59 protein-coding genes, 1 tRNA gene, 1 pseudogene and 2 riboswitches (1 of these 63 running past the window's edge) are annotated in these 54,584 nt (G+C 69.6%); of the genes and pseudogenes, 30 read left to right on the top strand and 31 right to left on the bottom strand.

Annotation, left to right across the window (positions count from 1 at the left end; translation table 11 throughout):
- The 4 genes from EJK15_RS28990 to EJK15_RS28975 form a co-directional block, all read right to left on the bottom strand.
- On the bottom strand, positions 1-195 hold the beginning of the coding sequence (locus EJK15_RS28990) for a hypothetical protein (RefSeq protein WP_138713644.1). The gene continues 306 nt to the left of window position 1, outside the view; the window shows 195 of its 501 coding nt (coding positions 1-195); its start codon is at positions 193-195; its stop codon lies beyond the left edge, outside the window.
- 55 nt (positions 196-250) lie between these two features.
- Positions 251-1,801 (bottom strand): glycerol-3-phosphate dehydrogenase/oxidase, encoded by a 1,551-nt coding sequence (locus EJK15_RS28985; protein WP_138713643.1) that lies wholly within the window; start codon positions 1,799-1,801, stop codon positions 251-253.
- An 11-nt stretch (positions 1,802-1,812) separates the two neighbouring features.
- A complete protein-coding gene (glpK, locus tag EJK15_RS28980) occupies positions 1,813-3,279 on the bottom strand; it encodes a glycerol kinase GlpK (RefSeq protein ID WP_138713642.1) in 1,467 nt (488 codons plus the stop codon).
- A gap of 87 nt (positions 3,280-3,366) precedes the next feature.
- Positions 3,367-4,116, bottom strand: coding sequence for an IclR family transcriptional regulator (locus EJK15_RS28975; protein ID WP_138713641.1), 750 nt, complete (start codon positions 4,114-4,116; stop codon positions 3,367-3,369).
- A gap of 252 nt (positions 4,117-4,368) precedes the next feature.
- On the opposite strand from EJK15_RS28975, the gene EJK15_RS28970 reads away from it, so the two are divergent.
- Positions 4,369-4,980 (top strand): TetR/AcrR family transcriptional regulator, encoded by a 612-nt coding sequence (locus EJK15_RS28970; RefSeq protein ID WP_138713640.1) that lies wholly within the window; start codon positions 4,369-4,371, stop codon positions 4,978-4,980.
- A 138-nt stretch (positions 4,981-5,118) separates the two neighbouring features.
- Entirely contained in the window at positions 5,119-5,697 is a 579-nt protein-coding gene (locus EJK15_RS28965) for a YqgE/AlgH family protein (RefSeq protein ID WP_138713639.1), read from the top strand.
- Here the strand turns inward: EJK15_RS28965 and EJK15_RS28960 are convergent.
- Positions 5,694-6,326, bottom strand: a complete 633-nt coding sequence (locus EJK15_RS28960) for a TetR family transcriptional regulator (protein ID WP_138713638.1) — start codon at positions 6,324-6,326, stop codon at positions 5,694-5,696. The two genes, EJK15_RS28965 and EJK15_RS28960, sit on opposite strands and share 4 nt — an antisense overlap.
- A gap of 149 nt (positions 6,327-6,475) precedes the next feature.
- Here EJK15_RS28960 and EJK15_RS28955 point away from each other — a divergent pair, with 149 nt between their 5' ends.
- The 6 genes from EJK15_RS28955 (at position 6,476) to EJK15_RS28930 (ending at position 13,781) form a co-directional block, all read left to right on the top strand.
- Positions 6,476-8,071, top strand: a complete 1,596-nt coding sequence (locus EJK15_RS28955) for a DHA2 family efflux MFS transporter permease subunit (RefSeq protein WP_138713637.1) — start codon at positions 6,476-6,478, stop codon at positions 8,069-8,071.
- Between the two features lie 91 nt (positions 8,072-8,162).
- Positions 8,163-8,426, top strand: a complete 264-nt coding sequence (locus EJK15_RS28950) for a DUF3039 domain-containing protein (RefSeq protein ID WP_138713636.1) — start codon at positions 8,163-8,165, stop codon at positions 8,424-8,426.
- Positions 8,427-8,515: 89 nt separating this feature from the next.
- Positions 8,516-9,382: a zinc metalloprotease gene (locus EJK15_RS28945; RefSeq protein ID WP_240777277.1), complete on the top strand. Its 867-nt coding sequence runs from the start codon at positions 8,516-8,518 to the stop codon at positions 9,380-9,382.
- A gap of 26 nt (positions 9,383-9,408) precedes the next feature.
- Entirely contained in the window at positions 9,409-10,794 is a 1,386-nt protein-coding gene (locus tag EJK15_RS28940) for an MFS transporter (RefSeq protein ID WP_240777276.1), read from the top strand.
- 82 nt (positions 10,795-10,876) lie between these two features.
- Positions 10,877-11,902: a hypothetical protein gene (locus EJK15_RS28935; protein WP_138713633.1), complete on the top strand. Its 1,026-nt coding sequence runs from the start codon at positions 10,877-10,879 to the stop codon at positions 11,900-11,902.
- Between the two features lie 124 nt (positions 11,903-12,026).
- Positions 12,027-13,781, top strand: coding sequence for a DEAD/DEAH box helicase (locus tag EJK15_RS28930; RefSeq protein WP_171074590.1), 1,755 nt, complete (start codon positions 12,027-12,029; stop codon positions 13,779-13,781).
- Here EJK15_RS28930 and EJK15_RS76455 read toward each other — a convergent pair.
- From EJK15_RS76455 to EJK15_RS28915, 3 genes are all read right to left on the bottom strand, one after another.
- On the bottom strand, positions 13,778-14,146 hold the full coding sequence (locus EJK15_RS76455) for a GNAT family N-acetyltransferase (protein WP_138713632.1): 369 nt from the start codon (positions 14,144-14,146) through the stop codon (positions 13,778-13,780). The genes EJK15_RS28930 and EJK15_RS76455 overlap by 4 nt on opposite strands.
- A gap of 176 nt (positions 14,147-14,322) precedes the next feature.
- On the bottom strand, positions 14,323-15,480 hold the full coding sequence (locus tag EJK15_RS28920) for a hypothetical protein (RefSeq protein WP_138713631.1): 1,158 nt from the start codon (positions 15,478-15,480) through the stop codon (positions 14,323-14,325).
- The gene (locus tag EJK15_RS28915) at positions 15,470-16,570 is read right to left on the bottom strand and encodes a helix-turn-helix domain-containing protein (RefSeq protein WP_138713630.1); all 1,101 of its coding nucleotides are present in this window, start codon (positions 16,568-16,570) and stop codon (positions 15,470-15,472) included. The genes EJK15_RS28920 and EJK15_RS28915 overlap by 11 nt, the downstream gene beginning before the upstream one ends.
- A 189-nt stretch (positions 16,571-16,759) precedes the next feature.
- Here EJK15_RS28915 and EJK15_RS28910 point away from each other — a divergent pair, with 189 nt between their 5' ends.
- Positions 16,760-16,969: a hypothetical protein gene (locus EJK15_RS28910; RefSeq protein ID WP_171074589.1), complete on the top strand. Its 210-nt coding sequence runs from the start codon at positions 16,760-16,762 to the stop codon at positions 16,967-16,969.
- Positions 16,970-16,978: 9 nt separating this feature from the next.
- On the opposite strand, the gene EJK15_RS28905 is transcribed toward EJK15_RS28910, so the two are convergent.
- From EJK15_RS28905 to EJK15_RS28895, 3 genes are read right to left on the bottom strand one after another with little or no spacing between them, the layout of a single operon-like run.
- Entirely contained in the window at positions 16,979-17,545 is a 567-nt protein-coding gene (locus EJK15_RS28905; protein WP_138713628.1) for a GNAT family N-acetyltransferase, read from the bottom strand.
- Positions 17,542-18,714, bottom strand: coding sequence for a hypothetical protein (locus EJK15_RS28900; protein ID WP_138713627.1), 1,173 nt, complete (start codon positions 18,712-18,714; stop codon positions 17,542-17,544). The genes EJK15_RS28905 and EJK15_RS28900 overlap by 4 nt, the downstream gene beginning before the upstream one ends.
- A complete protein-coding gene (locus EJK15_RS28895; RefSeq protein ID WP_138713626.1) occupies positions 18,704-19,798 on the bottom strand; it encodes a helix-turn-helix domain-containing protein in 1,095 nt (364 codons plus the stop codon). The genes EJK15_RS28900 and EJK15_RS28895 overlap by 11 nt, the downstream gene beginning before the upstream one ends.
- A 582-nt stretch (positions 19,799-20,380) precedes the next feature.
- On the opposite strand from EJK15_RS28895, the gene EJK15_RS28890 reads away from it, so the two are divergent.
- Together EJK15_RS28890 and EJK15_RS28885 are read left to right on the top strand one after the other, a co-directional pair.
- The gene (locus EJK15_RS28890) at positions 20,381-20,572 is read left to right on the top strand and encodes a hypothetical protein (protein ID WP_138713625.1); all 192 of its coding nucleotides are present in this window, start codon (positions 20,381-20,383) and stop codon (positions 20,570-20,572) included.
- A gap of 156 nt (positions 20,573-20,728) precedes the next feature.
- Entirely contained in the window at positions 20,729-21,106 is a 378-nt protein-coding gene (locus EJK15_RS28885) for an STAS domain-containing protein (RefSeq protein WP_138713624.1), read from the top strand.
- 76 nt (positions 21,107-21,182) lie between these two features.
- Here the strand turns inward: EJK15_RS28885 and EJK15_RS28880 are convergent, their stop codons facing one another.
- From EJK15_RS28880 to EJK15_RS28870, 3 genes are all read right to left on the bottom strand, one after another.
- Positions 21,183-21,716, bottom strand: a complete 534-nt coding sequence (locus tag EJK15_RS28880; protein ID WP_138713623.1) for a hypothetical protein — start codon at positions 21,714-21,716, stop codon at positions 21,183-21,185.
- A 143-nt stretch (positions 21,717-21,859) separates the two neighbouring features.
- The gene (locus tag EJK15_RS28875; protein WP_138713622.1) at positions 21,860-22,429 is read right to left on the bottom strand and encodes a nicotinamidase; all 570 of its coding nucleotides are present in this window, start codon (positions 22,427-22,429) and stop codon (positions 21,860-21,862) included.
- Positions 22,430-22,444: 15 nt separating this feature from the next.
- A complete protein-coding gene (locus EJK15_RS28870) occupies positions 22,445-23,728 on the bottom strand; it encodes a nicotinate phosphoribosyltransferase (RefSeq protein ID WP_420847097.1) in 1,284 nt (427 codons plus the stop codon).
- Between the two features lie 46 nt (positions 23,729-23,774).
- On the opposite strand from EJK15_RS28870, the gene clpS reads away from it, so the two are divergent.
- The 5 genes from clpS to EJK15_RS28845 all read left to right on the top strand — a co-directional run bounded on the left by clpS (position 23,775) and on the right by EJK15_RS28845 (position 26,392).
- On the top strand, positions 23,775-24,068 hold the full coding sequence (clpS, locus tag EJK15_RS28865; RefSeq protein WP_138673129.1) for an ATP-dependent Clp protease adapter ClpS: 294 nt from the start codon (positions 23,775-23,777) through the stop codon (positions 24,066-24,068).
- Between the two features lie 19 nt (positions 24,069-24,087).
- Positions 24,088-24,612 carry a DUF2017 domain-containing protein gene (locus EJK15_RS28860; RefSeq protein WP_138713620.1) on the top strand — a complete coding sequence of 175 codons (525 nt, stop codon included), beginning with the start codon at positions 24,088-24,090 and terminating at the stop codon, positions 24,610-24,612.
- Between the two features lie 9 nt (positions 24,613-24,621).
- Complete coding sequence (locus tag EJK15_RS28855; protein ID WP_138713619.1) at positions 24,622-25,023, top strand: M67 family metallopeptidase; 402 nt, start codon at positions 24,622-24,624, stop codon at positions 25,021-25,023.
- 144 nt (positions 25,024-25,167) lie between these two features.
- A complete protein-coding gene (locus tag EJK15_RS28850; RefSeq protein WP_138713618.1) occupies positions 25,168-25,443 on the top strand; it encodes a MoaD/ThiS family protein in 276 nt (91 codons plus the stop codon).
- 1 nt (position 25,444) lies between these two features.
- Positions 25,445-26,392 (top strand): PLP-dependent cysteine synthase family protein, encoded by a 948-nt coding sequence (locus EJK15_RS28845; protein ID WP_138713617.1) that lies wholly within the window; start codon positions 25,445-25,447, stop codon positions 26,390-26,392.
- 45 nt (positions 26,393-26,437) lie between these two features.
- Here EJK15_RS28845 and EJK15_RS28840 read toward each other — a convergent pair whose 3' ends face one another.
- Positions 26,438-28,291 (bottom strand): DUF3352 domain-containing protein, encoded by a 1,854-nt coding sequence (locus EJK15_RS28840; protein ID WP_138713616.1) that lies wholly within the window; start codon positions 28,289-28,291, stop codon positions 26,438-26,440.
- A gap of 168 nt (positions 28,292-28,459) precedes the next feature.
- Here EJK15_RS28840 and EJK15_RS28835 point away from each other — a divergent pair, with 168 nt between their 5' ends.
- The 3 genes from EJK15_RS28835 (at position 28,460) to EJK15_RS28825 (ending at position 30,927) form a co-directional block, all read left to right on the top strand.
- Positions 28,460-29,251: a thioesterase family protein gene (locus EJK15_RS28835; RefSeq protein ID WP_138713615.1), complete on the top strand. Its 792-nt coding sequence runs from the start codon at positions 28,460-28,462 to the stop codon at positions 29,249-29,251.
- Between the two features lie 102 nt (positions 29,252-29,353).
- Complete coding sequence (gene murI / locus EJK15_RS28830; RefSeq protein ID WP_138713614.1) at positions 29,354-30,178, top strand: glutamate racemase; 825 nt, start codon at positions 29,354-29,356, stop codon at positions 30,176-30,178.
- Entirely contained in the window at positions 30,175-30,927 is a 753-nt protein-coding gene (locus tag EJK15_RS28825; protein WP_138713613.1) for an MBL fold metallo-hydrolase, read from the top strand. The genes murI and EJK15_RS28825 overlap by 4 nt, the downstream gene beginning before the upstream one ends.
- Here the strand turns inward: EJK15_RS28825 and EJK15_RS28820 are convergent.
- Positions 30,912-32,063 (bottom strand): MFS transporter, encoded by a 1,152-nt coding sequence (locus EJK15_RS28820; protein WP_240777274.1) that lies wholly within the window; start codon positions 32,061-32,063, stop codon positions 30,912-30,914. The genes EJK15_RS28825 and EJK15_RS28820 overlap by 16 nt on opposite strands.
- A 155-nt stretch (positions 32,064-32,218) precedes the next feature.
- Here EJK15_RS28820 and rph point away from each other — a divergent pair, with 155 nt between their 5' ends.
- From rph to EJK15_RS28805, 3 genes are read left to right on the top strand one after another with little or no spacing between them, the layout of a single operon-like run.
- Positions 32,219-32,938, top strand: a complete 720-nt coding sequence (gene rph / locus EJK15_RS28815) for a ribonuclease PH (RefSeq protein ID WP_138713611.1) — start codon at positions 32,219-32,221, stop codon at positions 32,936-32,938.
- Positions 32,935-33,525: an RdgB/HAM1 family non-canonical purine NTP pyrophosphatase gene (gene rdgB / locus EJK15_RS28810; RefSeq protein WP_138713610.1), complete on the top strand. Its 591-nt coding sequence runs from the start codon at positions 32,935-32,937 to the stop codon at positions 33,523-33,525. The genes rph and rdgB overlap by 4 nt, the downstream gene beginning before the upstream one ends.
- A gap of 58 nt (positions 33,526-33,583) precedes the next feature.
- Positions 33,584-35,269, top strand: coding sequence for a molybdopterin-dependent oxidoreductase (locus EJK15_RS28805; RefSeq protein ID WP_138713609.1), 1,686 nt, complete (start codon positions 33,584-33,586; stop codon positions 35,267-35,269).
- Between the two features lie 43 nt (positions 35,270-35,312).
- Here EJK15_RS28805 and EJK15_RS28800 read toward each other — a convergent pair whose 3' ends face one another.
- Positions 35,313-35,807 (bottom strand): hypothetical protein, encoded by a 495-nt coding sequence (locus EJK15_RS28800; RefSeq protein WP_138713608.1) that lies wholly within the window; start codon positions 35,805-35,807, stop codon positions 35,313-35,315.
- Positions 35,808-35,862: 55 nt separating this feature from the next.
- The gene (locus EJK15_RS28795) at positions 35,863-36,468 is read right to left on the bottom strand and encodes a DUF6286 domain-containing protein (RefSeq protein WP_138713607.1); all 606 of its coding nucleotides are present in this window, start codon (positions 36,466-36,468) and stop codon (positions 35,863-35,865) included.
- A gap of 134 nt (positions 36,469-36,602) precedes the next feature.
- On the opposite strand from EJK15_RS28795, the gene EJK15_RS28790 reads away from it, so the two are divergent.
- On the top strand, positions 36,603-37,796 hold the full coding sequence (locus EJK15_RS28790) for an amino acid deaminase/aldolase (protein ID WP_138713606.1): 1,194 nt from the start codon (positions 36,603-36,605) through the stop codon (positions 37,794-37,796).
- 130 nt (positions 37,797-37,926) lie between these two features.
- Here the strand turns inward: EJK15_RS28790 and EJK15_RS28785 are convergent, their stop codons facing one another.
- A complete protein-coding gene (locus tag EJK15_RS28785; RefSeq protein WP_138713605.1) occupies positions 37,927-38,253 on the bottom strand; it encodes a DUF3618 domain-containing protein in 327 nt (108 codons plus the stop codon).
- Positions 38,254-38,404: 151 nt separating this feature from the next.
- On the opposite strand from EJK15_RS28785, the gene bcp reads away from it, so the two are divergent.
- Positions 38,405-38,878 carry a thioredoxin-dependent thiol peroxidase gene (gene bcp, locus EJK15_RS28780; protein ID WP_240777273.1) on the top strand — a complete coding sequence of 158 codons (474 nt, stop codon included), beginning with the start codon at positions 38,405-38,407 and terminating at the stop codon, positions 38,876-38,878.
- 135 nt (positions 38,879-39,013) lie between these two features.
- Positions 39,014-39,096 (top strand) — tRNA-Leu (locus tag EJK15_RS28775).
- 2 nt (positions 39,097-39,098) lie between these two features.
- On the opposite strand, the gene EJK15_RS77725 is transcribed toward EJK15_RS28775, so the two are convergent.
- From EJK15_RS77725 to EJK15_RS28760, 3 genes are all read right to left on the bottom strand, one after another.
- Complete coding sequence (locus tag EJK15_RS77725; protein WP_138713603.1) at positions 39,099-39,251, bottom strand: HNH endonuclease; 153 nt, start codon at positions 39,249-39,251, stop codon at positions 39,099-39,101.
- Positions 39,252-39,263: 12 nt separating this feature from the next.
- Complete coding sequence (locus EJK15_RS28765; RefSeq protein ID WP_138713602.1) at positions 39,264-40,034, bottom strand: hypothetical protein; 771 nt, start codon at positions 40,032-40,034, stop codon at positions 39,264-39,266.
- Positions 40,035-40,131: 97 nt separating this feature from the next.
- Positions 40,132-40,644: a hypothetical protein gene (locus EJK15_RS28760; protein WP_138713601.1), complete on the bottom strand. Its 513-nt coding sequence runs from the start codon at positions 40,642-40,644 to the stop codon at positions 40,132-40,134.
- 165 nt (positions 40,645-40,809) lie between these two features.
- Between EJK15_RS28760 and EJK15_RS28755 the strand changes: the two genes are divergently transcribed.
- From EJK15_RS28755 to EJK15_RS28740, 4 genes are all read left to right on the top strand, one after another.
- Positions 40,810-41,979 carry a sensor histidine kinase gene (locus EJK15_RS28755; protein ID WP_138713600.1) on the top strand — a complete coding sequence of 390 codons (1,170 nt, stop codon included), beginning with the start codon at positions 40,810-40,812 and terminating at the stop codon, positions 41,977-41,979.
- A 13-nt stretch (positions 41,980-41,992) separates the two neighbouring features.
- Positions 41,993-42,643: a response regulator transcription factor gene (locus tag EJK15_RS28750; RefSeq protein ID WP_206061154.1), complete on the top strand. Its 651-nt coding sequence runs from the start codon at positions 41,993-41,995 to the stop codon at positions 42,641-42,643.
- Between the two features lie 107 nt (positions 42,644-42,750).
- On the top strand, positions 42,751-43,503 hold the full coding sequence (locus EJK15_RS28745; RefSeq protein WP_240777272.1) for an ABC transporter ATP-binding protein: 753 nt from the start codon (positions 42,751-42,753) through the stop codon (positions 43,501-43,503).
- Between the two features lies 1 nt (position 43,504).
- Positions 43,505-45,994 carry an ABC transporter permease gene (locus tag EJK15_RS28740; RefSeq protein ID WP_138713598.1) on the top strand — a complete coding sequence of 830 codons (2,490 nt, stop codon included), beginning with the start codon at positions 43,505-43,507 and terminating at the stop codon, positions 45,992-45,994.
- 149 nt (positions 45,995-46,143) lie between these two features.
- Here EJK15_RS28740 and EJK15_RS28735 read toward each other — a convergent pair whose 3' ends face one another.
- From EJK15_RS28735 to gcvT, 5 genes are all read right to left on the bottom strand, one after another.
- On the bottom strand, positions 46,144-46,413 hold the full coding sequence (locus tag EJK15_RS28735; protein ID WP_138713597.1) for a hypothetical protein: 270 nt from the start codon (positions 46,411-46,413) through the stop codon (positions 46,144-46,146).
- Positions 46,410-47,285 carry a toxin glutamine deamidase domain-containing protein gene (locus tag EJK15_RS28730; RefSeq protein ID WP_138713596.1) on the bottom strand — a complete coding sequence of 292 codons (876 nt, stop codon included), beginning with the start codon at positions 47,283-47,285 and terminating at the stop codon, positions 46,410-46,412. The genes EJK15_RS28735 and EJK15_RS28730 overlap by 4 nt, the downstream gene beginning before the upstream one ends.
- A gap of 125 nt (positions 47,286-47,410) precedes the next feature.
- A complete protein-coding gene (locus EJK15_RS28725) occupies positions 47,411-48,787 on the bottom strand; it encodes an L-serine ammonia-lyase (RefSeq protein WP_138713595.1) in 1,377 nt (458 codons plus the stop codon).
- 56 nt (positions 48,788-48,843) lie between these two features.
- Positions 48,844-49,233, bottom strand: a complete 390-nt coding sequence (gene gcvH, locus EJK15_RS28720; RefSeq protein ID WP_138713594.1) for a glycine cleavage system protein GcvH — start codon at positions 49,231-49,233, stop codon at positions 48,844-48,846.
- Complete coding sequence (gene gcvT, locus EJK15_RS28715) at positions 49,230-50,315, bottom strand: glycine cleavage system aminomethyltransferase GcvT (protein WP_138713593.1); 1,086 nt, start codon at positions 50,313-50,315, stop codon at positions 49,230-49,232. The genes gcvH and gcvT overlap by 4 nt, the downstream gene beginning before the upstream one ends.
- Before the next feature lie 34 nt (positions 50,316-50,349).
- Positions 50,350-50,445: riboswitch (glycine riboswitch) on the bottom strand.
- A riboswitch (glycine riboswitch) is annotated at positions 50,446-50,543 on the bottom strand.
- 93 nt (positions 50,544-50,636) lie between these two features.
- Here gcvT and EJK15_RS28710 point away from each other — a divergent pair.
- Positions 50,637-51,491 (top strand): hypothetical protein, encoded by an 855-nt coding sequence (locus EJK15_RS28710; RefSeq protein WP_138713592.1) that lies wholly within the window; start codon positions 50,637-50,639, stop codon positions 51,489-51,491.
- Position 51,492: 1 nt separating this feature from the next.
- Here the strand turns inward: EJK15_RS28710 and EJK15_RS28705 are convergent, their stop codons facing one another.
- The 4 genes and pseudogenes from EJK15_RS28705 to EJK15_RS28690 form a co-directional block, all read right to left on the bottom strand.
- Positions 51,493-52,185 carry a gamma-glutamyl-gamma-aminobutyrate hydrolase family protein gene (locus tag EJK15_RS28705; RefSeq protein ID WP_138713591.1) on the bottom strand — a complete coding sequence of 231 codons (693 nt, stop codon included), beginning with the start codon at positions 52,183-52,185 and terminating at the stop codon, positions 51,493-51,495.
- Positions 52,186-52,198: 13 nt separating this feature from the next.
- Positions 52,199-52,963 carry a 3-oxoacyl-ACP reductase gene (locus EJK15_RS28700; protein ID WP_240777279.1) on the bottom strand — a complete coding sequence of 255 codons (765 nt, stop codon included), beginning with the start codon at positions 52,961-52,963 and terminating at the stop codon, positions 52,199-52,201.
- 97 nt (positions 52,964-53,060) lie between these two features.
- On the bottom strand, positions 53,061-54,401 hold the full coding sequence (locus tag EJK15_RS28695; RefSeq protein ID WP_138713589.1) for an aldehyde dehydrogenase family protein: 1,341 nt from the start codon (positions 54,399-54,401) through the stop codon (positions 53,061-53,063).
- Positions 54,402-54,411: 10 nt separating this feature from the next.
- A pseudogene (locus tag EJK15_RS28690) lies at positions 54,412-54,584 on the bottom strand (glutamine synthetase); the annotation flags it as partial.

The raw sequence follows: 54,584 nt of genomic DNA, 5'->3' as shown, positions 1-54,584 counted from the left end.
GGCCACCACCTCGCCCGTGCCGAGCAGCAGGTCGGCGTTGAACTCGTCGAGCACCGACCGCGCCACGGGGTCGAGCAGCTCGACCGCCGTGACGAACAGGTGCTCTTTGTCCTCCCGCGTGGTGGCCCGGCCGTGGACGCCGTCGCGCAGGTCGCGGAAGTGGCGGATCAGGGCTTCGTTTATGGGAGTGCGCATGCCTATCCCCTGCCCTGGCAGACGGCCTGGCCACCTCCCCAGCGGCCCGAACTGCTCAGCCGAGCAGCCGCTCGATCCGGGCGCGGACGTCGGGGGTGTCGAGGCCGCGGACCGTGAGAGTCGTGCGGCGGCGTACGACGTCGTCCACCGTGGCCGCCCACTCGTGGTCGCGCGCGTAGACGGCCTGGGCCCAGATGTCCGGGCCGTCCGGGTGGATGCGCTCGCCCAGGGCCGGGTCCTCGCGGATGAGCCTGGCCAGATCGAACGCGATCGACCCGTAGTGCGTGGCCAGATGCCGGGCCACCAGGGGATCCATGCGGGCGTCCCGCTCCCGGTCGGTCCACAGCCGCATGGCGACCGCGTCCGGGCTGGCCAGGCCGGGCAGCGGCATGGCGGGCAGGATGTCGGCCAGGTCGTCGCCCAGCGGCCGTCCCGGCAGGTGGGCGAGCGTGTCGAGCACGTGCCTGCCGATGTGCCGGTAGGTCGTCCACTTGCCGCCCGCCACCGACAGCATTCCGCCGGTGCCCCTGGTCAGCACGGTCTCCCGCTTGGCCGCCGTCACCTGTCCCGGGCCGCCGGGCAGCACGCGCAGCCCGGCGAAGGCGTAGGTGATGTCCTCGCGCCTGAGCTGCGCGTCGCGTACGGAGTGCCCGGCCTCCTCGAGGATCTGCTTGATGTCGGCCTCGGTGGGGCGCACGTCGGCCGGATCGCCCTCGTAGGGCTCGTCCGTCGTGCCGAGCAGCAGGTGGTCCTCCCACGGAATGGCGAACGACACCCGGTATTTGTCGATCGGCGTGGTCAGCGCCGCCTTCCACGGCTCGTGGCGGCGCAGGACCAGGTGCGCGCCCTTCGAAAGCCGGATGCTCGGCGCCGCGTCCGGGTCCTCCATGCGCCGCAGGTGGTCCACCCACGGCCCGGTGGCGTTCAGCACGAGGCGGGCCGACACGCCGAACTCGGTCCCGTCGAACCGGTCGCGCAGATCGGCGCCGGTCACGCTGCCGCCGGTCTTGCGCAGGCCGACGACCTCGGCGTGGTTGAGGACGATCGCGCCCGCGTCCACCGCGGCGCGCACGGTCATGACCGCGACGCGGCTGTCGTTCATCTGGTGGTCGCCGTAGACGGCGGCGGCCCGCAGGCCCTCGCTGCGCAGGGCGGGCACCCGTGCCATGGCCTGGTGCGGCGTGATCACCTTGCCCATGCCGTCGCCGAACACCGACAGCGCCGAGTACAGGAACACCCCGGCGCCCAGCTTGGCGGCCCCGTGCGGGCCGCCCTTGTAGATGGGCACCAGGAACGTCAGCGGCTTGACCAGGTGCGGCGCGATGTCGGCGGCCAGGGCACGCCGCTCGCGGTGGTTCTCCGCGACCAGCTTGACGTTGCCGGTCTGCAGGTAACGCAGGCCGCCGTGGACCAGCTTGGAGGAGGCGCTGGAGGTGGCGCCGGCGAAGTCGCCCGCGTCCACCATCGCCACCCGCAGCCCGGCCTGCGCCGCCATCCAGGTCACCGACGTGCCCAGGATGCCGCCGCCGATCACGAGCAGGTCGTAGGCCGCGCTGGACAGCTCCTCCCGGACCGACGCACGCTCGGTCCCCATCGCGATCGTCATCGCCATAACTCCTACTCCACCCAGTCGAGAGTCCGGGCCACGGCCTTTTTCCAGTTGCGGTATTCCCGCTCGCGCGCGGTCTCGTCGATCGCCGGGCGCCACTCGGCGGCCTTGTGCCAGTTCGCGCGCAGGCTGTCGACGTCCGGCCAGTAGCCGGTCGCCAGGCCCGCGGCGTAGGCGGCGCCCAGCGCCGTGGTCTCGGCCACCATGGGCCGGATCACCGGCACCGCGAGCACGTCGGCGAGCGTCTGCATGAGCAGGTTGTCGGCGGTCATGCCGCCGTCGGCGCGCAGCGTGGTCAGGTCCAGCCCGGAGTCGGCGTTCATCGCGTCCACCACCTCGCGGGTCTGCCACGCGGTGGCCTCCAGCACGGCCCGCGCGATGTGCCCCTTGTTGACGAACCCGGTCAGCCCCGCGATCACGCCGCGCGCGTCCGAGCGCCAGTGCGGCGCGAACAGCCCGGAGAACGCCGGTACGAAGTAGCAGCCGCCGTTGTCGTCGACCGTCTTGGCCAGCGTCTCGATCTCGGCCGCGCTGGAGATCAGGCCCAGGTTGTCGCGCAGCCACTGCACGAGGGAGCCGGTGACCGCGATCGCGCCCTCCAGTGCGTAGGTGGCCGGTCCTTCGCCGATCTGGTAGCCGACCGTGGTCAGCAGGCCGTGTTTGGAGACGACCGGCTGGTGACCGGTGTTCATCAGCAGGAAGCTGCCGGAGCCGTAGGTGCTCTTGGTCTCGCCGGGCGCGAAGCACGTCTGCCCGAACAGCGCCGCCTGCTGGTCGCCGAGCGCCGAGGCGACCGGGACGCCCTGCGGGGTGTGGCCGTAGACCTCGGCGGACGGGCGGATCTCCGGCAGCATCGCGCGCGGCACGCCCAGCGCGGCCAGCAGCTCGTCGTCCCAGGCCAGCGTGTGGATGTTCATCAGCATCGTGCGGCTGGCGTTGGTCACGTCGGTGATGTGGCGGCCGGTGAGGTTCCACAGCAGCCAGCTGTCCATCGTGCCGAACAGCACCTCGCCGCGCTCGGCCCGCTCGCGCAGCCCGGGATGCTCGTCCAGCAGCCAGCGGATCTTCGGCCCGGAGAAGTAGGTCGCCAGCGGCAGCCCGGCCTTCTCCTTGAACAGCCCCTCGTGCTCGGCGAGCGCGCGGGTCAGCGTGTCGGTGCGGGTGTCCTGCCAGACGATCGCCGGGCAGACGGGCCGGCCGGTCGCCCGGTCCCACAGCACGGTGGTCTCGCGCTGGTTGGTGATGCCGAGCGCGGCGATCCGGCCGTCCTCGACGCCGCCGATCGCCTCGGCCAGCACGCCCTGCACGGCCTGCCAGATCTCGGCCGCGTCGTGCTCCACCCAGCCCGGCTTAGGGAAGATCTGGCGATGCTCACGCTGGGCGACGGAGATGATGTGGCCGGCTTCGTCGAAGACGATGCACCGGCTCGACGTGGTGCCCTGGTCGATGGCTGCGACGTAGTGCGGTCGAGGCACTGGGGTTCCTCGCAAGGTTCGGGTTCGACAATGTCGAACAACATGAGAAATGGTATTCGGTTGCCCGGGGGCGTTCAACTCTTTTCGTCAGCGGGCCAGGTCGCGCGTGATCGCGCGGGCCGCGTCGCGCACGTACGAGACGAACTCCATGTGCAGGCCCCCCTCCGGGGCCAGCCGCTCGACCGCGCCGCGGATGCCGATGGCACCCACCACGATGCCGCGCGAGTCCTTGATGGGCGCGGCGATGGCCACCTCGCCCTCGGTCAGCTCTTCCATCTCGGCCGCCCAGCCCCGCGTCCTGACCAGGTCGAGCTCCGCCTCCAGCCGGCCGGGGTCGACGATGGTCTTCTTGGTGTGCGGCTGCAGCGGCGGCGCGGGCGCCTCGTCGTACGGGTCGTAGGCGAGCAGGACCTTGCCCAGCGCGCTGGCGTAGGTGGGCAGGTATGTGCCCACCTGCAGGGTCTGCATGCTGTCGTCCGGCCGGAACACGTGGTGGATGACCAGCACGTGGCCCTCGTGCAGGGTGCCGATCCAGGCGCTCTCCCTGCTGCGGCCCGCCAGCGCGTCGGCCCAGTTGATCGCGCGGGTGCGCAGCTCGTTGACGTCGAGGTAGCTGCTGCCCAGGTGGAGCAGCGTGGCGCCGAGGCGATACTTCCCCGTGGCCTGGTCCTGCTCGACGAACCCGACGCGGACGAGCGTGCGCAGGATGCCGTGCAGCGTCCCCTTCGGCAGGCCCAGAGCCCTGGCCAGCTCGGCCACCCCGAGCTGGCGGGGGCCGGAGGCGAGCAGTCGCAGGATCGCGGCGGCCCGCTCGACCGACTGAATCGTCTCTCCCACAACCGGCACCCTAGCGCAGTTGGGTTCGGTATTGCCGAACACGTATGGGCGTCAGCCGGTTCGCGCCCGCGGCTCTAGAATGTGCCTCGGCGGCAACGCTTCCTTCAGCCCCTGCGCCGAGCCCGGAGCGGCTCCTTCACGACCCGATCAGCAGCGAGAGCCCAGGAACAGTCTGCGGCCGTCCGAACGCGTTACCTCTTAACGGGATTGATGCCCCATTAAACGGGCATGCTGTGGCTCCGAGGAGTCTTAATGGAACAATCTTCCCGCTTGGCGGGAACAGTGCGGCCAGGTGGCCGCACTGCGCGGGTGCGCGCGGCCGTGCTCCAGGCCACCCAGGACGAGCTGGTCGAGCACGGTTTTCACGGCCTCACCATGGACCAGGTGGCGGCCCGGGCGGGCGTCGGCAAGACCACGGTCTACCGGCGCTGGGGGAGCCGGGCGGGCCTGGTCACCGACCTCATGACCGAGCTGGCCGACCAGTCCTCGCCGCGCGCCGACACCGGCTCCATCGAGGCCGACCTGCGCGCCAACGCCCTCTCCGTGTGCGAGGCGGTCAACGACGGGCGGCTCGGGGCCACGTTCCAGGCGATGATCGCCGCCGCCACCAGCGACGAGCAGGCGGCCGGCGCCCTGCGGGCCTTCTATCTGCGTCGCATCGACGAGTGGGCCAGCGTCGTGGAGCTGGCCGTCGCGCGGGGTGAGCTGCCCGCGGGGACCGACGCCACGGAGGTGATCCGGGCGGTCTCGGCCCCGCTCTACTACCGCCTTGTGGTCACGCGGGAGCCGGTGACGCCGGAGGCCGCCGAGCGCTCGGTCGTGCGCACGCTGGCCGCCGCCCGGGCCGGGGCGTTCATCTCGTAGCGTCGCGCGGCCGGATGGGGCCGTACGACCAGGAGATCTCCGGCGACCTTCGCCACGCGAGGTGCCCAAATGAGCGCGAAAAGTAACATGAGTCCACTGGGGGAGCGCGGACCCCCCAAGACCCTTCATGATGGATGTATGGCGGAAGCGATCTACGTCGGCGGTTTGTTGGTGGCGACGCCGCTTCTCGACGACCCCAACTTCCGGCGTAGCGTCGTGCTCATCCTGGAACACGACCACGACGGCGGCACTCTGGGCGTGGTGCTCAACAGGCCGAGCGACATCTCGGTGACCCAGGTGCTCCCCGTCTGGGACCCGCTGGTGACCGGACCTCCCGTGCTCTTCGAGGGCGGGCCCGTGCAGACGGACAGCGCGCTGGCGCTGGCGGCGGTCCCGAGCGGGGAAGAACCGCTCGGCTGGCGCAGGCTGCACGCGGGCACCCCGGCCGTCTCCCGGCTGGGCACGGTGGACCTGGATGCCCCGCCCGAGATCCTGCAGGGCGAGATCGCCCAGATGCGCATCTTCGCCGGATACGCGGGCTGGACGTCGGGACAGCTGGAGAGCGAGATCGCCGAGGGCGCCTGGTACGTCGTCGACTCCGAGGCCGGCGACACCTTCCACACGGACCCCGGCTCGCTCTGGCGGCACGTGCTGCGGCGGCAGCGCGGCGAGCTGGCCTTCGTGGCCACGTGCCCGGACGACCCGACGATGAACTAGCCGACCGGCGGCTGGAGGTCCCAGCCCGGCTGGAGGGAGCGTTCGGCGAGCTCGATGGTCTCCGCCATGCGGTTCGTGACCTCCGGCAGGGTCCCGTCGCGGCGCGGGCACTCGAAGCCCACGCGCAGCGTGGACATGGCGAACGCGACGATCAGGTGCGAGTGCTGGTCGGTGTCGGGGTCGGTGCCCCGGCGCGCGGCGACCACCTCGGCCAGGCGGCGCTCGGTCTCCGCACCCCTGGCCACGGACTGGCCGATCAGGCGCGGATTCGCGTCCAGGACCCGGCGCAACTTCAGGAACCTCGCCGTCTCCTCGGGCGTTGAATCTTCCATGTCGCTGAGCACCGCGCGCAGCGCGTGCATGAGCGCCGTGAAGGGGGGCTCGTCCTGAGGGCGGTCCGCGAGGGTCGCCATCATGATCTCCTCGCCGTGGTCGTGGAACCACAGCACCAGGTCATCTTTGCTGGTGAAGTAACGGAAGAAGGTGCGGGGGGAGATCTCGACCACCCCCGCGATCTGCTCCACCGTGGTCGACTCGTATCCTTGTTCGAGGAATAGGTCGAGCGCCGCGTCGAGGATCGCCAGGCGCGTCTTCTCCTTCTTGCGTTCCCGTAGACCCACAGCGGTCACTCCCTCGACACCTTTCTGTCACAGTGTGCCATAAGTCATACCCTGCCGATTAAAAGCCAGTTGTCATTAGTCATCGTGTGACATAGATTACCTGAGGCTTACGAGATCTATGTCCCTGTGTGGGGCTATGTGTACTTAGGGGGACTTTCATGGCTTACGCGAAGGCGGTCGACGCACCGTCATCGCCCGGCCCCGCGAAGACGGGGACCGGAGGCAACCCGTGGCTCGTGCTGCTGGCGGTCAGCCTGGGCGTCATCATGGTGATGCTGGACGGCACGGTCGTGGGTATCGCCAACCCGATCATCCAGGCCGATCTGAAGGCCTCGCTGTCCGACCTGCAGTGGGTGACCAGTGGTTATCTGCTGGCCCTGGCGGTTTTCCTGATCACCGCGGGCAAGCTGGGCGACCTGTTCGGGCACAAGAGGGTCTTCCTGATCGGCGTGGCGGGCTTCGCCCTTTCCTCGGTCGGCATCGGACTCAGCGCCCAACTGGCCGACGTCATTCCCGGCGTCACGCCCATCGGCGCGTTGATCGGCCTGCGGGTGCTGCAGGGTCTGTTCGGCGCGCTGCTCCAGCCCGCCGCTCTGGCGCTGCTGCGCAGCGCGTTCCCCGGTGAGAAGCTGAACCAGGCGATGGGGGCCTGGGGCGCGATCATCGGTTTGTCCAGCGCCGCCGGCCCGATCGTGGGCGGCCTGCTGGTGGAGAGCAGGGGCTGGGAGTTCGTCTTCTTCATCAACGCGCCGGTCGGCGTCATCGCCCTGGTCATGGGCTTCTTCCTGATCAAGGAGAACCGCGCGCAGTCGCTGTCGAGGATCGACTGGCTGGGCGTGCTGCTGTTGTCCGGCGCGATGTTCTCGCTCGTCTGGACGATCATCAAGGCGCCGGAGTGGGGCTGGGGCGACAGCACGACCCTGACCTTCGTAGGCGCGTTCGTGGTGCTCATCGGCGGCTTCATCTTCTGGCAGAGCAGGGCCAGGCAGCCGCTGGTCCCGCTGTCGCTGTTCAGGAACGTCTCGATCTCCATCGGCACCGTGCTGATGATGATGGTCGCGTTCGCGATGTTCGGCGCGATGTTCTTCCTGGGCTTCTTCTTCCAGGGCGTGCACGGCCTGTCCCCGCTGGAGGCCGGTCTGCGCATGCTGCCGATGAGCGCCGGCATGATCGTCGCCTCGCCGCTGGCGGGCATGGCGATCGGCAGGCTCGGGCCGAAGATCACGATGGCCGCCGGTCTGCTGATCACCGCCTTCTCGATGTTCCTCATGTCCCAGCTCAGCATCGACGCGTCGTTCATCGAGAGCGGCATCCCGTTCCTGCTGCTGGCCTTCGGCCTCTCGCCGGTGTTCGTGGGCGCCACGGAGATCATCGTGGGTAACGCGCCGATGGAGCTGAGCGGCGTCGCGGGTGGCCTGCAGCAGTCGGCCATGCAGGTCGGCGGTGCGCTCGGCACCGCGATCCTGGGCGCCGTGATGGCCGCGCAGATCTCCAGCACGCTGCCCGGCCACCTCGGCCCGGCGGCCCAGGCGATCCCGGCCGATCAACTGGAGGGGCTGGAGAAGGCGGCGGCGTTCGGCGTGGCGCCGCCCGGCGCGCCGCAGCAGATCGTCGACGCCGTGCACTTCTCCTTCATGGATGGCATGCACGTCGCCTTCCTGGTGAGCACCGGCATCGCGGTGCTGACGGCGCTGCTGACCCTGTTCGTCAAGTCGGGCCGCAAGAGCGAGGGTGCCCCGGTCCACATGGGCTGACCCCGATCGACCCGGTACGGCCCCCGCCACGTGGCGGGGGCCGTAGCGATGTGTGGGGGAGACGGTCGCGGGCGGGCATAAACTCAATGGGGTGAGCACGAAGATCCTCCCAAAGCAGGAAACCACGCCGCGGACGTCGCATGGCGACGGCGATCACGAGCGCTTCGCGCACTACGCGGACAAGCACAAGATCACCGAGAGCATGGTGACGGGCACGCCCATCCGAGCCCTGTGCGGCAAGGTCTGGGTGCCCAGCCGCGATCCCAAGAAATACCCGGTGTGCCCTGAGTGCAAGGAGATCTACGAGGGCCTGCCCGCGGGTGGCGGCGACGACAAGGGCGACAACAAGCAGTGAGTGTTGCTGAGGTGTAATCCCTCCAGGTAGAGCTACGGTCAGTACCCAGACCAGCTCATACCGTAGTGGGGGACCGTATGGCCCGGCGCGTGACCGCCGTCTCGTTGGCATGCCTGCTCCCGGTGGCGATCGCGCCGCCGCTTCGGCCTGAGGCCGCCAGCGCCGCCGTCTGCGTCACGTCCGCCGAGGCGAGCACGCCGGGGCCGCGCTCTCCCGAGCCGGGAGACGTGGCCAGGGTCATGGCCGAGATCGACCGGCGGCTGGCCGGGGTCACGCCGCCCGCGAAGATCACCGTGCCCACCCGCGTGCACGTCATCACCAAGGGCGTCCCCAAGGTCTCCGGCCAGGCGGTCAAGACCCAGATCGCCATGCTCAACTCCGCGTACGCCGGCGCCTTCGGCGGCGTGGACACCGGCGTGCGCTTCACGCTCCAGAGCGTCTCGGTCAAGGAGAACGCCGCCTGGTTCGCCGATCCGGTCACCAACGAGCAGACGATGAAGACCGCGCTGCACAAGGGCGGGGCCGGCACGCTCAACCTCTACATCGCCCAGCTCAGCGAGCTGATGCTGGGCTTCGCCAGCTACCCCTACTGGTACGAGGGCGCGCCCGTGCTCGACGGCGTCGTGGTCGACTGGCGGAGCCTGCCCGGCGGCACGATGACCAACTACAACCGGGGCTTCACCGGCGTCCACGAGATCGGGCACTGGCTGGGCCTGTTCCACACGTTCGAGAACGGCTGCCGGGAGCCCGGCGACGGCATCGGCGACACCCCGGCGGAGGCCCAGCCGACCGAGGCGTGCCAGGTGCGGAAGGACACCTGCGCGCAGCCCGGGCACGACCCCGTGCGCAACTTCATGGACTATGCCCACGATCAGTGCATGGCGGAGTTCACACGAGGTCAGGCCGAGCGCATGCATGAGATGTGGGCGGCGTACCGGCACACCGCAGATATCTAGATTGTGCGACAAATTACGATGTGTGGGTGACAGCACCAAAGGCACTCGACGCTCCCCACGTCCCTCCCCGGATCCTCGGCCCGGCCTACCGCACCGCCACCATCGGCATCCTGCTCGTCGTCACGCTCGTGGCCTTCGAGGGCATGTCGGTGGGCGTGGTCATGCCGGGTGTCGCCCACGATCTGGACGCGCTGGACCTCTACGGGCTGAGCTTCTCCGCCTTCTTGATCGCGAGCCTGTTCGCGAACGTGGTGGCCGGACTCTGGGCTGACCGGCGCGGCTACCCGGCGCCGTTCGTGGCCGGGCTGGTGCTGTTCGTGCTCGGGATGGGACTGGCGGGGGCGGCGCAGTCGGCGGTGATGTTCCTGGGGGCGCGGGCCGTCCAGGGGCTGGGTGCGGGCGCCTCGTTCGTGGCGCTGCTCGTGATGATCGCGCGGGTCTACCCGGCCGAGATGCGGCCCAAGGCGATCGCGGCGGTCTCCGCCGCCTGGGTGGTGCCCTCCATGGTCGGGCCGGCCGTGGCGGGGTTCGTGGCCGAGCAGTGGGGGTGGCGGTACGTCTTCTACGGAATCATCCCGCTCGTCGTGCCCGCGCTGGTGATGCTCGTTCCCGCGCTCCGGAGGCCGTCCTCATCCGGCGAGGCGCCCTCGGACGGTCCACGGTCGAGGCCGCTGGCGATGACGCTGGCCGCCGCCGCCACGTCCGGCGGGGGCGGGGCGCTGCTGCACGGCGTGGACCGGCTGCACGTGGACCCGGTGCCGGGCGCCGTCGAGACGCTGGCCGGGCTCGGCTTCCTGATCTACGGCCTCTACCGGCTGCTGCCTCCCGGCGGGCTGCGGTTCGCGCGCGGGCTGCCCACGACCGTGCTGATGCGCGGGTTCTTCTCGGCCGCCTTCTTCGGGGTGAACTCCTTCATCCCGCTGGCGCTGCAGGAGGTGAAGTCCTTCGACCCGAAGGAGGCCGGGATCGCGCTGACGGCGGGGGCGCTGGGCTGGTCGGCGGGGTCGTGGCTGCAGAGCCGCTGGGCCGTTGAGCCGTACCGGAGGATCAGGCTCGGGGCGGCGGGCGTCACCGTGGCGATCCTGATCTCCCTGCTCTCCGTCCTTCCCGGGATGACCGGGTGGGTCGCTGCGCCCGCGTGGATCGTGGCCGGTTTCGGGATGGGGCTCGGGATGGCCACCATCAGTGTCACGGCACTCAAGCAGTCGCCGGCGAACGAGCAGGGGGCGAACTCGGCCGCGCTGTCGGTGACCGACATGCTGGGGGCCGCGGTGGCGATCGGAGCCGCCGGGGCGCTGGTCAATGTGATCGGGCACGCGCCCGCCGAGATCGCCACCGGGTTCGTCGTGATCTGCCTCCTCATGGCGGCCATCGGGCTGAGCGCCACTGTGCTGGCCGGGCGCATCCGCTGAATTCCGCCTCTCCCGTCACAGCGATCACGGTTCGCCGGATCCGCGTGGCGAGGAGTGATAGGACAGCGGACAAGGAGGTGCCATGGAGGGCGATCATCGTGTCTGGCCGCCTCTGCCGGGGGCCAGGCATCGCCGTACTCCTCCAGAGGACACGGAGACCGCGTGGGACCGCGCTCCGGCGCGCCGTGACGAGGAGCCGGTACGGGGGCGGCGGGAGCGCGCGAGCCCTCGAGAGCCGCACCCGCTGGACCTCGGGCCCGCGGAGACCGAGGACCTCGACGAGCCGTGGAACCCCCGGATCCGCAGGACCACCGAACACCCGGGCCGGGGCCGGGGAAGCCTGGGAACCGGCCCCGACCGCGGCCGTGAATGGCCTCCCGGGGGCGGTGACCCGGAGTGGCCTCCCGGGGGTGACGGCCCGGACTGGCCTCCCGGAGGTGATGGCCCGGACTGGCCCTCTGGTGGTGGCTCGGACCGGTCTCCTGGGGGCGGTGACCCTGAGTCGCTTCCTCCGTCCGCCCGGCTCTACGGCACCCCGGTGGACCCCGGGCTGCGCAGGCACGTCGGCGGGCGGTTGTGGCGGCGATGGGCGGTCGTGCCGGCGGCGCTCCTGGCCGGGACGGGACTGGTGGCGGGGGCCACCGCGGTGGTGTTACGGGTCACCGCGCCGCAGGCCGAGACGGGGAGGCTGAGCGACTCGCTGGCCGGGGTGACGGCGACGTTGCCGCAGGGGTGGCGCGTGGAGGTGGTGGCGCCGGTGACGGGGTTCACGTCCGTCATCAGGGACGAGGACGGAGGCCTGGTCATGGCCAGGCCGGTTCCCGGGCCCGTGGAGGACGCCAAGAAGGCCACGGCCGACGCGGCGGAGCTGTACTCCAGGCTGCTGCTCAAGGGGGACCGCGTCAGCGTGGTCGAGGACAAGCAGATCCCCGGGGGCCACACGCGGGCGCTTCGGGCGGAATACCAGGACGTGGTCAACCGGCCCGCCTTCCTCAGAGTGATGCTGCTCACTCGCGGGAACGGGGCCGTACTGCTCGTCGGGCTGCTCCAACCCGAGGAAGCCGCAGGCAGGCGGGCCCTCGACGCGGTCATGACGAGTCTCCGATAAGCCGCATAGCACTTGGGGAAGACCTTGGCCAGAATCCACGGCTCACGGCACGTCTTGTCAGTGTCCCCGTCTACTCTTGGGTCACTGTGAGAGAGCGAAGCACACGAACCCCAGAGGTGATGCGGTGAGCACCTTCGCCGCGTCCCACCTTTCGCCTTCCTATCCAGACCGTGCCGCGTGGGGCACCGCCCCCAAGCTGCGCGCCTGGCAGCAGGAGGCGCTCGACCTCTACTTCAGGCGCGAGCCGCGTGACTTCCTCACCGTGGCGACGCCGGGCGCGGGCAAGACGACCTACGCCCTGCGCGTCGCCAGCGAGCTGCTCGCCCGCGGGGTGATCAGGGCGATCACCATCGTGACGCCCACCGAGCACCTCAAGCGCCAGTGGGCCGACGCCGCCGCGCGGGTCGGCATCGGCATCGACCCCGAGTTCAAGAACAGCCAGGGCACGACGTCGCGTGACTACACCGGGGTCGCGGTGACGTACGCGCAGGTCGCCATGCACCCCGCCCTGCACAGGGCGCGCACCGAGCACCGCAAGACGCTGGTCATCTTCGACGAGATCCACCACGCGGGCGACGCCAAGTCGTGGGGCGACGGCGTGCTGGAGGCGTTCGAGCCGGCCACGCGGCGGCTCCAGCTCACCGGGACGCCGTTCAGGTCCGACGACAACCCGATCCCGTTCGTCGGCTACGAGGAGGACGCGGAGGGCTTCAAGCGCAGCGTCGCCGACTACTCCTACGGCTACGGCCCCGCCCTCGACGACGGGGTCGTGCGGCCGGTCATCTTCCTGGCGTACTCCGGGGAGATGAAGTGGCGCACGCGCGCCGGCGACGAGATCGCCGCCACGCTCGGCACCCCGCTCACCAAGGACCAGCTCTCGCAGGCGTGGCGGGCCGCGCTCGACCCCAAGGGCGACTGGATCCGCCAGGTCATGCAGGCCGCCGACCGCCGCCTCACCGAGGTGCGCCGCGGCGTTCCCGACGCGGGCGGCCTGGTCATCGCCACCGACCACGAGACCGCCCGGGCCTACGCCCGCCACCTGCGCAACATCACCGGTGAGGGCGCCACCGTGGTCCTCTCCGACGACCCCGGCGCCTCGAAGAAGATCAAGCAGTTCGGCGCCTCGGAGGATCGCTGGCTGGTCGCCGTGCGCATGGTCTCGGAGGGCGTCGACATCCCCCGCCTGTGCGTGGGCGTCTACGCCACCTCGACCTCGACCCCGCTCTTCTTCGCCCAGGCGGTGGGCCGCTTCGTCCGGGCCCGCAAGCGCGGCGAGATGGCCTCGGTCTTCCTCCCCTCGGTCCCCACGCTCATGGGCCTGGCCAACGAGATGGAGGTGGAGCGCGACCATGTGCTCAACAAGAAGCCTCCGGAGGACGGCCTCGACGACAGCCTGCTGGAGCAGGCCAACCGCCAGAAGGACAATCCCGACGTCCTCGGCGACGAGCTCCCGTTCGAGACGATGGAGACGTCGGCCACGTTCGACCGGGTGCTGTTCGACGGCGGCGAGTTCGGCACGGGGGCGGAGATCGGCTCCGCCGAGGAGGAAGACTTCATCGGCCTGCCGGGCCTGCTGGAGCCCGATCAGGTGGCGACCCTGCTCCGCAAGCGGCAGTCGGACCAGCAGGCCGCCAAGCGCAAGCAGCAGCCGACCGAGCCGGCGCGCGAGACCCTGGCCCCGCACGAGCAGATCGCGGAGCTGAGGCGGGAGCTGAACGGCCTGGTGGGCGCCTGGAACCACCGCACGGGGCAGCCGCACGGCGTCATCCACGCGGAGCTGCGGCGCGCCTGCGGCGGCCCGCCGATCGCCCAGGCCACGGCCGAGCAGATCCAGGAGCGCATCGACATGATCCGCCGCTGGGCCACCCAGCGCCGCTAGCCGAGGTGCCTGACCATGACGAGGCAGACCTCCGGGCGTAATTCGCGCCTGCCGCCGGGGTGATAGACGGTCTCGGTCGTCGCCAGCTTTCCATGGGGCCATTCGGTGTAGCCGAGGCGGCTGTAGAGGCGTTGCGCCGCGTGGTTGTCCAGGTTCACGCCCAGGGCGACCCGCCGGTGGCCCTTGGTGTGCAGCCGCTGCTCGGCCGCCCGCAGCAACTGGGTGCCGATGCCTTCGTTGCGGCGTTCCCGGACGACTTCCAGGTGGTGAGCAGGGGGACGTCCGGGAGGAGGGCCCGCAGCTCGGGCTCTTCGGCCGGGGCCAGCCAGAGATAGACGTCCCCTACCGCTTGCCCGCTCTTCCATGCCACCAGGAGGAGGCCGTGTCCGTTCGCCTGACGGGACAGGCGGTCGATGAAGTATTCCTCCTGGCCGAGAGCGCCGACGATGGCCGGCAGGTCCGCATGGCCGGCTTGGCGGATTTCTGAGCGCCCCACGCACAACAAGTTCCCGTATGGGTCTTTCGTGAATCCCTGGGCAATTTACAGCAGGGATTTCCAATTGAGCTGGTTCGCGCCAGTCTTAACCAGGCGTTTCACTGCCTGGGATACGTCGGATCCGCCCCTCCGGATCTTGTCGAGGTGCCTGCGCCACGCCTCGCGATCTTCCGCCCAGGCCTTGATGTAGGCGACGCAGAACTCGGGCTCGATGCGGTGGAGCCGGCCGAGGGCGGCCACCAGGGATGCCTTCATGGCGTGGCGATCCAGTTCGGAGTCGGCCGGCAGGCCACGTACGTTGCGGAGCACTTCCTCGATGAAGGCCCTGCGTTTGTCGAGGAAACCGATCCAGTAGTCGGCGTGTGCGGCGGACTGCCAGTCCGTGGACTGCCCGTCGTCGAGAAGCCAGTAGACGCCTTCGGCGAGCACGTCGCCGAACTCCTGGTCGCGCGCCCGGACGGGCCGGTCGTAAGGGTTGTACGACCGCTGCCGCACCTCGCCCGTCACCGCGAGCATGCGCAGCGACTTGTCGTCCAGCAGGTAGAACCAGTCCTCGTTGTAGATGTTGGGGAAGAAGGAGGGATTGCGCGTGGTCTCGACCGCCAGGGCGCCACCCCCGATGAACGAGTCCTGGGCTCCGCCGGTCGCCCGGTGGGCATGGCAGACCACCGAGTTGTCGGGGAACCCGCCGATCCGCATGCCCACCATGTCATAGATGTCCAGCAGCGACGCGGCCCGCCTGACCTCCTCGTGCCCGCTGACCTCAATATCGTCGTCCAGGAACACGATGCGCCGCCAGTTCATCAGGCGGGCCAGCAGCAGGCCGAGGTTCCGTTTGGGCGCGAGGTCCGTCCCGCGCTCGAACAGGGTGCCCTTCAGCAGGGCCGTGGTCGCGAAGTACGGCAGGTTCAGCCGGTCCACCTCGCCGATGTCGATCATGACGTAGCGCACCTCGGCCGGCATCGCCGCGCTCGCGAGCGCGGCGCCGCTCCAATTGCCGCTGTGCAGGGTCACGAGGGGGCAGTCCAGGTCGGTGGCCAGGTTGATCGCGTGCTCGAGCCAGCGCGGATGGCGGATGGTGGGCACCACGATCGCGTCGACCCTCGCGGAGCGCGCCGGTTCGAGCCGGGTCTCGACGGCCAGGTGACGGTGGGAGCCGTGGTGGTGCTCGGTCTGGGCAGGCGGTCCCGTCTCAGGACGCATCGGCGGGCTCCGGCCACTCGTTCAGCCGGAACGCGTCCGCGGTCCAATCGGGCGTGACGACGACGCCGCCCCTGATCCTGACGCGCGTGAGGATGCTGTACGCCTTCGCGTCGCCGAAACGCGCACGCACGAACGCGGCGTTCCTGTGGCGGAACCGCTCGTCGGTCAGCGCTCGCACGGCACCGTAGACGCCCCTGGCGTACATGCCATTGCAGATGGTCAGTGTGCGCTTGATGTTGTAGGGATTCTCGCCGCGGTAGAAGAACGCGACGTCCTCCAGCAAGTGCCGGCTGTCGCCGGACTTCTGGGTGACGGTGTAGTGCCTGCGCGGCGGGCCGTCGCCCTGGTCGACCTCGAAGTACGGCCCCTTTTCCCCGGCCCAGTCGGCCACCTGCCGTACGGGCATCTCGATCTCTTCCAGCATGGCCCTGGTGATCTCGTTGTAGTCCACCCCGCCGAGCAGCACCACATGCGTGGTGAGGTCGTCCGATTCGATGTCCTCGGCGGCGGTCAAGGTGACCAGGCTGTGGGGGTTCACGGCGCGCAGATGCCCGTGCAACTCGAACAGGGAGTCGAGGTCCGAATACTTGTACAGATCGACGTAGTCGCCGGACTCCGGGCTCGGGTGCGGGATCTTCGCGCGGTAATCTTCCGGCGCCTGCGAGCAGATGATCGTGATCGGCTTGCGGTCGTCGAAGTGCCAGGGGTCATCGAGGAATGCCTCACGGCGCGCCACGGCCTCTCCCCCGGAGATCTCGGCGCCGCTCTGAGAGCGTAATGCCGCCTTGCGCAGCCGGCTCAGTTCGTCCAGCAGCATGCGGTATTGGTCGTGCTCTTCCGCGGTCAGCTCCGACAACGGGAGAACCCGGGCCTCGCCGTTGGCGATCGACCGTTTGGTCGCGAAGAACGCCGCGTACTTCTCGAGCCTGGCCAGCGGCGGGATCTTGGGGCCGCGGGTCGACTCCCAGGACGAGATCAGCGGGACGCTCACCTCCACGGCGTCACGGAGCTGGGCCTGAGTGACCCGCACGTCAGGCCATCGGCCATTGCGGAGCTCGCGCAGCCGGCGTGCCAGCGCGTATTCGTTCACGGCTCATCCCAACGTCGTCGGTCATGCGCATGAAGGGCCTCTTCTTCAGCATGGCCGAGGTCTGGAAATCCGGCAGCTGGTCCATGTCGTCGATGTCGATTGCGATGTACCGGACGCCTGGCGGCCTTCCGAGTGCTGCGCCAGCGGCGACACCAGGTGACAGCCGGGCGCGCCCGCGAGCCGGGTCGAGTGCTCCAGCCAGCGCGGACGCCGACTGGTCGGGCCGATGACGGCGTCGAGAGCGCCGCCCATCTCCGGTCACGGTTCGGCGACATCGAGTCGTACGGCACCCTCATCCGGGTGAGGTCGGCGGGCGCCGACATCGTCACCGCCGACTGGACGCGCGATGCCTTCCTGCCACACGAGTGGCCCCAGCACGCCGATCACGACGGAATGTGAGGGGAACCCTCACGACGTGCCCCATCGTCCCGGGCGGTCCTCCTCGAGGCGCCTGACCATGATCCGGCATACTTCCGGGAGGACTTCGCGACTGCCGTCCGCGTGATACACGACCGCCGTCGTGGCCACCTCCCCATGGGGCCACTCCTCGTAGCCCTGACGCTTGTACAGCCGCTGCGCGTCATCGTTGTCCAGCCTCACCCCGAGGGCGACCCGCTTGCGCCCGGCCGCGTAGAGACTGTCTTCGGCCGCCCGCAGGAGCTTCGTTCCGATTCCGAGGTTCCGTAGCCTAGGAACGACCTCGAGATGCGTGATCAACGCGACACCCCGCAGGTGCGTGCGCAGCTCCGGCTCCTCGGCCGGAGCCAGCCAGACGTAGACATCCCCCACCGCGACGCCCCGCTGCCAGGCGACGAGCAGGAACCCGTGCCCGGCGTCCTGCCGCTTCAGGCTCACGGTGAAATACTCCTCCTGCCCGAGTGACCGGACGAGGGCCGGGAGATCCTCAGGAGCCGCTGGGCGGATGTCGCATCCGTTCACGTGCGACAGAGTCCCGTCGGCGCTTTCGCGAGTCAAGCGTTGCTCCTAACCGAGCATTGCCAGCGCAACGGCGGTGTGCTGCCCTTGGCCAGCCATTTCACCGATGCGGCTGTATCGAAGAGCTGCGGAATCGTGACCAAGTGATCGGCCCATCTGCGGCGGTCTTCCACCCAGGCGTTGATGTAGTCGACGCACAATGATGGTTCTATCGTGGCCAGTCGCCCGAGAGCGGCCAGCAGGGATGCCTCCATGGCCCTGGCAACGGGCCGCTGAGCTGCCGGTAACCGCCTGACCCGGCATAGGACGTCCTCGATGAAGATCCGGCGTTTGCGTAAGAAACCGGCCCAGTGCTGCGGGTCGGTCACGGTCTCCTTGATCGGGCCACCCCCTGCGCCGTCGAGGATCCAGTAGACGCCTTCCGCCAGCACGTCGCCGAACTCCTGATCCCGTGCGCGAGCAGGGCGGTCGAAAGGATCGTACTCGCGTTGCCGCACCGTCCCCGTCACCGCGAGCCGGCGCAGCGAGGTCTCGTCCAGCAGGTAGAACCAGTCATCGTTGTAGACGTTGGGGAAGAACGAAGGATTCCGGGTGGTCTCGACGGCGAGGGCGCCCCCTCCCACGAACGAATCCTGCTGTCCTCCCGTCCTCTTGTGCGCGTGGCACACGACCGAGTTGTCCGGGAAGCCGCCGATGTGCATGCCCACCGCGTCATAGGCGTTGAGAAGAGCGGCGGTGCGTCCGACATCCTCGTGGCTGCCGACCGCGATGTCGTCGTCCAGGAAGACGATGCGTCCCCAGCCCATCAGCCGGGCCAGAATCAGACCCGTGTTGCGTTTCGCGCTCAGGTCGGCTGTGCGCGCGAACCGTGTGGCTCGCAGCAGAGCCGTCGTTGAGAAATCCGGAAGGTTGAGCCGGCGCACGTCGTCGATGTCGATCGCGACGAAGCGCACGTCTGGCGGCATCAACCTGGCCGCGACCCGCGCGCTGCTCCACTGGTGACTGTGCAAGGTGACGAGCACGCAACCCAGCGCCGACGCCAGGCGCGCGGCCTGCGCTAGCCTGCGCGGATGGTGGATCGTGGGCACGACAATGGCATCCACGGATTCGACCGCGTCCGGAACGGATCGCCAAGGGAACGCGGCGATGAGGTGCTGGTGCGAACCGTGATGATGCTCTGTCGTGATCACGCCTGTTTCAGCCACCATCAATGGGCTCCGGCCATTCGTGAAGTCGGTAGGAGTCGAGAGTCCAGTCGGGTGTGAGAGCCATCCTGCCTTCCATGCTGACGCGGGTGAGGATGCTGTACGGCGTGGCGGTGCCGAATCGCTCGCGCAGGTACGCCCTGTTCCTGTCGCGAAAGAGCTCGTCGGTCAGCGCCCGGACCACTCCGTGCACTCCTCTGGCGTACATTCCGTTGCAGATGGTCAGGGTGCTCTTGACGTTGAAGGGATTGATGCCGCGATAGAAGAAGCCGATGTCCTCGACTAATTCCAGCTTACCGTCGGATTCCCTGGTGGCAGGGTAGTATCTGCGCGCGCGGCCACTCTCGTCGACTTCGAAATAGGCCCCATTCTCGCCGTCCCAGTCGGCCACTTGGCGCACCGGCAGCTCGATTCTCCGGAGCATGGAAACGGTGATCTTGTTGTAGTCCACCCCGCCAAGCAGCACGAGATGGGTCGACAGGTCGTCTCTGCGCAAATCTCCTGCGGCGCACAGGTTGACCCGGCTGCCCGGGTTCGCTTCGCGGAGGTGCCCGTGCAGGTCGAACAGCGAGTCCAGGTCGGAGTACTTGTAGAGCTCGATGTAGTCGAGTACATCAGGGGAGGCGTATGGAATCCGGTCCAGGTGATCTTCGGGGACCTCGGAGCAGATGATCGTGATCGGCCGGCCGTCGGGGAAATGCCAGGGATCCTCGGATGCGGCGTCCTGGGGCTGGCGTGCTTGCGCGCTGGGGCCGGCGGGCTGAGAGCGTAACACCGCCATGCGCAGCCGGGTCAGCTCGTCCAGTAGCGTGCGATATCGCCGACGCTCATCCGGGGTCAGCTCGGACAGCGGGAGCAGGCGCTCCCTGTTGTCGGCGATCGACCGTTCGGTGGCGAAAAAGGCCGCGTACATGTCGAGTCTGTGCGCGGGTGGGATCGTGAGCTGGCGCGTCGCTTCCCAGGATGAGATCAGTGAGACGCTGATCCCCATGGCCCTGTGCAACTGCTTCTGGGTGATCCGCATGTCCGGCCAGTGGCGCTCGCGCAGCTCACGCAGCCGGCGCGCCAGTGCCTGGGGATCGTCCACATCTGTTCACGCCTCCAGACCTGTACTTCAGATCTTCAGTTAACATCGCCCGGATATCCGCGTCGAGGGAGCGCCGTCATTCACCTCTCCGAGCCTCCCGCGGGCGCCTCCGATCCACCTGGGGAGCGGGCAGGTGGGGACGCGTTTCAACCTCCCGGACCCGTGTGCCCGGGTTCAGTGGACCCGGCTGAAGTTCAGCAGGATCGATGGTCCTTCAGGACCCATGCCGTGGTGGCCGACGCCGATTCGTCGCGAGGCGGAATCTGGATCTCCAGATCTGGATTTTCTGGTCCGGGTTTCTGAACTTCGGCGGGCTTCAGTAAAGGGCATTGACAATGCATTCAAGCTGTATTTTCACATGAAATAGTCGGCATAGAGAATCGGTGCTTGTCCGGAGTGTCGTGCGATCGCACAATGAGGTGACCGGATATAAACGGAAACTCCGTCCGGCTGGAAAGTGCAGGCACCTCATGGCGGGGTCATCGTCGGTGCGGTGCCGGCACAAGCGGGGTTTTCGGCAGAGCGTCTCTTCGCATTAGGGAATTGCTTATGACGAATCCAGCCCTGCACCTCTTGGTGGCAATGCCGAATTCGACCGACACCGGGAACCTGACCCTCTTCATCCTGGCGGTTCTGATCGCGCTGGTCGTCGCGGCGATCCGTGGGATGGCCCGGCGAACGCACGTCATCATGGTGATCAGCGGCACGAGCGTCCTGCTCGTGATCCTCTCCGTTCTGGTCCTCGCCTACCTGATCACCTTCGGACCGGGCTGAGGCGGCCAGCGCGCGCGGCGCGTCGCCCCCAGCGCTGCGCGCGTCCGGCCCGTCCTATGCCGATTGGACACAGAGCAGTGGCCTTCTGTTAGAAGCTCTGTGGAACCGGCAACAACACTCTTGGCTTGTCTGGAGATGCGCAGAAGGACTTCGCCCATGTCAGCTGGGGCCAATGGGAAGTCGACGCTCAGCGTCACGTCAGGCCTCTCTCGAAACGCCGTCATCATCAGGCTTGAAGGAGAGCTCGACGTCAACGCGCTACCCGTGCTGCGCGAGCACCTGCAGCACGTCTGGGAGCTGCCCCCGCAGCCCTTCCTCATCCTGGACCTCGGCGAGGTGGCGTTCTGCGACTCGATGGGGATGAACGAACTCGTCAGCGTCCTGCAGCGGTGCGAGGCCCGGGGGACCAGGCTGCTCCTCGGAGGGGTCCAGGGAGTCATGGCCAGGGTGCTGTCGATCACCGGGCTGCGGCACGCGTTCGAGGTCTTCGCCAAGTTCGACGACGCGCTGCGGCTGGCGGTGGCCACCTCCTAGGCAGCCGCCCCAGGGGGCCCGGCGCACACAGGGAGCCGGGCCAGGTCGCCGGCGTGTAGGTGTCCAGGTCGGCAGGCTAGGCCGCCGGGGCCGGGATTCGGCGGCCGGTGCGGCCGTCTACCGGGATTCGGCCGGTTTTTTCCGGCAACGGGACCGTGACTGCGGCGGTATCGCCCTGGACGCGTACGGGAAGTGTGAGCGCGACATCGCGGCCCACGGTGAGCATGGTCTTGCGACGGCCCGGACTCGGGCCCGCGCGCAGCCAGATCAGCAGCCGCCGGCCCTCGGTGCGGACGGTGACCTCGGCCGTCTCGCATTCGCGGGCGGCCGCGGCCCAGGTCAGGACGAGAGCCTTGCCGACCTCCGCGGAGCGGGGCGCCGGGGTGCGCTCGTCACAGGTGGGTGTGGGAGGCGGTGACACGTCGTGGACGACGACGGAGTGGTCGGCGACGTGTTGCTGGATGACGGTGTCCATCACGATCGTGCCGCCCTCCAGCAGCGCCAGGGTCACGATCGCGCCGACGCGCTCGGCGGTGTTGCCCTTGAGGAGGAGCCACAGGCTGAGAGGAGCGAGGAGCAGCCAGGCCACACCTAAAGAGAGGGCCAGCATGGAGAACCTCCTGCGACGAGGACGACGTATCACTCTCCGTACTACTCCGGCTTCGGAGAGGGTTCGCCCTCTTGGATATCACATCACCTCGGCGTTGCACACTGTGTACTAAGCGTGATCAAGCCGCGGGAGGGCCGGGCCGATCAGCCGACCGCGGGCGCCCCACGCAGGGTGGCGCCTGCCGCCTTCAGCTCCGCCATCGCCGCCTCCGCCGTGGCCGGGGTGACTCCGGCCGTGAGGTCCAGCAGGACCCGCACCGCCAGCCCGTTCTTGACCGCGTCCAGCGCCGTGGCGCGTACGCAGTAGTCCGTGGCGATGCCCACCACGTCCACCTGGTGCACCCCGCGATCCCTGAGCCACTCCGCCAGCGAGACCCCGTCGCCGGACGTGCCCTCGAAGCCGCTGTACGCCGCCGTGTAGGCGCCCTTGCTGAAGAGCTCCTCCACCTCGGACACGTCGAACGACGGATGGAAGTCCGCCCCCGGTGTGCCGGCCACGCAGTGGGGCGGCCAGGTGGAGGCGTAGTCGGGAGTGTCCGAGAAGTGGTTACCGGGGGAGATGTGGTAGTCGCGGGTGGCCACCACGTGGTCGTAGCCGTGGTCCGCCACGTGGCGGGTGATCGCCGCCGCCACTTCGGACCCGCCGGCCACAGGGAGGCTGCCACCCTCGCAGAAGTCGTTCTGCACATCGACGATGATCAACGCGGTGCCCATACTCAGCACCATACGTCAGGCGAACTCCGTGGGAACCGCCGCATACCCCCTGCCCAGGTGGAGGGCCTCCAGCGGGAGCGCGGTGACGGCCAGGGCGTGGCGTTCGCGGGCGGCGGACAGGGGCTCCCTGCCGACGACCTCGCCGTCGCGGACGAGCTCGTGCAGGAGGGGGATGCCGCCCTCAGGGACCAGGCCGCCGGTGGTGATCAGCTCGGTCTCGATGTGGCCGGCGTCGTCCAGCAGCCGGTACGCCTCCTTGCGGCCGCCGCGCGAGGGCTTGCCCACCGAACGCTTGGCCACGGCCTCCAGCTTCCCGGTGGCCGTCTCCCGGGCCACCAGCTTGTACACCAGCGCCGCCGTCGGCACCCCGGACCCGGTCACCAGCGAGGTGCCCACGCCGTAGCCGTCCACGGGCGCGACGGCCAGCGCGGCGATGGCGTACTCGTCCAGGTCCGAGGTGACCAGGATCCGGGTGTTGAACGCGCCGAGCGCGTCCAGCTGCTCGCGCACCTCCTGCGCCGCGGCCGCCAGGTCGCCCGAGTCGATGCGGACCGCACCGAGCTTGGGCCCGGCCAGCTCCACCGCCGTGCGGACGGCCTCCGGCACGTCGTAGGTGTCCACCAGCAGGGTCGTCTCGGGGCCGAACGAGGCGATCTGGGCCTCGAACGCCGCCCGCTCCGAGTCGTGCAGCAACGTGAACGCGTGCGCCGCCGTGCCGGCCGTGGGGACGCCGTACACGCGCCCGGCCATCAGGTTGGAGGTCGAGGCGAACCCGGCGATGTACGCGGCCCGCGCGGCGGCCACGGCCGCGCTCTCGTGCGTGCGCCGGGAGCCCATCTCGATGATCGGCCGATTGCCCGCGGCGTTGGTCATGCGGGAGGCGGCGGAGGCCATCGCGCAGTCATGGTTCAGGATCGACAGCGTCAAGGTCTCCAGAACCACGGTCTCGGCGAAGGTGCCTTCGACGATCATGATGGGGGAGCCGGGGAAGTAGACATCGCCCTCGCGGTAGCCGTAGACGCTCCCGGAGAACCGGTAATCGGCGAGGAACGCCAGAGTGGCCTCGTCCACGACCTGGTGCTCGCGCAAATAGGTGAGTTCCTCCTCACCGAAACGGAAGCGTTCAAGCTCGTCCAGGACACGTCCCGTGCCGGCGACAACCCCGTAACGCCGCCCGCCCGGCAGGTGCCTGGCGAACACCTCGAAGACCGCGCGCCGGTGCGCCGCGCCGCTCTGGAGAGCCGCCTGCAGCATCGTCAGCTCATAGTGATCTGTGAGCAACGCAGTGCTCATGGTCATTGTCACGACTCGAAGACTACGGCCCAGATAGGGCAGACTCGGGGATGTGGGTAGCACCGCTCCAATCACCGTCGAGCGTCCGTCATCGGACGTCCGGCCCGATCTGCCATGGGTGACCATCGTCTGGAATGACCCGGTCAACCTCATGTCCTACGTGACCTATGTTTTCCAAACGGTCTTCGGCTACACCAAGGAGAAGGCCGAGAAGCTGATGATGGACGTACACCACAAGGGCAAGGCTGTAGTGTCCAGCGGCACGCGCGAAGAGATGGAACGCGATGTGCAGATTCTCCACTCCTACGGCCTGTGGGCGACGCTCCAGCCGGATTCGGTCAAATGAGGCACATGAAGAGGTGCGGGTGAGTTCGGGGTTCTCGCCGGGCAAGGGTGGCGGAGTCGTCACGCGGTTCGAGGCCGCCGAGGTCTCGCTGCTGCGCTCGCTCGTGTCGATGCTGCTCGGCCTCGTGTCGCCGGGGCAGACCAGCGACGACCCGCTGGAGCGGGCGCTGGGCATCGGGGCGACCGAGGCGCCGACGGACCCGGTGCTGGCGCGCCTGTTCCCAACGGCGTACGAGGACGAGGAGGATGCCTCGGAGTTCCGCCGCTACACCGAGGCCACGCTGCGCGACGGCAAGCGGGCCGACGCGCAGACGGTCTACGACACGGCCAGATCGGGACGCTCCGAGCTCACGGCCGAGCAGGCCCAGGCGTGGCTGCGCGCGCTCAACGACCTGCGCCTCACGCTCGGCGTCAAGCTGGAGGTGACCGAGGAGATCCACGATGAGATCGCCATGATGTCCGAGGACGATCCCAGATATCCGGCCTTCGTCACCTATGACTGGCTGACCTACCTACAGGACAGCCTGGTCCGGGCCCTCTGGTAATTTCCGGGCATGCTGTCGATCGCGCAGGAACTGGCGGACAAGATCGTCGCCCATGCCCGGGCCGACCACCCCGACGAGGCGTGCGGTGTGATCGCGGGCAAGAACGGCGTACCCGAGCGGTTCATCCCGATGGAGAACGCCGAGCGCTCGCCCACCTTCTACCGCTTCGACTCGATGGAGCAGCTGCGTGTCTGGCGCGAGATGGACGACCGCGACGAGGAGCCCGTCGTGATCTACCATTCCCACACCGCCACCGAGGCGTACCCGTCGCGCACCGACGTGTCCTACGCCTCCGAGCCCAACGCGCACTACGTCCTGGTCTCGACCAGGGACGAGGACAAGGTGGAGTTCCGCTCCTACCAGATCCTCGACGGTGAGATCACCGAGGAAGAGGTAAGATTTCTCCCATGATGGTCCGGCCGGTGCAGAGCTTCCTCTTCGCACACACTCCGGCTGTCGTCGTCTACGACTGTCGTCGTTGAGCCTGGAATCCCCTTTCAGCCGTCGGCGTTGCTGCCGATGGGACGACGACATGACATGAGGAGACTGACCGCGATGGCCATCGAGGTTCGCATTCCGACCATTCTGCGCAACTACACCGACGGTGCGAAGGCCGTGAACGCCGAGGGCGCCACCCTCGACGAGCTGATCACCAATCTGGAGTCCCGCCACCCGGGCATCAAGGACCGCCTCATCGACAACGGTGGTGGCCTGCGCCGTTTCGTCAACGTCTACCTGAACGACGAAGACGTGCGCTTCCTCGGCGGTCTCGGCACGCCCGTGTCCGACGGCGACACCGTGACCGTCCTCCCAGCCGTCGCCGGTGGGTGACATGCGTTTCGAATCGCTGATCGACTCGGTGGGCCGCACGCCGCTGGTCGGCCTGCCGAGACTGTCGCCGTCCGCCGACGTGCGGGTGTGGGCCAAGCTGGAAGACCGCAACCCGACCGGCTCGATCAAGGACAGGCCCGCGCTCTGGATGGTCGAGCAGGCCGAGAAGGACGGCCTGCTCACGCCCGGCTGCACGATCCTGGAGCCCACCAGCGGCAACACCGGCATCTCACTCGCCATGTCGGCCAAGCTCAAGGGCTACAAGCTGATCTGCGTCATGCCGGAGAACACCTCCGACGAGCGGCGCCAGCTCCTGCGCATGTGGGGCGCGGAGATCATCTCCTCCCCGGCGGCCGGCGGCTCGAACGAGGCCGTACGCGTCGCCAAGGAGCTGGCGGCCCAGAATCCCTCCTGGGTGATGCTCTACCAGTACGGCAACCCGGCCAACTGGCGCTCCCACTACGAGACCACGGGTCCCGAGATTCTCGACGACCTGCCCACCATCACCCACTTCGTGGCCGGGCTCGGCACGACGGGGACGCTGATGGGCGTGGGCCGGTTCCTGCGCGAGCAGGTGCCCGGCGTGCAGATAGTCGCCGCCGAGCCGCGCTACGGAGAGCTGGTCTACGGGCTGCGCAACGTGGACGAGGGGTTCATCCCCGAGCTCTACGACGAGTCCGTGCTGACCACCCGCTTCTCGGTCGGCTCCGCGGACGCGCTGCGGCGCACCCGCGAGCTGCTCACCACCGAGGGCATCTTCGCCGGGGTCTCGACCGGGGCCGCGCTGCACGCGGCGCTGGGCGTGGCCAGGAAGGCGGTCAAGGCGGGGGAGCGGGCCGACGTCGCGTTCGTGGTGGCCGACGGCGGCTGGAAATACCTGTCCACGGGCGCCTACGAGGGCACCCTGGAAGAGGCGGAAGAGCGCCTCGAAGGCCAGCTCTGGGCTTGAGCACACGAAAAGGGCGGCCGGTTCGGCCGCCCTTTCGCGTTCGGGTCAGTTGAACAGGAGCCGCAGCGAGAACGTCGCCTCGGTGTCGGTCTGCTTGCCGCTCATCCCGACGGCCCGCAGCACCTGCGCGTTGGCCTTCTCGTCGCCCTGCATGGACTTGAGGTAGAGGTTCTCGACCTTGTCCAGGTCAACGAAGATCGCGTACGTCGCCTCGCCCGCGTCCGGGATCGCCGTCTGGAACGTCTCGGAGTCGCCCAGCGTGCCTTCCTCGGCCAGCTTCTTGGCGTACTCGTCCGTCGTCGCCACCGTGAAGACGCCGTCGCCGGCGACCTTGGCGATCTGCGGAGCGGGCTGGCCGCTTGCGGTCATCGCCTGCTGGATCTTGTCGAGGATGGCCTGCGCCTTGGCCGGGTCGGTGGCGACGCGCACGCCGCCCTTGATCTGGTTGGTGTCCAGGCCCTCGCTGTCCACCGCGATCGTGAAGTTCTTGCCGAGGACCGTGGCCAGGTCGGCGGGGAGTTCGAGGCCGTACATGGTCTTGGCCTGCTCGATCAGCTGCTTGATCTCCGCGGCCCCGGCCGCCGAGGCCTGCTTCTCGATCTCGGACCACTGCTTGGTGACGACCTGGTCGAGGCCGGAGATCGACAGGGCGCCGGCCGTGGTCGCGGGCAGGGTGCCCAGGTTGGCGTTGGGCAGGTCGCTCTGGGGCGCCATGCCCTTGGCCCCGCGCACCGTGCCGGCGAGCTCGACGTAGGCGCTGTCGAAGCGCAGGGCGCCGGCGAACCTGGCGTCCTTGATCTGCTCGAGGCTCGCCGCCTGCTCGGCGGGGATCTCCTTCTTGGCCAGCTCCATGAGGCCGCCCATGTCGGCCCAGAACGACAGCACGCCCTGCTCGCCGACCGCGCCCATGTCCTCGTTGAACTCGGCGTTGTCGGCCAGGCTGCCCTCGGCCTTCGCGTACTTGTCGGCCAGCGCCTGGGTGGTGGTGAGGAGCGCGTAGTCATCGCGGAAGGCGATGCCGTACTTGTCGCCGTCCATCAGCTTGGCGATGCCGGCCTTGGCCTGCTCTTCGTCCTTGACCTGGACGGCCACCGCGAAGTCGGGCTCGTCCTTGCCGGACGGGACGGCGGCGAAGCCGACCCTGCTGCCCAGCCACGGGTCGACGTCCTTGGCGAAGTCGACCTTGCTGTCGGAGTCCTTGTTGATCGTGTCGAACAGCGCCTTGCGCGGGTCCTCGCCGGAGAAGGAGTCCTTGGTGACCGTGAACTTCCTGGCCAGCTGGAACAGCGCCAGCTTCTGGTTGGCGGCCGGGTCCAGGTCGAGGCGGGCGTAGGCGATGGAGTCGGCGGGCAGGACCTCGTCCGGCTGCGTGCCGCCGCCGCCGATGGCGCCCACGGCCCACACCGCGCCGCCGCCGAGCAGGATCACCGCGAGCGCCGCGGCGGCCGCGATCACCCAGCCCTTGCGGCCCTTCTTGGCCGGCGGACCGTGGCCCTCGGGGCCCTGCTGCTGCCAGCCCTGCTGCGCATACGGGTCATGCTGCTGCCAGCCACCCTGTAACTGCTCCTGCTGCCAGGCACCCTGCTGCGGTTGCTGTTCCTGCTGCCAGGCACCCTGCTGCGGTTGTTGCTGCTGCCAGCCGCCTTGATCCTGCTGCTGGTAATTCGGCTGGCTCGGCTGCCCGTACGGCGCGCCGTAGGAGGGCTGCTGCCCATACGCCGGCTGCGGGTTGTACGGCTGCTGCTGGCCATAAGACCCCTGCTGCCCCTGCGAGGGCTGCTGCTGGCCATGGGGCTGCTGCTGGTAGGGCTGCTGCGGCGGGTACGGCTGCCCCTGGTTCCAGTTGTACGCCGTGGTCCGGTCAGGATCCTGGCCATCGGGGGGATTGTTAGCAGACATCACTCAACTCACAAAGTGGACTTTTGACCACTGAGAAGGTAACGGATGTTGCTTGTCAGGCGCTTGCAATGTGCTGAAGTCGAATCAGACCCGGCAGGTGGCCCGCTGGGCGCGGCCCGTAGAGTATGGGGCTCTAGAACATAGTTCCAAATTTTGAGGCGGGAGCGGATGACCAAGTTTGACGAGGCCACGCAGGCGATCAAGGTCGACGACGGCACGTACGACGTCTGCCTCGACCCGGGATACCAGATCGGCGGCCCGCTCAACGGCGGCTACCTCATGGCCGTGATCCTGCGTGCGGCGGTGGACGCCTCGCCGTTCGAGCACCCGGTGAGCACGACCGCGCAGTTCCTCAAGGCGCCGATCGCCGGTCCTGCCCAGGTCGTGGTGGAGCCGCTCAAGGCGGGCAGGACGGCCGCGTTCGCCAGGGCCAGGCTCGTGCAAGACGGTGTGGCGCAGATCGAGAGCTTGATCACGACGGCCACGCTGCACGACGTCGAGCCGATGTATGCCGAAAAATCGGCGTACGGCATGCCGAGCCTTGAGGACTGCGCCAAGCTCCCTGACCCCAAGCCCGAGTCGGGCATGAACCTGAACGCCCAGATGGAGCTGCTCTTCGATCCGCCCACGATCGGCTGGCTGACCGGCGACCCCACCGGCAGGCCCGAGTCGCGGGCGTACTTCAGGATGGCCGAGCCCCAGGACCCGGACCCGTACGTGCTGGCGCTGGCCGTGGACGCGCTGCCGCCCGTGGTGTTCTCGGCGGGGGCGCGCGGCTGGGCGCCGACCGTGGACCTCACCTGGCACCTGCGCGCGCTGCCCGCGCCCGGCTGGCTCACGCTGCTCGGCAGCGGCCGGCTGGTCTCCGACGGCTGGTTCGACGAGGAGGTCGAGGTACGTGACTCCGCCGGCCGCCTGGTCGCTCAGTCGCGCCAGCTCGCCAGGGTCGGCAGAGGCTGACGGGCCTGCGTGTGACCAAGACAACACCGCATCATGCTCACGAGTCGCACCTGTGAGCATTCTTACGCAGTGTTGATCGTGCAGGTCGCCTACCCTCTAAGCGTGCCGGACACGAGTATTGGGATCTTCGACAGCGGAGTCGGCGGCTTGACGGTCGCCCGAGCGATCATCGACCAGCTGCCCCACGAATCGATCACCTATGTGGCCGACACGGCCCGCCAGCCGTACGGGCCGAAACGCATCGCGGAGGTCCGCGCCTACGCCCTGGAGGTGATGGACCACCTCGTCGAGCAGGACGTCAAGATGCTCGTGATCGCGTGCAACAGCGCCAGTGCCGCCGTGCTGCGCGACGCCCGCGAGCGCTATGACGTGCCGGTCGTCGAGGTGATCCAGCCCGCCACCAGGCGCGCGGTGCGGGCCACCCGCACCGGGAAGGTCGGCGTGATCGCCACCAGGGCCACCATCGACTCCATGGCCTATCACGACGCCTTCACCGCGGCCCCCGACGTGCAGCTCACCGGCGTGGCCGCCCCACGCCTGGTGGAGTACGTCGAACGAGGCGAGACGATGAGCGACGAGCTCATCGAGGTCGTGCGCGACTACCTGGAACCCGTCAGGGCCGCCGGGTGCGACACTCTCATCCTCGGCTGCACCCACTATCCGCTCCTCGCCGGCGCGATCTCCTACATCGCCGGTGACGAGGTCACGCTGGTCTCCAGCGCGGACGAGACGGCCAAGGACGTCTACCGGATCCTGCATGACCGCGATCTGGCGGCGGGGAGCGGGGCCACCCCCCGGCACCGCTTCCGCGCCACCGGCGACTCCCTGCTCTTCGCCCGGCTCGGGCGACGCTTCCTGGGCCCGGAGATCGATGTGGTCGAACTCGCTCCAGTGGGGGGTACTACCTCTAACGGGAGGCCCACATGAAGGTGACCATCGTCGGATGCTCAGGGAGCTACCCGGGGCCCGACAGCCCAGCGTCCTGCTACCTCCTCGAAGCGGACGGTTTCAGGATGCTGCTCGATCTCGGCAATGGATCGCTCGGGGCGCTCCAACGCCACATCGGCCTGTACGACGTGGACGCGATCTGCCTGTCCCATTTGCACGCCGACCACTGTCTTGACCTTTGCTCCTATCACGTGGCGCGGACGTACGGGCCCGCGGCGCCGTACCCGGCCGTGCCCGTTTACGCGCCCGCCGACGCCCCGTCCCGGCTGGCGGCCGCGTACGGCATGCCGGACGAGCCAGGGCTGGAGACCGCGTTCGACTTCGTTCCGCTGGCGCCCGGCTCGTTCGAGATCGGGCCGTTCACCCTCACCGCGGGGCTGGTCAACCACCCGGTCGAGGCGTACGGCTTCCGCGTCGCCAACGGCAAGAGGTCCGTGGCCTACTCCGGCGACACCGGCGAGTGCGACGAGCTGGTGAAGCTGGCCTCGGGCGCCGACCTCCTGCTGTGCGAGGCCTCCTTCGTCGAGCAGCCCGGCCTGCCCGTCGACCTGCACCTGACCGGCCGCCAGGCAGCCGAGCACGCCGCCAAGGCGGATGTCGGCCGCCTCGTGCTCACCCACCTCGTCCCCTGGAACGACCAGGCGACCGTCCTCAGCGACGCCTCCAGGGGCGGCTACGACGGTCCTGTCGAGCTGGCCCGCAGCGGCGCGGTCTATGACCTGGCCTGAACCTCGGTGAAGTCACGCATGCGTGGCAACGGCGAGAACAGCAGCGGCAGGAACGCCAGCAGCCTGCCCGCCATGAGCACCCACAGCGTCTGACGTACGCCGACCTGCTGGGCGACGAGGCCGCCGAGCAGCGCGCCCAGCGGCATGGTGCCCCAGACCACGAACCTCACCGAGGCGTTGACCCTGCCGAGCATGTGCTCCGGGGTCACCGTCTGCCGGTAGGTGATCTGGCCCACGTTCGTCAGCGCGGCGCTCCACGACAACATGATCGAGGTGATCGCGAAGCACACCACCCGCCAGTCGGCCTGCGTCATCGGCAGCAGCAGGCCGAAGGGCGCGCCCACCGTGACGGCCAGCCAGGTCATCCTGGCCGTGCCGTACCTCCTGGACAGCCAGCCGCCGGTCAGGCCACCGATCAGCCCGCCGATCCCGCCTGACATGAGCAGCAGGCCGATGAGGCCCGGCGCCAGCTTGACCTCCTCGGCCAGGAACAGCACCGACAGGCCGAGCACCCCGCTGATGCAGAGGTTGTTCATCGCCGACGACGCCACGAACATGCGCAGCAGCCGGTCGCGCCACAGATATGTGAGCCCCACCCTGATCCCGCGCAGGAGCGGCGAGCCCTCGGTGTCCGCGGGCGGCTTGTCCGGCGCCTTGATCGAGCCCAGGAAGAGCACCGAGGCGAGCGCGCCCAGCGCGGTGGCGGTCAGCGTGCGCGACGCCCCGAGCAGCTGCACCAGCGCGCCCCCCACACCCGGCCCCGCCAGGAACGATCCCGACCGGACGATCTCCAGCTTCGCGTTGCCGTCGCTGAGTTGCCGGTTGCTGATCAGGTCGGGCAGGTACGTCTGGTCCGCCACGTCGTTGAAAACCTGCGCCAGCCCCATGAGCAGTGCCACCGCGAACATCATCCCGATCGACAGGACCCCCAGCTCGGCCGCCACCGGGATACTGGCCAGCAGCACGAACCTGATCAGGTCGGCCGCCATCATCACGCGGCGCCGGCGCATCCTGTCCACCCACACCCCCGTGGGCAAGCCGATCACGAGGAACGCGATCGTCTGCAGCGACGCCAGCAGGCCGACCTCCGCCGGTCCGGCGTGCAGCACCAGCACGGCCACCAGCGGAAGCGCCACGCGTGAGATATTGGCCCCGAGTTCGTTGGCGACATGCGAGCTGAGGAACCGGAGGAAGTCAGGGTTACGCAACACCCCCGTTGTCATTGCGTCAGGATCCATGTGTCGGACACATTTGGTCAAGAGCGTTGTGGCGCGGAGATAGGGTGATCTGTATGTCCCGACAGGATGGCCGCAACCCTGACCAGCTTCGTCCCATTACCATCACGAGGCAATGGCTGACTCACGCCGAAGGCTCCGTGCTGGTCGAATTCGGTGGCACCAGGGTGTTGTGCGCGGCGTCGGTGCAGGACAGTGTGCCGCGCTGGCGAAGAGGCAGCGGGCAGGGCTGGGTTACAGCCGAATACGCCATGCTTCCGCGGGCGACCAATACCCGTAACGATCGTGAATCGGTCCGCGGCAAAATCGGTGGCAGGACGCACGAGATTTCGCGGTTGATCGGGCGTTCGCTCCGTGCGTGTGTCGATTACAAAGCGTTGGGCGAAAACTCCATTCTGCTCGACTGCGACGTGCTGCAGGCCGACGGCGGCACCAGGACCGCCGCCATCACCGGCGCCTACGTGGCGCTGGCCGACGCCGTCGCCTGGATGCGTGAGCGCCGGATGTGCCCCGGTGACCCGCTGATCGGCTCGGTCTCGGCCGTCTCCGTCGGCGTGGTGGGGACGGTGCCGATGCTCGACCTCTGCTACACCGAGGACGTCGCCGCCGAGACCGACATGAACGTCGTCATGACCGGCGAGGGCAGCTTCGTCGAGGTGCAGGGCACCGCCGAGGGCGCCCCGTTCGACCGGGGCGTGCTCGACCAGCTCCTCGATCTGGCCCTGGCAGGCTGTGAGGAGCTCACGCTGATCCAGCAGGAGGCCCTGGGCTCGTGAAGATCGTGCTGGCCACTCGCAACGCGGGCAAGATCGCTGAGCTGCGCCGCATCCTGTCCGGGTTCGACATCGTCGGGCTCGAGGAGTTCCCCTCGATCGGCGAGGTCGCCGAGACCGGTGTCACGTTCGAGGAGAACGCCCTGCTCAAGGCGCACGCCGTCGCGAAGGGCTCCGGCCTGCCCGCGGTCGCCGACGACTCCGGGCTCTGCGTCGACGTGCTCAACGGCATGCCGGGCGTCTTCTCCGCCCGCTGGTCGGGGCGGCACGGCGACGACGGGGCCAACCTCGACCTGCTGCTCGCGCAGCTCTCCGACGTGCCCGCGGACCGGCTGACCGCTTACTTCACCTGCGCCGCCGCGCTGGCGCTGCCCTCCGGCAAGTCTCGCGTGGTCGAGGGCGTGCTGCCGGGCCGCCTCGTCACCACGCCGCGCGGGTCCAACGGCTTCGGCTACGACCCGATCTTCGTGCCCGACGGCGACGTCCGCACCACGGCCGAGATGTCGCCGGACGAGAAGGACGCCATCAGCCACCGGGGCCGGGCCTTCCGGGCGCTGGCGCCGGTCGTGCGCGAACTGCTGGCCTCGTAACCACAGCGTAAGAACCAGGTGGCGGCGGCGGACGTACGTTCGTACTGTGCAGAGGAATATGACAGTGCCCGCCTGGGCGGGCGCCCTGGCGGGATTGGTGTCCGGCGGCGTGGCCCTCGGGATCGCGCAGCTCGTGGCCGGGTTCGTCGGACCCGAGACGTTTCCCGTGGTGGCCGTGGGCGATGCGACGGTCGATCTCACGCCTGCCCCGGTCAAGGACTGGGCGATCAGGACATTCGGCGAGAACGACAAGGCGGTCCTCCTCGGGGGCGTGCTGGTGGTGCTGGCCGGGATCGCGGCGCTCATCGGAGTGCTGGCCAGGCGCCGGCTCGCCTACGGTGTCGCGGGGCTGGCCGCGTTCGGGGCGGTGGGGGTGTTCGCGGTGCTCACCCGGCCGGACGCCGGGGGGATCCTGGACACGCTGCCGACCCTGGCGGGCGCGGCGGCCGGCGCCTGGGCGCTCTCCTGGCTGGTACGCCGGGCCGCGGGCGTACGCGGCTCCCGCACGACGGCCGCCTCATCGCGTACGGGCGAACACAGCTCCCAGACGACGGCCTCTGAGGGCGGCGGCGCCGGTCCGGACGGTCCGGACGGCGCGGCCGAGCGGGACCGGCTGGTGGAGCTGGACCGCAGAGCCGAGCGGCCGGCCGTGATGCGGAGCGGGGCGGACCTGCGCGCGTTCGATCGGCGGCGGTTGCTGACCGGGGTCGCCGGCGGCGTGGTGGTGGCGGGGGCGGCCACGGTGCTCGGGCGGCAGTTCGGCGGGCGGCAGGCGGTGGACACCGCGCGGGCGGGGGTGGCATTGCCCAGGCCCGCGACCCCAGCCAAGCCCATCCCCACGGGTGCGAACCTCGGCATCAACGGCCTGTCCCCGTTCATCACGCCGAATCAGGACTTCTACGAGGTGCACACCGCGCTCGTCCTTCCACAGGTCGATCCCCGCGAATGGAAGCTGCGCATCCACGGCCTGGTCGACCGGCCCGTCGAGATCACCTACGCCGACCTGCTGAGGATGCCGCTCACCGAGGCCGACGTCACGCTCACCTGCGTCTCCAACGAGGTCGGCGGCGGACTCGTCGGCAACGCCCGCTGGCTGGGCGTGCGCATGGCCGACGTCCTGCGCCAGGCGGGCCTCCGGGCGGACGCCGACATGCTGCTGTCCACGTCCGCCGACGGCTTCACCTGCGGCACCCCGGCCGACGTGGTCATGGACGGGCGCGACGCGCTGTTCGCGGTGGCGATGAACGGCGAGGTCCTCTCCGTGAACCACGGCTTCCCGGTGCGCCAGGTGGTGCCCGGCCTGTACGGGTACGTGTCGGCCACCAAGTGGGTGGTGGACATCAAGGTGACCAGGTTCGACAGGGACGAGGCGTACTGGACGCCGCGCGGCTGGTCGGCCAAGGGGCCCATCAAGGTCCAGTCGCGCATCGACGTGCCCAAGTCCGGGGACTCGCTGAAGGCCGGGCGTACCACGATCGCCGGGGTGGCGTGGGCGCAGCACACCGGGATCGACGCGGTGGAGGTGCGGGTCGATCGCGGGGAGTGGCGGCAGGCGCGGCTGGCCGAGGTGCCCGGACCCGACACCTGGCGGCAGTGGTCGATCGACTGGGACGCCACCGCCGGGGAGCATATGCTCCAGGTACGGGCGACCGACGCCGCTGGGCGTACCCAGACCGAGCAGGAGGCACCGCCCGCGCCCGACGGCGCGACCGGCTGGCACACCCTCACCGTGCGGGTGGCCTAGCGCGCGGGCCTTCGAGTCCGCTCTCCACGTACCGAGGGCCGACCTACCGGCGCACGTGCAGGCGTACAAGCGTGGGGGTCTCGTCGTCGCGGACCTCGCGGCGGATCTTGCCGACGATGTCCTGATCCAGCTTGCCCACCACCGCTCCCACATCGGCCGCCGCCGGGCAGGTCAGGCCGATGCGCACGCCGTCCTCGCCGACCCGCACCCCCGCGCGGCCCAGGCCCTCCACGCTCTTGAGGCCGACGAACAGCATCGCGGTGGCCGTGCCGTTGCGGGTGCCGCGGCGGCCCCAGCCCAGGCAGAGCAGCAGCCAGCGGAGTGCGAGCAGGGAAAGCAGAAGCAGGACCAGGGCCAAGGTCCACAGCGGCCAGGGCTCGGCGGCGAGGGCGCGGGCCGTCTGGGGCGGGAGGATCTTGGCGTTCGGCGGCAGGCCGAAGAGGCGGTCGTGGCCGCGCAGCCAGGCGTACGACCCCAGGCCAAGCAGCATGCCGCCGACGACGGCCAGGCCGATGCGATTGCCGGCGTACTGCCGCATCACAGTCCCCTTCCGATCCGCATCACAGCCCCTTCGCGGCTCTCTGACGAGCCCCTCATCGCCGGGTCTTCCTGCGCAGGCGTACCACGACCTCGCCCGTGCCGAGCGTCCCCACGCCGGCCAGCCGGTCGCCGACCGCGGTGCCGACCTGCCTGAGCATCGAGCCCGAGCTCTCCGCCCCGGTCACGACGGTGACCTCGATGGTGCGCCTGCGCAGCCGTACCCGGGCCTTGTCCACCCCCGCCACCTGCTGGGCGGCCGCGCGGAGCGTGCGGCGGAGCCCGGTGCGGGTGATGCCGATGACGATCAGCGGGTCCGAGGTCTGCACCGGCATCAGCCGGCAGCGGCCGGGCACGATGGCGAGCAGCAGCATCAGTGCGCCCGCGCCCGCCGTCACCAGGGCGGTCGTGGACGCCTCCGGCCACGTGCTCTTGCCGGCGAGCTCGACGAGCTCGTTCACGGGGAGCCAGCCGAGCGGATGCCCGAGCAGCGCCGACACCACCTCGGCCGCGGTCATCCCCAGCCCGGCCGCCAGCGCGAGCGACACGACGGCGCCCGGTACGGCACGCGCCGGCCTGAGCACCTGCCTCGCCCTGCGCAGCCCGTGGTGCTGTGCGGTGTCGGGGGCGCCGGGCAGTAGTTGCTGAAGCGTGGTCGTCACAACGACAGACGTACATGGGTCCGGCGTGGCTTGGACCGCGTCCTCGCCGCCGATTTGCCCGAACATTACGGGGAGCCGAGTTAATGTGAACAGCCCTCATGTTCATTTGCCCTATATGCCGTTACGCTGCTGGTATGGACGACCGCCAGCGCTATGACAGCGCGACAGCGGGCCTGGAGCCGCCGTTCGCGATCCTCGATCTGGCGGCCCTGCGGGCCAACGCGGCCGACCTCGTACGGCGGGCGGCGGGCAAGCCGATCCGGGTGGCGAGCAAGTCGGTACGCAGCCGCGCGGTGCTCGAACGCGTCCTGGCCATGGACGGCTTCCGCGGGATCATGGCCTTCACGCTGCCCGAGGCGCTGTGGCTGGCCGGGCACGGCCTCACCGACATCTTCGTGGCCTATCCCACGGCCGACCGGCACGCGCTCGCCGCCTTGGCCGGCGACCCGCGGGCGGCCAGGCACATCACCGTGACCATCGACTCCGCGGCCCACCTGGACTTCATCGAGTCGGCCGTGACAGCCACCCATCCCCGCGCCGAGCTCCGGATCTGCATCGACCTCGACGCGGGATTCGTGGCCCTTGGCGGGAAATTCCGGGCGGGAGCTCTCCGGTCTCCCATCCGCGAGCCGGAGCAGGCCGCCGACCTGGCCGCCGAGGTCGCCAAGCGGCCCGGGTTCCGGCTGGCCGGGCTGCTGGCGTACGAGGGCCAGATCGCCGGGGTCGGAGACGACCCGCCCGTGAACGCGATCTATGCCCGCGCCGTCCGCCTCATGCAGGCGCGGTCCGCGCGGGAGCTCGTCATCAGGCGCGGCCGCATCGTGAACGCCGTCCGCCAGGTCGCCGACCTCGAATTCGTCAACGGCGGCGGCACCGGCTCCATCGAGCGGACCGTGCGCGAGAAGGCCGTCACCGAGGTGGCGGCCGGGTCCGGACTGTTCCACCCCAGGCTGTTCGACTTCTACCGGCGTTTCACCGGCCACCCGGCCGCGCTGTTCGCGCTGCCGGTGGTGCGCCGGCCGAACCTGGACACGGTGACCGTCCTCGGCGGCGGCTACCCGGCCTCGGGAGCCGCCGGGCCGAGCCGCCTGCCCCAGCCGTACCTGCCCGCCGGCCTGCGGTACGCGCCGGACGAGGGCGCGGGGGAGGTGCAGACGCCGCTGCTCGGCCAGGCCGCCCAGGATCTGCGGATCGGCGATCGGGTCTGGTTCAGGCACGCCAAGGCTGGTGAGCTGTGCGAGCGCTTCGACGCCCTGCACCTCGTCGACGGCGACAGGCTCGTGGAGTCGGTGCCCACGTACCGGGGCGAAGGCCAGACATTCCTCTGAGGGCCTGCCGCCCCGGGCCTCTGACAGGTCGGCGGCATGGCCTGCCGATCTATGGGCGTGCCGTCCCTGCCTCGGACGAGTCAGCGGCACGATCTGCCGTCTGTGGGCGCGCCGTCCCTGCTCTGACGGGTTAGCGACGCCGGCGGCGCCACAGCACGATGGCCGCCCCCACGACCAGCACCGCGCCGATCCCGATCAGCACCGGCGCCAGGTCAGGCCGCTCTTCCTCCCATATCCGGTCGGTGTCGTCGCCGTATTCGACCGGCCGCGGCGTGACCCCCAGGGCGTCGCCCACGGACGCCACGAAGTGCCCGGCCCTGCTCTTGACGTCGGCCACCGTGCGCTCGGCGACCCGCTTGGGGCTCACCCGGTCGGCAATGGCGTCGACCGTCTGCGCCAACTCCGCGCGTGTCCGCGCGATTCGCCGCTCCAGCTCGTCGGGATCGGTGTCAGCCATGGCTCTCCTCTCGACCGTATGCGAGGCCGCGCCCGCTCCGCGTGCCGTGCGAGCTCCGTCCGTTCTGGTCGTGATCAGTCTGTCAGGTCGTCGCACCGTACGGCACGGTGGCGGGGCCGGTAGGTTTGCGGAAAGAACTCAGGAGGGCCCCGTGACCGAAACCAAGCTCGCGCCCGGCGACGCCGCGCCCGAGTTCACGCTACCCACCGCCGACGGCGGCACCGTCTCCCTCGACACCTACCGCGGCAAGCGAGTGATCCTCTATTTCTACCCTGCCGCGATGACGCCCGGCTGCACCAAGCAGGCCTGCGACTTCCGCGACAATCTGGGCCAGTTGACGGCCGAAGGATTCGTCGTCCTCGGCGTGTCGAAGGACAAGCCGGAAAAGCTGGCCAAGTTCGCCGAGCGCGACGCGCTGACCTTTCCCCTGCTGTCGGACCCGGAGCTGGCCGTTCATCAGGCTTACGGGGTGTACGGCACCAAGAAGCTCTACGGGAAGGAAGTCGTGGGGGTCATTCGCTCGACGTTCGTCATCGACGGGGACGGGAAGGTCGAGCAGGCGCTCTACAACGTGAAGGCGACGGGGCACGTGGCCTCGCTCAAGAAGAAGCTGGGCCTGGCCTGACCCCGGCTGCAGGCCCTCGCTCGCTCTTCGAGGGCCTGTACCGTCTCTACGAAGACAACGGTTCCATCCTCCCGGAGGGCTCTTCTGCCGCGCTCGGAGCGCTAAACTGTTTCAGTCCTGCTTTGGCAGGACTGCGCGGGCGTGGCGAAATGGCATACGCGGCAGGTTTAGGTCCTGTTGGTGGAAACACTGTGGGGGTTCGAGTCCCCCCGCCCGCACCCTAAGCACTGGATCGGCCTCTGTTTCGCCCGGCAAATGTCGCCGTTTGCGAGTGACAGTTCGGGCACAGCAGCCGCAGATTTTCCCGGCGGTTGTCGACCGGATTGCCGTTGATGTGGTCGACCTCGAGCGTCAGCGGCGCTCCTTGCCACACGTCACCGACTCCTCACTTCGCACAGGCAACGGGCACAGCGATATCGCTTAGTGCACGTCGGAGGACGCGTCCTGGGGTGCGGCCTGTGCCGGGAGGCCGTTCCACCAAAACGGCACGTGGATCCCTGGGCGATCTGCTCAGAACAGAACTGGTGAGCGTGCGGTCGAAGTGGGACGTATCGATGCCATGACGGGTGATGCAGCGCAGGAGACGTCGCCGGTTCGTTTCGCCGACCGGCAGGTTGAGGAGGCGCATCATCGACACGACCGAGTGTGACGCCTCGGCGGCCGATCTGACTTCCGCCTCGCTGAGCTTGATGCGCTGAAACCCGGAGGGTTCGGGCAGTCCGAACGCGTGAAGCTGACGGCGGATCTCCTCTCGGGCGCTCCTGGACTCGGGCATGCCAAGACGCCGCAGAATCTCTCGCATGCTCCTCGCGCCGTCCGCCGCCTTTTCAAGGGTGCCGCGATCGAACTGTTGATGAGAGCTGGACCAACGTCCCGGAACGTGCGAAAAATGCGAAATATCAAGCCCAAGAGCCTTGATGCGGCGGCTGATATGCGAGTGTGCGCCTCCGCTGCGCGGGATTCCCAGGTGGTCGAGGACTCCGTTGATGCTTGTAGATGCGGCCACAGCACCGGACAGATGCTCAGATGTATATTTACTTCGGGATGCGCGCCGAAAGTGGCCGGTGTCGATGCCGAGCGCGACTATTTTTCGCGTGAGGCTGGCGCGACGGCCACCCGAGTTGTTCCAACCAAGCAGCGACAGGAGCTCCGTCATCGATCGAGCCTGTCTCGCGAAGCGTGCCAGCTCTTCTGTGGCCGCTGTTTGGCCTTGGCGCGTATGTCATCGGAAATCCAGCGGGCGAACCGCCGACTCAACCCGTACTGGTGGGCTCCACGTCGGGCAGCGAGTTCGTCGGGACGGGGGGAATCACGCAATCGACGCCGCCCCGGACCCGATAGCAGGACTCATCCAGGCGTTCGGGGAACATGCGGAGCTGCATAGGCGCCCGGTCATGATCCATCCAGACGCCGTGCCTGTCGCCCCTGTCGCTGACCAGCGCCACGGCGGTGCCGCCGAGCAGGCCGCCCACGAAGAGGCCGATCAGGCCGGCGCCGATGATCTGGGCAGGCTTCTGCCGGATGAAGTCCCTGAAGGAGCCAGAGCCCTGCTGGGGAGAATCGGTCGGACCGGGCATCGTGTGCGCGGTCGTCGTGTAGTCCTCGGGCGCCGGACCTGGGGGGATCTCTCCGTACCTCAGGCCGGGCTGGGTGGGGTGGACATCCGTGTCGCGCGCGCTCGGAGAAGCCGCAGTCTCGTCCGGCATCGGGTCGCGCGGCGCTTCCTCTTCACCGCGCGACCCGGCGTCGCGATCATGATCCGCCATCACGATCTCCCTTTACTCGCCCGCTGAAGGGGCGCTCCCAATACAAAGGATGCCCAAGAGACCGTAAGCCCGGCGTAAGCCACGGTTCATGTGCGACCTGGGTCGTACTCGTACTTCAGCCTGGAGACGGACCAATACCGGATCTGGCCTACATATCGTGATGATGTGTTCGGCAGGGTACGGGCGTGGTCCAGACGCCATGAGAAGCTGGCGGGCGTCCTCCGGGTCGCTCCTCTCGCCGCGCTGTGCGCCATCCTGGCGTTACCGTTCGCGACCGGCAGCCAGCCCGCCGCCAGCCTGGACATGGGCCTGGCCGGCTACCTGGGCCTGTCGGCGGCGCTGCTGGCGCCGCTACTCTGGCGCGACCGGCCGCTCGCCTCCTTCGCGGTCATCTCGCTGATCAGCTTCGGCCAGTGGCTGGCGGACGTCACTCTGCTGCCGGCCAACCTCGCGGTGCTGATCGCGCTCTGGGCGGTGGCCTACGAGTGCTCGTTCCGCTGGGCGGTGGCCGCCGGCCTGGTGGCGGAGCTCGGGATCTTCCTGGTCCTGGTCAACTGGGACACGCCCACGCTCGGCATGTTCTTCAGCGGTTCGATCTTCGTGGTGACGATCTGGCTGACCGGCCTGTACGCCAACACCCGCCGACGCTACCTGGAGGGCCTGGAGGAGCGCGCCGAGCGGGCAGAACGCGAGCGGGACCAGCAGGCCAGGATGGCCGCCGCGGCCGAGCGCGCCAGGATCGCCAGGGAGCTGCACGACGTCGTGGCCCACAACGTCAGCGTGATGGTGGTGCAGGCCGACGGCGCCGGCTACACCCTGGACAGCGACCCCGAGCAGGCCCGCCTGGCCGTCAGGAACATCTCCAAGACCGGCCGGGCCGCGCTCGCCGAGATGCGCAGGCTGGTCGGCGTGCTGCGGGAGAACGAGGGCGGCGACACCGACTACACCCCGCAGCCGGGGCTGGGCCAGTTGGAGGAGCTGGTACGCGGTTCGGCCGTGCCCGCGCGGCTGCGGGTCGGCGGCGTGCCCGTCGAGCTGCCCGAAGGCCAGCAGCTCGCGATCTACCGCATCGTCCAGGAGGCCCTCACGAACGCGCTCAAGCACGGCGGCCCGGGCGTCCAGGCGGTCGTGGAGATCGAGTACGGCGGCCCGGAGCTGGTCGTGCGCGTGACCGACGACGGCAGGGGCGCGGCGGCGCCGCGCAGCCCCGGCGGCCACGGGCTGATCGGCATGCGCGAGCGGGTCGGCATGTACGGTGGCGCCGTGTGGGCAGGGCCGCGCTCCGGCGGCGGCTTCGAGGTGCTGGCCAGGTTGCCCCTGGCCAAGGCGGCGTAGAGGAGGCGGGCCGGTGATACGCGTGATGCTGGTCGACGATCAGGAGCTCTTGCGGGCCGGCTTCCGGATGGTGCTGGGGGCGCAGCCGGACATCGAGGTGGTGGCGGAGGCCGGCGACGGGGTAACGGCCCTGGAGCTGCTGAAGACCATCGAGGTGGACGTCGTGCTCATGGACGTGCGCATGCCCAACATGGACGGCGTCGAGGCCACCAGCCGGATCGACGGGCCGAAGGTGCTGATCCTGACCACGTTCGACCTGGACGAGTACGCGTTCGCGGCGGTCAAGGCGGGCGCGGCCGGGTTCCTGCTGAAGGACGTGCCGCCGGACGACCTGGTCAGCGCGATCAGGCACGTGCACGAGGGCGACGCCGTGGTGTCGCCGAGCACGCTGCGGCGGATGCTCGACAGGTTCGCCGCTCAGCTGCCGTCGAAGGAGCCGGTCGCGGCGACCGACCTGACGCCGCGCGAGCGGGAAGTGCTCCTCATGGTGGCGCGCGGTCTGTCCAACATGGAGATCGCGAACGGGCTGGAGGTCGCGGAGGCCACGGTGAAGACGCACCTGGGGCGGGTGCTGGCCAAGCTGGGCCTGCGGGACCGGGCGCAGGTGGTGGTGTACGCGTACGAGGCCGGGCTGATCGTGCCGTCCCATAGGCCGAAAGTCTGACCGGGGTCATCTGGAGTCCTACGGAAAGTCCCTCCTCAGGGCCCATAGATCCCGAAATTTTCACTCCTAGCGTTGATCGCGTTGATAAATCGCGACAAGGAGTGAACGTGACGCTCACTGAGACCCGGCGCCAGGCCCCGCCCGCCGTGGTGGCCACCAAACTGACCAAGGTGTACGGCCAGGGCGACGCCGCGGTGCATGCCCTCCGCGGCGTGGACGTGGCCTTCCAGACCGGGGCGTTCACCGCCATCATGGGCCCGTCGGGCTCCGGCAAGTCCACGCTGATGCACTGCCTGGCCGGGCTCGACACCGCCACCTCGGGCACCGTGCACATCGGCGACGTGGAGCTGACCGGGCTCACCGACCGGCAGCTCACGCTGCTGCGCCGCGAGCGGATCGGCTTCGTCTTCCAGGCGTTCAACCTGCTGCCCACGCTGACCGCCGAGCAGAACATCCGCCTGCCGCTGGAGATCGCCGCCCGCCAGGCGGACCAGCCGCTGTTCGACCGGGTGATCGAGACCGTCGGGCTGAGAGACCGGCTCGCGCACCGGCCGGCCGAGCTGTCCGGCGGCCAGCAGCAGCGTGTGGCCGTGGCCAGGGCGCTGATCAGCAAGCCTCAGGTGATCTTCGCGGACGAGCCGACGGGCAACCTGGACTCGCGCAGCGGCGCCGAGATCCTGTCCTTCCTGCGCACCTCCGTACGCGAGCTGGGCCAGACCATCGTCATGGTCACGCACGACCCGGTGGCGGCCTCGTACGCCGACCGCGTGGTGTTCCTGCGCGACGGCGAGCTGGTCACCGAGATCGCCGCGCCGACGCCGCAGTCCGTGCTGGGCACCCTCGTGAAGCTGGAGGCGTGAGGTGCTGAAGACGGCGCTGGCCGGGCTGCGCGCGCACCGGCTCCGGCTGCTGCTCACCTCTCTGGCGATCACGCTCGGGGTGGGGTTCATCGCGGGGACGTTCGTGCTGAACGACACCATCCAGGCCGGGTTCTCCCAGCGGGTCACGGCCGACGCGGACAAGGTCGACGTGGCCGTGCTGCCCGAGGAGCCCGACGGCGTCCTGTCCGAGGAGACCCTGGAGCGGGTGCGCGCGGTCCACGGTGTGGCCGAGGCGCAGGGCCTGATCCGCGGCCCCGCGCCGCTGCTCGGCAAGGGCGGCAAGGCCGTCGGGAGCCTGCCCACCACGGCCGTCTCGGTCGTCCGGGGACCGCTGGACCGCACCACGATCGTCGCCGGCACCGGCCCGGGCACCGACGACCAGGCGGCCGTGCTCGACGAGAACACCGCCAAGGCCCAGGGCTTCAAGCTCGGCGACACGATCACCGTGCTCGACGGCCGGCAGGCCGAGCACCGATTCAAGCTCGTCGGGCTCCTCGACCCCGGCGTGGACCAGGAGCTGGCCTACACCGGCGTGGTCGGCTTCACCACTGCCACCGCACAGCGGATGACCGGCGCGAAGGGCTACCGCGAGATCGACGTCGCGGGCGCCGCCCCCGGGCTGGAGCAGGCCGTGGCGGCGGCCGCCGGCGGCGGGGCCGTGGTCAAGACCGGCGACGAGCTGGCCGCCGATCTGGCCGGGGCGGCCGGGCTGGAGATGCGGACGCTGACCGTGGGCCTGCTGATGTTCGGCGTCGTGGCGATGATGGTGGCGGCGCTGGTCATCTACAACACGTTCAACATCCTCGTCGCGCAGCGCACCAGGGAGATGGCGCTGCTGCGGTGCATCGGGGCCACACGGGGGCAGGTGTTCGGCTCGATCGTGCTGGAGTCCGTCGTGGTGGGCCTGCTGGCCTCCGCGCTCGGCCTGGTCATCGGGTACGGGCTGGCCGTGCTCGCGCTGACCGTCCTCGGCGCGTTCGACGCCCCGCTTCCCACCGACGCGGCCGTCACGCTCGCTCCGGCCACGATCGCCGCCGGCCTAGCCGTAGGCCTGGTGGTCACCGTGGGCGCGGCGCTGCTGCCGGCCCGGTCGGCCACGCGGGTGCCGCCGGTCACGGCGCTGCGCACGCAGGCGGAGGAGCAGACGTTCCGCACCGGCATGCTGCGGTGGAGCTTCGCGGCGCTGTTCCTGCTGGCCGGCATGGGCACGACCGGCTTCGGCGTGTGGGGGATGCCGCCCGGCGAGCCGCCCACGCTCTTCGTCGTGATGGCCGGCGGCGCGCTGACCTTCCTGGCCGTGCTGATCCTCGGGCCGGTGCTGGTCAAGCCGCTGAGCACGGCGGTGGGCTGGGTGCCGGCCCGGCTGTTCGGCGTGCCCGGGCGCCTGGCCCTGGACAACTCCGCGCGCAACCCCAGGCGGGCCGCGACCACGACCGTCGCGCTCACGATCGGGGTGACGCTGATGACGCTCATCTCGGTGCTCAGCGCGTCCACCCGGGTGACCGTGTGGGCCAAGCTCGACCAGCAGTTCCCGGTCGACTACATGCTGGCCACGCAGGGGCGCGAGGCCGGCGTGCCCCGGTCGGTCGCCGCGGAGTTGCGCGGCGAGCCCGAGCTGGCCTCGGTGCTGCAGATCCGCGAGGTGCGGACCAAGGTGGAGGGCCGGAGCCACGACCTCGGCACCTTCCACGGGACGATCACGCCCGAGGTGCTCTCCGGGTCCATGGCTGGGCTGGCCGCCGGCCAGGTGGCGCTGCTCGACTACGCGGCCGAGGAACTGGGCGTCAAGGTCGGCGACACCGTGCGGGCCAGGACGGACGGTGCCGGGACGGTGCCGCTGCGGGTGGTCGCCGTCCTGAACGGCACCAACTCCTCGCTGCCCGCGCTCACCGTCGCGGAAAGGCCGTTCGACACGTACTTCGACCGGGTGCCCGACTCCAGCGTGATGATCAACATCCGGGACGGCGTCCCGGCCGACCGGGCCCGCGCGGTGGTGGAAGCGGCCGTCGCGACCTACCCCACCGTTCAGCTGATGAGCTCCACCGAGGTGCGCGGGGAGTTCGACGAGACGCTGGACATGATGCTCATGATCATCACTGGGCTGCTGGGGCTGGCGATCCTGATCTCGCTGCTGGGCATCGCGAACACGCTGTCGCTGTCGGTCCACGAACGCACCCGGGAGTCGGCGCTGCTGCGAGCGCTGGGGCTGAGCCGGCCGCAGCTGCGCCGGATGTTGTCGATCGAGGCGCTGGTGCTCGGGCTGATCGGGGCGCTCGTCGGGGTCGTGCTCGGCGGCGTGTTCGGGTGGGCCGCCGTGATGGCGATGCTGGACGGGGCCGTTCTGTCGGTGCCGGTGCCGCAGATCGCGCTGTTCGTGGCGCTGTCGGGGCTGGCGGGCATGCTGGCCGCTGTCCTGCCGGCTCGCCGCGCCGCGCGGGCCTCGATCGTCGGCTCACTCGCCACCGGCTGACTTGGACGAATGGACCTTAAGGCGAATAAACCAGAAAAACGCGGATAGAGGGTACGCACGCGGGCTGCCTTCCGGCATGTCGTCTCCCGCAGCCCGCGCTGAGGGCCGGGCGTCTCATGGGGGCGGCGCCCGGCCCTTCCTCTGCGCTCTCAGCGGGGCATGGGGCCGGGCCACAGCTCGGCGACCGTTTCCGGGTCGAGCAGCGGCCGGGCCACCACCTCACCGGTGGTCCGGTCGATCACGATGCACCCGCCGCCGATCGTGTCGGGCAGCCTGGCGGGGTCGTCGGGATCCGCCTCCCGCACCCAGGCGACATAGCCATCATGGAACCCGTACACCCCCACGGGCACCGCTTCCTCCGGCGGCCGCACGCCGTTGAAGTACTCCTCGGCCACCGCCCGAGCCTCGTCCAGGGTCATCGCGGCCGCCCCTGCCGGTCGAGTATCACGCAGAACACCCCGGTCACCGTCGTGTAGGGGGGCTCGACGGACATGTGCGCCCGCTGCGCGTCGATCCAGACCACCTCGCCGTCGGCGTTGACGGCGTTCCAGGCGTGGGTGCCGCCTCCGGGCCAGCGCACCACGATGACGGCGCTCGCCCCGTGCCCGGCCTCCAGCAGCCGCCGCGCGATCATCGGGTACGCGTGCCGCCCCTGGCTCGCGTACTCGAGGCGCTGCCCGACCCACCGCTGGATCCTGGCCGTGCTGCCGCGCTCGCCGGTCAGCACCGGCCGGCCGAGCCTGTCGTACTCGGGCAGCCGGGGCGCGGCCGTGGTCGGCTCGCCGTGCCAGGTGGACAGCACGGCCAGCGCGCAGTCGGCGGCATTGGAGACCCGGAACGGGTCGTCGCCGGGCCCACCGCCGTTGACGAGCCTGACCCAGGTGCCACGCGGGTCGGGGAAGCGCGAGCCCGGCGGGAGCGCCTCTAGCAGGTCCCGCTCCACCTGCGGGTCCGGCCTGGCGAGCCCGCCCGGCACCCCGTACGGCCGGCACTCGGCCAGCCTCGGCGGCCGGTGCGGCCGATCGAACCAGTCGCCCTCGACGGCCCGCTCGGCGGGCACGTCGAACCGTCGATCGGTGTCGTCGCTCGGCGGGGTCGCGCCACCCGCATCGTCCGCACGCTTTAAGGCGGTCGAGCCCTCGGCAGACCCGCCGCCCGGCACGGGAACGGCGTCGATCTCGGCGGCCCGCTCGTAGTCGAGCCACCGCACTCCCTCCCCGACCACGGGGTTGTACTGCCCTTCTCCTTCTGGAAGGACCCACCGGACACTCGGCTTGCGCTCGCCGTACACGGCCTGCCTCCTGTCATCCTCGATGACCGATCGTAGAGGCGCCGTTACGCGCTGGAGGCGAAGTCGGGAAGATTCGCCTTCAGAACCGCCCTCCATACCTGGGTGAACAGGCCCAATCGCGACCGTCAGCACTCGATGACGTTGACCGCGAGACCTCCGCGGGACGTCTCCTTGTACTTGTCCAGCATGTCCCGGCCGGTGTCCCGCATGGTCTTGATGGCCTTGTCCAGGGGCACGAAATGCCGGCCGTCGCCGCGCAGCGCGATCCTGGCCGCCGTGATCGCCTTGTTGGAGGCGACGGCGTTGCGCTCGATGCACGGGATCTGGACCAGGCCGCCGATCGGGTCGCAGGTCAGCCCCAGGTTGTGCTCGATGCCGATCTCGGCGGCGTTCTCCACCTGCTCGGGGGTGCCGCCGAGGACCTCCGTCAGACCCGCGGAGGCCATGGAGCAGGCCGAGCCGACCTCGCCCTGGCAGCCCACCTCGGCGCCCGAGATGGAGGCGTTCTCCTTGAACAGCACGCCGATCGCGGCCGCCGTGAGGAGGAAGCGGACCACGCCCTCGTCGTCGGCGTGCGGGACGAAGCGGGTGTAGTAGGTCAGGACGGCCGGGATGATGCCGGCGGCGCCGTTGGTGGGCGCGGTGACGATGCGGCCGCCCGCGGCGTTCTCCTCATTGACCGCCAGCGCGAACAGCGCCACCCAGTCCATGGCCTGCAGCGGGTCCTTCTCCGGCGGCTCCGACTGCAGGCGGCGGTGGAGCTGGTTGGCGCGGCGCCTGACCTTGAGGCCGCCGGGCAGGACGCCCTCCTTGGCGATGCCGCGGCGCACGCACTCCGACATGACGCGCCACAGGCTGAGGATCCCGGCGCGGATCTCCTCCTCGGTGCGCCCGAAGGCCTTCTCGTTCTCCAGCATCAGGGCGGAGATCGACAGGCCCGTGTTCTCGCAGTGCTTGAGCAGCTCTTCCCCGGTGGTGAAGGGGTAGGGGAGCACGGTGTCGTCCGGCTTGATGCGGTCTGCGCCGGTGGCCTTCTCGTCCACCACGAAGCCGCCGCCGACCGAGAAGTACACCTTCTCCCTGAGCTTGTCACCCTCCGAGGAGTACGCGGTGAAGCGCATGCCGTTCGGGTGCTCGGGGAGCGAGATCTTGCGTTCGAAGACCAGGTCCTCGCCGGCGACGAAGGGGATCTCGTGGGTGCCGTACAGCTTGACCGTGCCCGACGCGCGCATCGCGGCCAGGCGGTCCTCGATGGTGTCCACGTCCACGAGCTCGGGCTTCTCGCCCGACAGGCCCAGCAGGACGGCCTTGTCGCTGCCGTGGCCCTTGCCGGTGAGGCCGAGGGAGCCGTACAGGATCGCCTCGACGCGCGCCACGCGCGGCAGGAGGCCGTCGTCGTGCAGGCCGCGGGCGAACTTGTGCGCGGCCGCCATGGGGCCGCCCGTGTGGGAGCTGGAGGGGCCGATGCCCACCTTGAACAGGTCGAAGACGCTGATCGCCATTGATTACGCGCCCTTCATGGAGCGCCGGGGCCCGTGCGGGCCCCGGCCAGTTTCGGTCAGGACTCGCCTGAGGTGAGCGCTGTGTACTCCTCGGCCGACAGCAGGTCCTCCGCGTCGCCCTCCATACGGACGCGGAACATCCAGCCCTCGCCGTACGGGTCGCTGTTGGCCAGCGACGGATCGTCCACCACGGCCTGGTTGACCTCGACGATCTCGCCGCCGACGGGGGTGTAGATCTCGCTCACGGACTTGGTCGACTCCACCTCGCCCACGGAGTCGCCGGCCTCGACGATCGAACTGACCTCGGGGAGCTGCACGAAGACGACGTCACCAAGGGCTTCGGCGGCGTAGGCCGTGATGCCGACGGTCACGGTCAGCCCGTCCTCGACACCGGCCACCCACTCGTGCTCCTTGGTGTAGCTCAGGTCCTCAGGGATGTTGCTCACTTGTTCCTCCTGTAAAAGGGCAGCTCAACGAGGTCCATAGGTTCTTGGCTGCCCCGGATGTCCACTGCCAGGCCTTCTTCGGCCCCGGTGTCCACGTAGGCCATCGCGATGGGCCTGCCCAGGGTCTGGGAGGGCGCACCGCTGGTGACCTCGCCGACGACGGCGCCGTCTTTGGTGACCGGGTAACCGTGGCGCGGCACCCGGCGGCCCCGCGCGACCAGGCCGACGAGCCGGCGCCGCGGCGGATCGTCCTTGACCGCCTCGAGTGCCGACCTGCCGACGAAGTCGCCGGGCTTGTCGAATTTCACCACCCTGCCCAGCCCCGCGTCGAACGGGGTGAGCTCGGCGCTGAGCTCGTTGCCGTACAGCGGCATGCCCGCCTCGAGCCGGAGCGTGTCGCGGCTGGACAGGCCCGCGGGCTTGAGTCCGTACGGCTCGCCCGCCGCCATGAGCGCGTGCCAGAGCGGCACCGCGTCCTCGTTGGCGACGAAGAGCTCGAACCCGTCCTCGCCGGTGTAGCCGGTACGGGCGATGAGCACCCGCCTACCGTCCACCAGCCCTGGCAGGCCCGCGTAGTACTTGAGCCCGGCGAGGTCGGCGTCGGTGAGGGTGGCGAGGATCTCCTGGGCGCGCGGCCCCTGCACGGCGATCAGCGCGTACTGGTCGGAGCGATCCTCGACCACGACCTCGTACGCCTTCGCACGGTTTTTCAGCTCATTTCCGACTTTTTCGTAGTTGGAGGCGTTCGCCACCACCATGAACTCCTCGTCCCCGAGCCGGTAGACGATGAGGTCGTCGAGCACGCCGCCGTGCTCGTTCACGATCATGGTGTATCTGGCCCGTCCGGGCACCAGTGCCGATAGGTGGCCGACCAGCGCGTAGTCCAGCGCCTGCCCCGCCTCCGGCCCCATCAGGAAGATCTCGCCCATGTGGGAGAGGTCGAACAGCCCGGCCGCCCCGCGGACGGCGTTGTGCTCCGCGGACTCGCTCCCGTACCGGAGGGGCATGAGCCACCCCGCGAAGTCGGTGAGCGTGGCGCCGAGGCTCTCGTGAACGTCTCGTAGCGGTGTCGGTCGGGACATTAGTCGCACCTCAGGACAGGATTGGATGCCAGCATCCTCCCCCTCTGTCATCGATGCCTGAGAGCTTCGCCCGAGTTTTGCCGGACTTTCACCTTCGGCGAGGCCTGCAGGCCTGCTTTCCAGAGGTCACCTCGTCCGCGCGGTCCTTTGCCTTGAGAGGTTCGCGGGGAGGGCTTGCTCCTTCAGGGACCCTGACCGGCTGTCAGGGTGCTCTCCCGCGCGGTTTCGTCGGTGATGTCCGTAAGCCTAGTGCCGTGACGGGGGCGTTGTCGCGTGCGGATCTCTGGTGAACCGCTTCGGAAACGATGACGTTGAAGGGGTATGAATCGGCGAACGGCGGCGCTCGGCCTGGCGGCCGCCTTGACCATCGCGTCCTGCGGCGCCCAGGGGGCCGCGTCTCCCGCGCCACCGCCCCGTTACACGGCCGGCGTGACGGTGCTCGAGGGCGGCGGGCACGGGCCCCAGCTCTGCCAGGCGGTCATGGAGTCGCTCCCGCCGCAGTGCGGCGGCCCGGACGTCATCGGCTGGGACTGGAGCAAGGTGAAGCACGAATCGCTGCGCGGCGTGAAATGGGGCGAATACCGGGTCGTGGGCACCTGGGACGGCGCCCGGCTGACACTGACAGAGCCTCCGGGGGCGCCGGTGAAGAGTGATCCGGCGGGCGAGAACACGCTCGCGAGCCCGTGCCCCGAGCCCGAGGGCGGCTGGCGGCCCGTCGACCCCGCCAAGGCGACGCAGGAGACCCTGGAGGAAGCGATGGCGCGGGCCAGGACGGCCAAGGAGTTCGCCGGGGCCTGGCTCGACCAGAGCTACATGGATCAGGCCAAGCTGAGCCCCGAGGAGGTGGAGAAGCAAGGCAACGACCCGAAGCGGTTGGTGCTGAACCTCAAGTTCACCGGCGACCTGGCGGGTCGCGAGGAGTGGATCCGGCAGGTGTGGGGTGGCGCGCTGTGCGTCAGCGGCGCGCAGCGCACCGAGGCCGAGCTGAACGAGATCCAGCGGCAGGTCGAGGGCGAGATGGGCAGCGGCGGCCTCATCACGGCATCGTCCAGCGTGACGCGGAACCGGGTGGAGGTGAGCACCTGGCTGGCGACCGAGGACCTGCGCCGCAGGATCGACGAGAAGTACGGCCCGGACGCGGTCGTCTTCGACAGCGTGCTGAAGCCGGTCGAATAGCTCAGCAGGCCGCCACCAGGGCCTCGAACAGGGCGCCGTCCTCGGCCGCCTCCGGGTGCCACTGCACGGCCATCGTGAAGGGCCCGGAGTCCAGCTCGACCGCCTCGATCGTGCCGTCCTCGGCGGTGGCGGCGACCGTGAGGCCGGGGGCGAGGCGGTCGATGGCCTGGTGGTGGTAGTGCGGGACGGTCAGCGGGTCCGTCCCCAGCACCTTGGACAGGCGGGTGCCGGGAGCGGGGGTGACGGGCAGGTGGCCGAACCTGCCGGGCTCGGGGGAGTGCTCCGTGTGCCCCACGACGTCCGGCAGGTGCTGGTGGAGGCTGCCGCCGAGGGCGACGTTGAGTACCTGGAGCCCGCGGCAGATACCCAGGTACGGCAGGCCCGCCTCCAGCGCCGCCGTCATCAGCGAGAACTCCGCCTCGTCACGGAACTCCCTGACGTAGCCGGTGCGCTCGTGCGGCTCCGCGCCGTACCTGGCCGGGTCGATGTCGCCGCCGCCGGCCAGGATGAGCCCGTCCAGGCCGCCGACCAGGGAGGCGGGGTCGCCGGCCGGCGGCAGCACGACGGGCTGGCCGCCGGCGCGTACGACCTGCTCCACGTACATGTACGGCAGGAGCGCGACGGTCATGCCCTCCCACACCGTGAACGTGGCGGGCTCGACGTAGGACGTGATGCCGATGACGGGACGCTGCACGATCGAATGCCCCCTAGAGCGGCGTCACGTAGGCGCCGGAGATGCCGCCGTCCACCAGGAACTCCGAGCCGGTGATGAACGACGAGTCGTCGCTGGCCAGGAACGCCACCGCGGCCGCGATCTCGGTCGCCTCGGCGAAGCGCCCCATCGGGACGTGGACCAGGCGGCGCTGCGCCCGCTCCTGGTCCTTGGCGAACAGCTCCTGCAGCAGCGGCGTGTTCACCGGGCCGGGGCACAGGGCGTTCACCCGGATGCCCTCCCTGGCGAACTGCACGCCCAGCTCGCGCGACATCGCCAGCACCCCGCCCTTGGAGGCCGTGTAGGAGATCTGCGACGTCGCCGAGCCCATGACGGCCACGAACGACGCGGTGTTGATGATCGAGCCCTTGCCCTGCCGCCGCATGTACGGGATCGCGTGCTTGCAGCACAGGTAGACGCTGGTCAGGTTCACTTCCTGGACGCGGCGCCAGGCGTCGATGCCGGTCTCGAGGATCGAGTCGTCGTCGGGCGGCGAGATGCCGGCGTTGTTGAAGGCGATGTCCACGCTGCCGTAGGTGTCGTACGCCGTCCGGTATATCCGTACGACGTCGTCCTCGCTGGTCACGTCGGCCTTGACGTAGAGGCCGCCGACCTCGTTCGCGGCCTTGGTGCCCGCCTCGTCGTCGATGTCGACGCAGACGACCTTGGCGCCCTCCTCGGCGAACCTGCGGGCCGTGGCCAGCCCGATGCCGCTGCCCGCGCCGGTGATGACCGCCACCCGATCCTGCAACCGCTGCACCTTTTTCACTCCCTGCTCATTTGGTCGTTCACCGCTCCTCATTCGCTTCGCGAAGTGCCTCGTTCCTCGGCCCTTCACTTCGCTCACTGCGTCGGGTTCACTCCCACGATATGAAGACGTTCTTGGTCTCGGTGAACGCCGCCAGGGCGTCCGGGCCGAGCTCCCTGCCGAGGCCGGACTGCTTGAAGCCGCCAAACGGGGTCCAGTAGCGGACCGACGAGTGCGAGTTGACCGAGAGCGCGCCCGACTCGACCGCCCTCGCCACCCGCAGCGCCCTGCCGACGTCGCGGGTCCAGATGGAGCCGCTCAGGCCGTACGGGGTGTCGTTGGCGATCCGCACGGCGTCCGCCTCGTCCTTGAAGGCCGCCACCGACACCACGGGCCCGAAGATCTCCTCGGTGAACGCCCGGTCGGTGACGTCCGGGGTCAGCACGGTCGCCGGGAACCAGTAGCCCTTCCCCTGGGGGCAGGATCCCTGCAAATAGGGGTCCTGGACGAAGCCGCGCACGTGGTCGAGATGCTCGGCGCTGATCAGCGGCCCCATCTCGGTGCTCTCGTCAAGAGGGTCGCCGACTCTGACCGCCTGTACGGCGGGCGCGAGCAGGGCCATGAAGTCGTCGTACACGTCGGCCTGGACGAGCAGCCTGGACCTGGCGCAGCAATCCTGGCCCGCGTTGTCGAAAACGGCGTAGGGAGCGGTTTTCGCCGCCTTCTCGAGATCCGCGTCCGCGAAGACGATGTTCGCCGACTTGCCGCCCAGCTCCAGCGTGACCCGCTTGACCTGCGCCGCCGCCTTGGCGGCGATCTCCTTGCCGACCTCGGTCGAGCCGGTGAACACGATCTTGGCTACCTCCGGGTGCTCGACCAGCCGGGCCCCCGCGACCTCCCCTGCCCCAGGCAGGACCTGGAGCACCCCCTCGGGGAGGCCCGCCGCCAGGGCCAGCTCGGCCAGCCTCAGCGCGGTCAGCGGAGTCCATTCCGCCGGCTTGACGATCACCGTGTTACCGGCCGCCAGCGCGGGGGCCACGCCCCACGACATGATCAGCATGGGGAAGTTCCACGGCACGATGACGCCCACCACGCCCAGCGGCTCCTGGAACGTGATGTCCACGCCGCCGGGCACCGGGATCTGCTTGCCGTGGTTGCGCTCGGGGGCGGCGGCGTAGAAGTGCAGGACGTCGCGTACGCTGCCGGCCTCCCAGCGGGCGTTCCCGATCGTGTGCCCGGCGTTGGCCAGCTCCAGCCGCGCCAGCTCCTCGCCGTGCTCGCCCACCAGGTCGGCGAAGCGCCGCAGCAGCCGCGCCCGGTCGCCCGGCGCCACGTCGCGCCAGGCCGGGTATGCCTTCCTGGCACGCTCCACGGCCCGGTCGACCTCGGCCGCGTCGGCGAGTTCGACGTCGGCGAGCACGTCCTCCGTCGCCGGATTAATGATCTTCATGTGTTCCCATTCACATTCGCTCGAAGCTGCGGAACAGCTCCCAGTCCGTCACCGCCGCGTCGAACGCGGCCAGTTCCACCCGCGCGTTGTTGGCGTAGTGCTCGACCACGTCCTCGCCGAAGGTCTCACGGGCCAGCTTCGACCCCTCGAACAACGCCAGCGCGTCGCGCAGCGTGTGCGGCA

Origin of the sequence: Nonomuraea basaltis, assembly GCF_005893125.1 — a bacterium.
GTDB classification, from domain to species: Bacteria; Actinomycetota; Actinomycetes; order Streptosporangiales; family Streptosporangiaceae; genus Nonomuraea; species Nonomuraea basaltis.
This window is presented reverse-complemented; position numbering and strand designations above follow the sequence as displayed.

Bases quoted from the DNA above. Each gene is read 5' to 3' on its own strand.
- EJK15_RS28890 (WP_138713625.1), top strand. From the start codon at position 20,381: ATGCCGAATTCGACCGACACCGGGAACCTGACCCTCTTCATCCTGGCG.
- EJK15_RS28765 (WP_138713602.1), bottom strand. From the start codon at position 40,034: ATGACGGAGCTCCTGTCGCTGCTTGGTTGGAACAACTCGGGTGGCCGT.
- EJK15_RS28870 (WP_420847097.1), bottom strand. From the start codon at position 23,728: ATGACCATGAGCACTGCGTTGCTCACAGATCACTATGAGCTGACGATG.
- EJK15_RS28955 (WP_138713637.1), top strand. From the start codon at position 6,476: ATGGCTTACGCGAAGGCGGTCGACGCACCGTCATCGCCCGGCCCCGCG.
- EJK15_RS28965 (WP_138713639.1), top strand. From the start codon at position 5,119: ATGGCGGAAGCGATCTACGTCGGCGGTTTGTTGGTGGCGACGCCGCTT.
- EJK15_RS28850 (WP_138713618.1), top strand. From the start codon at position 25,168: ATGGCCATCGAGGTTCGCATTCCGACCATTCTGCGCAACTACACCGAC.
- EJK15_RS28825 (WP_138713613.1), top strand. From the start codon at position 30,175: ATGAAGGTGACCATCGTCGGATGCTCAGGGAGCTACCCGGGGCCCGAC.
- gcvT (WP_138713593.1), bottom strand. From the start codon at position 50,315: ATGTCCCGACCGACACCGCTACGAGACGTTCACGAGAGCCTCGGCGCC.
- EJK15_RS28805 (WP_138713609.1), top strand. From the start codon at position 33,584: ATGACAGTGCCCGCCTGGGCGGGCGCCCTGGCGGGATTGGTGTCCGGC.
- EJK15_RS28785 (WP_138713605.1), bottom strand. From the start codon at position 38,253: ATGGCTGACACCGATCCCGACGAGCTGGAGCGGCGAATCGCGCGGACA.
- EJK15_RS28985 (WP_138713643.1), bottom strand. From the start codon at position 1,801: ATGACGATCGCGATGGGGACCGAGCGTGCGTCGGTCCGGGAGGAGCTG.
- EJK15_RS28695 (WP_138713589.1), bottom strand. From the start codon at position 54,401: ATGAAGATCATTAATCCGGCGACGGAGGACGTGCTCGCCGACGTCGAA.
- EJK15_RS28855 (WP_138713619.1), top strand. From the start codon at position 24,622: ATGCTGTCGATCGCGCAGGAACTGGCGGACAAGATCGTCGCCCATGCC.
- EJK15_RS28845 (WP_138713617.1), top strand. From the start codon at position 25,445: ATGCGTTTCGAATCGCTGATCGACTCGGTGGGCCGCACGCCGCTGGTC.
- EJK15_RS28735 (WP_138713597.1), bottom strand. From the start codon at position 46,413: ATGACCCTGGACGAGGCTCGGGCGGTGGCCGAGGAGTACTTCAACGGC.
- EJK15_RS28800 (WP_138713608.1), bottom strand. From the start codon at position 35,807: ATGCGGCAGTACGCCGGCAATCGCATCGGCCTGGCCGTCGTCGGCGGC.
- EJK15_RS28835 (WP_138713615.1), top strand. From the start codon at position 28,460: ATGACCAAGTTTGACGAGGCCACGCAGGCGATCAAGGTCGACGACGGC.
- EJK15_RS28935 (WP_138713633.1), top strand. From the start codon at position 10,877: ATGGAGGGCGATCATCGTGTCTGGCCGCCTCTGCCGGGGGCCAGGCAT.
- EJK15_RS28710 (WP_138713592.1), top strand. From the start codon at position 50,637: ATGAATCGGCGAACGGCGGCGCTCGGCCTGGCGGCCGCCTTGACCATC.
- EJK15_RS28725 (WP_138713595.1), bottom strand. From the start codon at position 48,787: ATGGCGATCAGCGTCTTCGACCTGTTCAAGGTGGGCATCGGCCCCTCC.
- EJK15_RS28840 (WP_138713616.1), bottom strand. From the start codon at position 28,291: ATGTCTGCTAACAATCCCCCCGATGGCCAGGATCCTGACCGGACCACG.
- EJK15_RS28790 (WP_138713606.1), top strand. From the start codon at position 36,603: ATGGACGACCGCCAGCGCTATGACAGCGCGACAGCGGGCCTGGAGCCG.
- EJK15_RS28875 (WP_138713622.1), bottom strand. From the start codon at position 22,429: ATGGGCACCGCGTTGATCATCGTCGATGTGCAGAACGACTTCTGCGAG.
- EJK15_RS28900 (WP_138713627.1), bottom strand. From the start codon at position 18,714: ATGGTGGCTGAAACAGGCGTGATCACGACAGAGCATCATCACGGTTCG.
- EJK15_RS28885 (WP_138713624.1), top strand. From the start codon at position 20,729: ATGTCAGCTGGGGCCAATGGGAAGTCGACGCTCAGCGTCACGTCAGGC.
- rph (WP_138713611.1), top strand. From the start codon at position 32,219: ATGTCCCGACAGGATGGCCGCAACCCTGACCAGCTTCGTCCCATTACC.
- EJK15_RS28970 (WP_138713640.1), top strand. From the start codon at position 4,369: ATGGAACAATCTTCCCGCTTGGCGGGAACAGTGCGGCCAGGTGGCCGC.
- EJK15_RS28760 (WP_138713601.1), bottom strand. From the start codon at position 40,644: ATGGCGGATCATGATCGCGACGCCGGGTCGCGCGGTGAAGAGGAAGCG.
- EJK15_RS76455 (WP_138713632.1), bottom strand. From the start codon at position 14,146: ATGGAAGAGCGGGCAAGCGGTAGGGGACGTCTATCTCTGGCTGGCCCC.
- EJK15_RS28920 (WP_138713631.1), bottom strand. From the start codon at position 15,480: ATGCGTCCTGAGACGGGACCGCCTGCCCAGACCGAGCACCACCACGGC.
- EJK15_RS28880 (WP_138713623.1), bottom strand. From the start codon at position 21,716: ATGCTGGCCCTCTCTTTAGGTGTGGCCTGGCTGCTCCTCGCTCCTCTC.